We start from the raw sequence: 54,487 nt of genomic DNA on the forward strand, positions 1-54,487 counted from the left end.
CGGCCCCGGGCAGGAGGATGACTTCAGCGTGCGCAACATTTCCGAGATCGTGGCCACCCGTACTGCCACCACGCGGCTGATGTCGCTGCTGCTGGGTGCGGTGGCGAGCATTTCGCTGATCGTCGGCGGCATCGGGATCATGAACATCATGCTGGTGTCGGTGACCGAGCGGATCCGCGAGATCGGGCTGCGCATGGCGGTCGGCGCCGGGCCCTCGGACGTGCGCCGGCAGTTCCTGGCCGAGGCCATGCTGCTGTCGCTGGTCGGAGGCGCCCTGGGCATCGTGATCGGCGTCGTGGGCGCGCTGCTGGTCGGCCGCTTCGGGGACCTGCCGGTGGTGCTGAACGGCCAGGTGGTGGCGCTTGCGGCCGGATTCTCGGTGGCCACCGGCCTGTTCTTCGGCTACTACCCGGCGCGCAAGGCCTCGATGCTCGATCCGATCGAGGCGCTGCGTCAGCAGTAGCGCGACCCGGCGCGCGCCCCGGCAGTTGCCGGGATGTGGCAAAATTGCCCGCTTCCGATCGGACGCGGCGGCTGATTCGCATGCAGTTCCCATCCCGGCGGCGCCCCTGCGGCGTCCGCGCTCCCGACGCAGGCCGTGCGCACGCACGGCCGGTCGCCTCCCTGAATCGCAGCGGTCCGCGCTGAGCGGTTGCGACGCGATGGCCGACCAGACCGGACACCTTCCCCGCGGCCCGGCGCGCATGCTCAAGGCGACCCGGTGGTCGCTGCAGGGCCTGCGCGCCGCCTGGCTGCACGAGTCGTCGTTCCGGCTCGAGGTCTGCCTGTTCGCGGTCCTGGCGCCGCTGGGGTGGTGGCTGGGGCAGGACGGCGTCGAGCGCGCGCTGCTGGTCGGCTGCCTGGTTCCGGTGCTGGCGGTGGAACTGCTGAATTCCGCCATCGAGGCCGTGATCGGCCGCTATGGCGACGAACACCACGAACTTGCGGGCCGGGCCAAGGACATGGGTTCGGCGGCGGTGTTCGTGCTGATGATCAACGTGCTTCTGGTCTGGGGCGCTCTGCTCTGGCCCCGGCTGACATGACCCCCGTGCAGGGCACGGCAAGAGACTCCCGAAGGACAGGCAGGCAATGCAGGCAGTGATCGAATTCCTTTCCGACCCGCAGGTGTGGATCCTGCTGGTCACGCTGTCCACGATCGAGATCGTGCTCGGCATCGACAATCTGGTGTTCATCTCGATCGCGGTCAGCCGGCTGCCGATCGAGAAGCGCGAGTTCGCGCGCAAGTTCGGCATCGCCGTGGCCTGCATCACCCGCATCGGCCTGCTGTTGACGCTGGCCTGGCTGGCCGGGCTGACCAGCGACCTGTTCACGCTGTTCGGCCAGGGCATCTCGATCCGCGACCTGGTGCTGATCCTCGGCGGCCTGTTCCTGATCGTGAAGGGCGTGATGGAAATCCGCTCGCTGGTGGTCGGCGAGCATGAGGACGTCGACGGGGTCGGCAAGGCGGCGACCTCGTTCGGCATGGTGATCGCCCAGATCGCCGTGATCGACATCGTGTTCTCGCTGGACTCGGTGATCGCGGCGGTCGGCATGGCGGCCGAGTACGTGCCGGTGATGGTGATCGCGATCCTGGTGGCGGTGGGGGTGATGCTGCTGGCCGCGCAGCCCCTGGGCCGCTTCATCGACAACAATCCGACGGTGAAGATGCTGGCGCTGGCGTTCATCGTGCTGATCGGCGCCTATCTCCTCACCGAAGGCTTCGACCTGCACATCCCGCGCGGCTATATCTACGGCTCGATGGCGTTCTCCGCCTTCGTCGAAGGCCTCAACCTGTGGGCCAAGCGCCGTGCCCTGAAGGGCGTCGCCAGCGAATGAGGCCGGCATGAGCATCCTGCACCTGATCGACCCCGTCGCGATCCAGGCCCCGGCCTTCCCGCTGTTCGGCCGGAGTTTCGCGCCTGCCGTGCACTGGTACGGGCTGATGTACGCGCTGGCCTTCCTCGGTGCCTGGCTGCTGGGACGGGCGCGCATCCGCGCCGGGCGCCTGCCGGGCGTGGACGAGGCGGGGTTCGGCGACCTGATGTTCTACGGGATGCTCGGCGTGGTCCTCGGCGGGCGCATGGGTTCGGTGCTGTTCTATTCCTTCGGCGACTTCCTGGACGATCCCACGATGCTGTTCCGCATCTGGGAGGGCGGCATGAGCTTCCACGGCGGCCTGCTGGGCGTGCTGCTGGCGTCCTGGCTCTGGTCGCGCGCGCGCGGGCTGCACTTCTTCGACACCATGGATTTCGTGGCGCCGCTGGTGCCGCTGGGCCTGGGCTTCGGCCGCATCGGCAACTGGATCGGCGGCGAGCTCTGGGGCAAGCCGAGCGACCTGCCCTGGGCGACCGTGTTCCGCGGTGCGCTGCCGCAGGACCTGGCCTTCCTGGACGACGCGGCGTTGCGCGCGCTGCATCAGGCCGGCCAACTGGAGCAGTACGCACGCCATCCCTCGCAGCTCTACCAGGCCTTCCTCGAGGGCGTGGTGATGTTCGCGGTGCTGTGGTGGTTCTCCAGCCGGCCGCGGCCGCGCTATGCCGTCTCCGGCCTGTTCGCGCTGCTCTACGGAGCGTTCCGCTTCCTGGTCGAGTTCGTGCGCGAACCCGATGCCCACATCGGCTACCTGGCCTTCGGCTGGCTGACCATGGGCCAGGTGCTGAGTACGCCGCTGATCCTGTTCGGCCTGTACTGGCTGTGGCGCTCACGGCGTGCGCCGACGCTGCAGCCGGTGCCGCCGCGTGCCGCCGGTTCCCCGCCCCCGCCCGGACCGCTGTAGGAGCCGCCACAGCGGCGACGAACTCGCCCGACCCGCCCGACGAACCGCCCGAGCCTCCCGGAGCCCAACGCATGCGCCAGTACCTCGACCTCCTGCGCCACGTCCTCGAACACGGTGCCGAGAAGGCCGATCGCACGGGCACCGGCACGCGCAGCGTATTCGGCTGGCAGATGCGCTTCGATCTCGGTGAAGGCTTTCCTCTGGTCACCACCAAGAAGCTGCACCTGCGCTCGATCGTGCACGAGCTGCTGTGGTTCCTGAAGGGCGAGACCAATACCGCTTACCTGCGCGAGAACGGGGTCACGATCTGGGACGAATGGGCCGACGCCGACGGCGAGCTCGGCCCGGTCTACGGCAAGCAGTGGCGACGCTGGGCGGACGGTCGCGGCGGCGAGATCGACCAGATCCGGTGGGTGATCGACGAGATCCGCCGCAATCCGGACTCCCGCCGGCTGGTCGTCAGCGCCTGGAACGTCGCCGACCTGCCGGCGATGGCGCTGCAGCCCTGCCACGCGCTGTTCCAGTTCTATGTCGTCGACGGGAAACTCAGCTGCCAGCTCTACCAGCGCAGCGGCGACATCTTCCTCGGCGTGCCCTTCAACATCGCAAGCTATGCGCTGCTGACGCACATGGTGGCGCAGGTGGCCGGCCTGGGCGTGGGCGACTTCGTGCATACGCTGGGCGATGCGCACCTGTACTCCAATCACTACGACCAGGCGCGCGAGCAGCTCGCGCGCGAGCCGCGGCCGCTGCCCAGACTGGTGCTGAACCCGGCGGTGGACGACATCTTCGCCTTCACCTTCGACGACATCGCGATCGAGGGCTACGACCCCGCGCCCGCCATCAGGGCGCCGGTGGCGGTCTGAGCATGCCGACCCGTGCGGAGCCCCCCGTGATCGTGCTGGTGGCCGCAGTCGACCGGCGACTGGCCATCGGCCGCGGCAACGCACTGCCGTGGCACCTCCCCGACGACTTCGCGCACTTCAAGGCACTGACGCTCGGGAAGCCGATCCTGATGGGCCGCAAGACCGCCGAATCGCTGGGCCGCGCGCTGCCGAAGCGGCGCAACCTGGTGCTGACGCGCAGCGGGCGCGTCCCGTTCGAGGGCATGGAGGCCGTGGATTCGCTGGACCGGGCACTGGCGATCGCGGCCGACGACGGCATGGGCGAGCTGTGCGTGATCGGCGGCGCCGGGGTCTATGCGCTTGCGCTGCCGCATGCCTCGGTGATGCAGCTGACCCACGTCGATACCGTGGTGCGCGATGCCGATGCCTTCTTCCCCACGTTCGATCGCGATGGATGGACCGTCGCTTCACGCGTGCCGCACGCGGCCGACGGCCGCCACGCCTTCGCCTTCGAATTCGTCGAATACCGTCGCGCCTGACGCTGCATCCGTCCGCGCAGGATCCTCAGCCCTGCGGCTTGCCCGGGACCTGCACCACGCACAGCTCCTCGGAGTCGAGCCTCAGCGCCGTCAGCTTGCCGCCCCAGACCGCGCCCGTGTCGATGGCATGCACGCCGTGGCCGATGAACAGCCCCAGCGTCGACCAGTGGCCGCAGACCAGCTTCATGCCGCGCTCGACGCGCCCCGGCACGGAGTACCAGGGATAGAGTCCCGGCTGCTGCGTGCCCGGCGCGCCCTTCTCCTCGAACGCGATGCGGCCGCGCGGACTGCAATAGCGCATCCGGGTGAAGACGTTGATGATCGCGCGCTGGCGGTCGATGCCGCGGAGGCCACTCGACCACGCCGGGCGGTCACCGTACATGTTGCGCAGCAGGCCCTGGCGGTTGTTCCCCCGGAGCACGCGCTCGACCTCGGCGGCCATGGCCAGGGCATCGTCGGCCGTCCACTTCGGCGCCAGGCCGGCGTGCACCATCATCCAGCCGAGTTCGCGGTCGGCGTGCACCAGGGGGCGAGCGCGCAGCCAGTCCAGGAGCTGGTCGCGGTCCGGCGCGAACAGCACGCGCTGGAGGTCGGGATTGACCTTGCGCTGGTCGGCCTCGCGTCGCTCGGCGATGGCCAGCAGGGACAGGTCGTGGTTGCCGAGCACGACTTCCACGCTGTCGCGCAGCGAATGCACCAGGCGCAGTGTTTCCAGCGATTCGCCGCCGCGGTTGACCAGGTCGCCGCAGAACCACAGGCGGTCGCGCGCGGGATCGAAACCGATGCGCCCGAGCAACCGCTCGGTGGGCCCCAGGCAGCCCTGGAGGTCGCCGATCGCCCAGACCGCCATCAGTGCAGCGTGCGCGGGACGGCGAGGGTGAACGGCGGGATCGGCGCGTCGAAGCGGGTGCCGTCGTCGCCCACCATGCCGTAGCTGCCTTCCATGGTGCCGACCGCGGTCTCGAGCACCGCGCCCGAGGTATAGGTGAACTGGTCGCCCGGCTCGATCCGCGGCTGTTCGCCGACGACGCCGTCGCCGCGGACCTCTTCCACATGACCGTTGCCGTCGGTGATCACCCAGTGGCGGTCGAGCAGCTGTGCCGCGTAGCGGCCGAGGTTGCGGATGCGGATGGTGTAGGCGAAGACATAGCGATCGTCCTCGGGCGCGGATTCCTCGGGCAGGAAGCGCGTGGCGATCTGGATTTCAAGGGTGTAGTCGGCAGTCTCGTCCATCGTGCGAGTGTAAGCGCTGGGCGTGAATACTTGGACTACGCCGCGGGCAGCGCATTGGCCAGGCGCACGAAGTCCGGGACCGAAAGCTGCTCGGCGCGCAGCGACGGGTCGACTCCGGCGGCGGCGATCTCCTCGCCCGAGCACAGTGCCTGCAGCGCGTTGCGCAGGGTCTTGCGGCGCTGACCGAAGGCCGCGCGGACGATCGCCGCGAAGCGCGCCGGGTCGTCGATGCCGACTTCGGCCGGATCGCGCGGCACCAGTCGCACCACCGCCGAGTCGACCTTGGGCGGAGGCCTGAATGCGCCCGGACCGACGTCGAACAGCGCGGTGACCCGGCACCACGCCTGCAGCATCACGCTCAGCCGGCCGTAGACCTTGCTGCCAGGCGCGGCCGCCATGCGGTCGACCACTTCCTTCTGCAGCATGAAATGCATGTCGCGCACGGCGGCGGCGTGGTCGAGGGCATGGAAGAGGATCGGCGAGGACAGGTTGTAGGGCAGGTTGCCGACCAGGCGCAGCGGCGTGCCGCCGGCAAGGGCGGTGAAGTCCACGTCGAGCACGTCGGCGTGGATCAGCTCGAGCTCGCCGTGCTCTCGGGCGCGCACGGCGAGCGGCGCCAGCAGGTCCCGGTCGAACTCGATCGCGGTCAGGTGGCCGTGGCGCTCGAGCAGGGGGAAGGTCATCGCGCCCTGGCCGGGACCGATCTCCACGATGCGGTCGCCCGGCTTCGGATCGACGGCGAGGATGATCCGGTCGACCACGCCGCGCTCGTGCAGGAAGTGCTGGCCCAGGGCCTTCTTGGCCGGTTCGCGGAAGCGGCCGTCGTGGGTTTCGTGCGGATTCATGCGGTCCGCTCCCTGGCGGTGCGCGCCCGGGCCAGGCGGGTGCAGGTTTCGATGGCCGCGAACAGGCTCGACGGGTCGGCCTTGCCGCTGCCGGCCAGGTCGAGTGCGGTGCCATGGTCCACCGCGACCCGCGGCCACGGCAGGCCCAGGCTGATGTTGACCGCCTGCTCGAAGCCGCTGTGCTTGAGTACCGGCAGGCCCTGGTCGTGGTACATGGCAAGGACGGCGTCGAAGTCCGCCAGCTTCGCAGGAAGGAACGCGGTGTCGGCCGGCAGCGGCCCTTCGAGATGCATGCCTTCGTTGCGCAGCCGGGCGAGCACGGGCTGGATGACCTCGATCTCCTCGCGGCCGAGGTGGCCGTCCTCGCCCGCGTGCGGGTTCAGGCCCAGGATCGCGATCACCGGATCGGGGATGTCGAAGCCCTCGCGCAGGGCGGCGTGCAGGATCCGCAGCGTGCGTTCCAGCCGGGCCGGCGTCAGCGCGTCGGCGACCTCGCGCAGGGGCAGGTGTTCCGTGACCAGCGCCACGCGCATGGTCGGGTTGGCGAGCATCATCACGGTATCGCAACCGGTGTGCCGGGCGAGCAGGCCGGTGGTGCCGGTGTAGGCGATGCCGCCGTCATTGATCGCGGCCTTGTGCACAGGCCCGGTGACCATGCCCAGGCAATGGCCGGCGCTGCAGGCATCCGCGGCCGCGAGCAGCGCGCCCACGGTGGAGGCCGCATTCACGGGTTCCGGCCGGCCGGGCGCGGCGGCGGTGGCCGTGGGCAGGTGGTGCAGGACGAACTCGCCGCCCGGTGCCCTCAGGAGGTCCGGCGCACTGCGTTCCAGGGGCAGGCCGATGCGGCGCGCGGCGTCCACCAGCACGGCACCGTCGCCGAAGATGTCCAGCCGGGCGTCCCAGCGCTGCTGCAGCGCGCGTGCGCACAGCTCCGGCCCGACGCCGGCCGGCTCTCCCGGGACCAGCGCGAGCCGCGGACCTTGCATCTCAGGTGCCGGCGGCTCCGGAGGCGGGACGGATGTCGATGAAGGCCTCGCTGCGCATCTCGCGCAGGAAGCGGTTCCATTCGTCCTCCAGCTTGCGCTGGCCGATCGTCTCCCGGACCTGGTTGCGGCGACTTTCGGTGCCGACGTCCGTCTGGCGCGTGGCCACGCGCTGCATGATGTGCCAGCCGGCCTGGGTGCGGAAGGGTTCGGAGACCTCGCCGTCGCGCAGCGCCACCACCTGGTCGCCGAACTGCGGGCCGAAGGTCTCATGCGCGAACCAGCCGAGGTCGCCGCCGCTGTCGCGGGAGATCGAGTCCTCCGAGGTGTCGCGGGCGACGGCCGTGAACTCCTCGCCGCCGTCGATCCGCGCGCGGATGGCGTCGATCCGGGCCTTGGCCGCCTGGTCGTCGCCCCGGACGAGGATGTGGCGCGCGTTGTACTGGGTGACCATCTGCGCACCGGCGGCGCCCGCATCGCGGATATCGACGAGCTGCAGCAGCTGGAAGCCGCTCGGGCCCCGAACCGGGCCGAGCACCTGCCCGGGCTGCATGCTGCCCACGATGCCGCTGAACGCCGAGGGGATCTCGTCGGCGCTGCGCCAGCCGAGGTCGCCGCCTTCCAGGGCGTTGGGGCTGTCGGAATAGCGCACGGCCGCAGCCGCGAAGTCCATCTCGCCGCGGTCCAGCAGATCCTTGATGCCGTCGATCTTCTCCTGGCCCACCGCGATCTGCTCGGGCGTGGCGCCGCTGGGCAGGGCCACCAGGATGTTCGCGAGCCGGTACTGGCTGCCAACCGCCTGGTTGGCCATCGCCGCATCGACCTCGCCCTCGGTGACCACGATCGTGCTCTGGGCGAAGCGCTGGCGCAGCCGCTGGATGGCGAGTTCGTCGCCGAGCGAGGCGCGGAACTCGCCGAAGGACACGCCTTCCATCGCCAGCTGCTGGCGCAGCTGGTCGGGCGTCAGGTTGTTCTGGCGGGCGATCGCGGCGATCGCGGCGTCGAGCTCCTCTTCCGAGACCCGCACGCCGGTGGCCTTGGCGCGCGCGGTCTGCAGCTGCACCAGGATCAGGCGCTCGAGCACCTGGCGGCGAAGCACGGGTCCTGGCGGCAACTGGTCGGCGCGGCCGGCGTACTGGGTGACGATGTTCCGCACCGCACGTTCCAGCTCGCTCTGCAGGATCACGTCCTCGTCGACGATCGCGGCGATGCCGTCGATCGGCTGCACGTCCTGCGCGATCGCGGGGACTGCAAGGACGACGAGGGCCAGGGCGAAGGCGAGGGAAAGGAGTGGCTTCTTCATGGGGACACGTCGGCCGGGGGCGGGATGCCGTCGTCGTTGCGGACTTCGGGCGGAGGCACCAGGTAGAGGTCCTCGCGGTGGTAGCCGAGAATAGCACGGCGCAAACGGTCGGTCGTTTTGGGGCCGGCCGAGCCGAGGCCCTTGAATTCGATCTCGAGCTGGATCGCGTCGTTCATCTCGCCAAGGTAGTTGCGCACGTAGCGACGCGCCACCAGGCGCGCGGCCACGCAGCAGCTGTCCCACTGGACTCCGGCGATGCCTTCGAGGAGCTGGTTGTCGAGCAGCGAATAATAGTAGCGCCCGACCAGGCTCCACGAGGGATCCAGCGGGTAGAGGAACGAGAAATCCACCTGCTCCAGGAGGTCCGCCCGGGTATCGGCGTTGCGCCGGTAGCGGTAGGACAGGTTGACCACGCCGTCGTCGCCGACCAGGTAGCGGGTGCGGACGCTGGCCAGGTCCTCCTGGCTGGAGGCCGGGTTCCAGTGATAGGTTCCGCCGATGCTCCAGCGGTCGTTGATCTCGTAGCTGGCGTCGGCGATCCAGGCCGACCGGCCTTCACGGATGACCGGTGAGCCGGGGCCGAGACCGACGCGTGAATCCTCGAAGTAGTGGATCTGGCCGAGGCTGGCAGCCAGCTTCTCGCGGCCGGTCTCGGCGTTGACCAGGCGGGTGGTCAGGGCGAGGGTGAGCTGGTTGGCATCGGCCTGGCGGTCGGCGCCGGTGAAACGGTTGTCCCGGAACAGCTGGCCCCAGCTGTAGGACATGGCCTGGGTGTCGAGCAGCGGCAGCGCGGACTGGTCGCGCCAGGGCGTGTTGAGGTAGAAGAGCCGCGGCTCCAGCGTCTGCAGGTGCTGTTCGCCGCGGAACAGCAGGGTGCGATCGAAGTACACCCCGGCATCGACCGTGGTGATCGGCAGGCTGCGCGAGGGTGAGGCGTCGGGCGCGATGCCCTGGGCCTGGGCGACCAGTCGGGCCAGGTCGTCCTCGAGCTCGTAGCCGGTGTAACGCCAGGCCAGGGTCGGGGTGATGTACCAGGCTGCGCCCTCCAGCGGCATCGACACCCAGGGTTTGAAGTCCAGACGGCTGCCGCCCGGCCGCGCGCGGCTGTCGGCATGCTGGAAGCGGGTGAGGTCGGCCGAGGCGCCGGCCACCAGGAAGCGTCCGAAGCTGTCCTCCCAGTTGGCGTAGAGGCGCGGCAGGCGATGGTAGGGAAGGACGCGCTCGGGCTGGGTGTAGTCGCCCAGCTGCCAGTAGTCGGCCATGATCCCCGCGTCCCAGCTGCGCCCGCGGCCATAGACGCCGAGATCGCTCCTGACCGAAAAGTCGGTGCGGCCCTGGAGGTTGCTGCTGGAGTCCTCGAGGTAGCGTGGATCGCTGGCCCAGGACAGGTTGGTGCGCGCCTGCCAGTGGCGGTTGACGGCCTGCTGGCCGCTGAAGCGGAACATGCCGCGGTCGTCCTTGCGGCGATTCTCCGGCAGGATGCCCTGGTCGATCTCGTCCTGCCGGCCGTCGCGCGCCAGCCGGTCGGAGGGAAACAGTTCGACGTCGAACACGCCGCTGCCGCCCTGGGTGCGGTAGCGGAATTCCGTGCCCAGCATCAGGCCGCGCCTGGTCATCAACCGCGGCTCCAGAGTCATGTCGTAGTGCGGTGCCAGGTTGAGGTAGATCGGCTGGCGCCAGTCGAAGCCGTTGCGGCTGGAGTACGAGATGCTGGGATACAGCAGGCCGGTCCTGCGCCGGTTGTCGGTGGGGAAGGCGAAGAGCGGAACGTACAGCACCGGCACCTTGCCCAGGCGCAGGGTGGCGTTGCGGGCGATGCCCTGGCCCTCGTCGTTGTCGATGTCGATGCGCTCGGCGCGCAGCTCCCACCAGCGGTCGTCGGGCGGGCAGGTCGAATAGGTGGAGCCGTAGAGCGCTCCCTGCGCACCCTTCATTTCGATGCGCTCGGCGCCACCGTTGCCGCGGCGCTCCGTGAGCTGGTAGGTGACGTTGTCGACGCGGTGGGTGTCGGCCTCCTGGTCGCCCTCCAGGCGCTCGGCGACCAGGCGCATGCCCGAGTCCTGGTAGCGGACGCGGCCGCTCGCGACGTAGGTCGAGCTCTCGCTGCGGTACTCGAGGTTGTCGGCGCCGAGGAACTGGTCGCCGCGGCGCAGGGTCACGTTGCCGGAGTATTCGAGGCTCTCGCCGTCGACGCCCGCGAGCCTGTCGCCGGCGATGTCGGTGGGCAGCGAAGCGCGGTCGGCCGGGCTGCCGGTGGCCGGATGCGCATCCGGGAACTCGGGCACCGACTCCACGATCGGACACAGGCTCCAGTCCGGCTCGATGTCATCGTCGGCCGCCGCGGCCGGATGGTGCGCCGCCAGTGCGCAGGCGATGCACAGCGGCAGCGGGAGCAGGCGGAGGGCTTGGCGCACGCAGGATCCCGGGGGGCGAAAGGCGGCGGCTAGCTTGCCGCATCGCCCGTGCAGCGGCAATCCATGACGGGTGAACGGCGGGCACCTCAGCGCGGCATGCAGGCGGCCAGCGCGCGGGCGTGGACGATGCTGCATTCGGCCAGCGCGGGCAGGTCGTAGCCGCCCTCGAGCACCGAGACCACGCGGCCGCCCGAGTGGCGGTGCGCGATGTCCACCAGCTCGCTCGTGAGCCAGGCGAAGTCGTCTGTTTCCAGCGCGATGTGCGCCACCGGGTCGGCGCGGTGGCCGTCGAAGCCGGCCGAGACCAGAACCAGCTGCGGCTCGAAGCCCTCGACCGCCGGGAGCAACTGTTCGCGCCAGGCTTCGCGGAAGCGATGGCTGCCGGTGCCCGGCTGCAGCGCGGCGTTGTACATGTTGCCGATGCCGCGGTCGCGCGGATGCCCGGTATCCGGGAACAGCGGCATCTCGTGGGCGCTGGCATAGAGCACGCGCGGCTCGTCGGCGAAGATGGCCTGGGTGCCGTTGCCATGGTGGATGTCGAAGTCGACCACCGCCACCCGCGCCAGGCCATGCCGGTCGAGCGCGTGCGCAGCGCCCACCGCCACGTTGTTGAACAGGCAGAAGCCCATCGCATGCGCCGGCATCGCGTGATGGCCGGGCGGCCGGACCGCACAGAAGGCGGTCTCCGCCTCGCCGGCCATGACCAGGTCCACCGCCGCGACCACGGCGCCGGCCGCGCGCAGCGCCGCCTCGGGCGTGCCGGGCGAGAGCACGGTGTCGGGGTCGAGCCGTACCGGGCCCTCGTGCGCGGATTCCAGCACGGTGTGCAGCAGCAATGGGTCGTGCACGCGCAGCAGCTGGCCGCGGGTGGCGCGCGGAGCCTCGCGCCAGTCGAGGCCGGGAACGTGGTCGCGCAGGGCGGTCACCACGGCGCCGAGCCGGGCGGGAGACTCGATGTGTCCGGGACCGGGGTCATGCGCGAAGCATGCGGCGTGGGTATAGACCGACAGCCGCGGCGCACCCATGGCTCAGGCCTTGCGGCGCTCGTGTTGCCAGATGACCTCGTCATGGCCGCCCGAACGCGCGAGCACGCGGCAGAGCACGAACAGCAGGTCCGAGAGGCGGTTGAGATAGCGCACGGTCTGCGGCCGCACGGCTTCCTCGCGCGCCAGCGCCACAGCGCAGCGCTCCGCGCGGCGGACGACGGTGCGCGCGACGTGGCAGCGCGCTGCGGCTTCGCCGCCCCCGGGAAGGATGAATTCCTTCAGCGGCGGCAGGTCGGCGTTGTAGTGGTCCAGGTGCTGCTCGAGGCGGGTGATGTCGTCGTCGTCGATCGCGGCGTGGCCCGGAATGCAGAGCTCGCCGCCGAGGTCGAACAACTGGTGCTGGATCGAGGTCAACAGGTCGCGCACCGGGTCCGGAACTTCCGCCGCGAGGACCACGCCGATGGTGGAATTGGCCTCGTCGACGGTTCCGTAGGCTTCGACCCGCAGCGAGTCCTTGCCGATGCGGCTGCCGTCGCCCAGCCCGGTGCTGCCGTCGTCGCCGGTGCGGGTGTAGATCTTCGAGAGGCGGTTGCCCACGGCGCTCAGCGGCGTCCGTGCCGCCGCGCGGGGGCGGCGTGGCGCGCCACCGCCTCGGAGACCGCCTGGGCGATGGCGGCAACGGCCACGAACATCGCGGTGGCGCCGAGGTAGGGCAGGAACCAGTGGCCGTAGTTGGCCGCCCAGCCGGCCACGGTCGGTTCGGCGACGGCGGGCGACAGCCAGTAGAAGCCGCCCTGCGCGAACAGGTGGCAGACCGCGGTGGCCAGGACCACGGCCATGGCGGCGCGCGCCAGGGCGGCCGCGCTCGCGCCTTCGTAGCGGCTGCGCAGCCAGTGGCCGCCGGCCCACATCGCGGCGTGCGCGGGGACCAGCATCCAGTAGCCCGGCGAGACACAGTAGTGCGAGAAGAAGTCGATGCCCTGGCGGCTGATCACCACGTAGTCGATCAGCACCGCCAGCGCCATCAGCGCCGGGAACGCCCAGCGCGCCCAGGCGCGCAGATGGAAGCCGCCGATCAGGAACACCGCCCAGGACGCGTCCGGCACCGGAGTGAAGTGGGTGAAGACGTGGCTCCGCGTGGCCGCCATCAGCAGCACGAGCAGCGACAGGACGATGGCGCGTTGCAGGGTGGTGTTCATGTCGCGGGAGGCTCCGGCGGGAATCGCATGGTCCGGGCATTCTAGCGAATGGCGGCGGTCGCGGCCGTATCATGGCGGCATGACGGCGATACACGACGTGGCGATCATCGGCGGCGGCCTGGTCGGGGCCAGCCTGGCGATCGCGCTGGAAGGCAGCGGGCTGGACGTGGCCATGGTCGAGGCGGCGCCGGCCGGGGCCATGCCGGCGGTCTTCGACGAGCGCAACCTGAGCTTCGCCGAGGCCACGGTCAACGCACTCGCCGCGCTCGGCGTGATGCAGCGCCTGCGCGCGCCCACCGGCGCCATCGTCCGCATCCACGCGAGCCGCCGCGGCGACTTCGGCCGCGTCCTGCTGGAGGCCGCCGAACACGGCCGCGAGGCCTTCGGCCAGGTGGTGGTGGCGCGGGATTTCGGCGAGGCGCTGGAGGCGCGGCTGTCCGGCGTGGCCGGCCTGGTCCGGCACCGCGGGACCCGCTTCACCGGATTCGGGGCTGTCGGGGACGGATGCCGTGTCCTGGAGCTCGCGGGCGAAGGGCCACCGCGGATGCGCGCGCGGCTGGTGGTGGCGGCCGACGGCGCGACCAGCGGCGTGCGCGACGCGCTGGGCATCGGCGCCAGCCGCCACGATTACGGCCAGGTCCTGATGGTGGCGCGGCTGCGGGCGGCGCGCGCGCCCGACGGGACCGCCTACGAGCGCCTGGGAGACGACGGCCCGACCGCCCTGCTGCCGCGCGGCGATCGTGCCTGGGGCCTGGTGCACGGCGTCGCGGCGGCCGACGCCGAGGCCGTGAAGGCGCTGGATGAAACCGGCTTCCTCGCGCGCGTCCAGGACGCCTTCGGCTGGCGGGTTGGTCGCCTTCTGTCGGTGGGACCGCGCAGCGCGTATCCGGCAGTGGCGGTGCGCGCCGCCGCGCTGGCGGCCACGCGCGCCGTGCTGGTCGGCAACGCCGCGCAGAGCATCCACCCGGTGGGCGCGCAGGGTTTCAACCTCGGCCTGCGCGATGCGCTGACACTGGCCGGACTGCTGGTCGCCTGCGCGCGCAGGGGAGGCGATCCGGGCGAGGCCTCGTTGCTGTCCGCCTACGTCGCGCGCCGCGAAGAGGACCGCAGGCGCACGCTCGAATTCTCCGATGGGTTGGCGCGCATCACCGCCAATCCGGGGCACGCTGCCTCGTTGCTGCGCAGCGCCGGACTGGTCGCGCTGGCGGCGCTGCCCTCCCTGCGTGCGGGCCTGGTCGGTGGCGCCATGGGCTACCGCGGCGACGTGCCGGATGCCTGCCGCAGCGGAGCGGCGCGATGAGCCGGGGCATGGTCGATGTCGCCGTCGCCGGTGGCGGCGTGGTCGGCGCCGCGGCGGCCCTGGCCCTGGCGCGGCTCGGTCTGTCGGTGGTGCTGGTCGAAGGCCGCGCGCCGCCGGCGTGGTCGGAGTCCCGGCCCGACCTGCGCGTGTTCGCCTTCGCCCACGACAATGCCGCGCTGCTGGACGACATCGGCGCCTGGGCCGGCATCAGCGGCCGCGACGGCGCCCCCACCCGTCTGCAGCCCTACCGCCGGATGCGGGTCTGGGACGCGGCGGGAGGTGGCGAGCTGGCCTTCGATGCCGATCGCCTGGGGCGCCGGGAGCTGGGCTGGATCGTCGAGAACGTGCTGCTGGTCGATCGCCTCTGGGCCTGCCTGCCGGGCGCCGGCGTGGAGGTGCGCTGTCCGGCGCGGGTGGAGGAACTGGAACAGGACGAGCGCGGCGTGCGCCTGCGCCTGGACGATGGTCGCAGGGTGGCGGCGCGGATCGCCCTGGCGGCCGACGGCGCCGGTTCAACGCTGCGCAGGCTCGCGGGCATCGAGGTCCACGGCCGTGCCTACGGTCAGTCCGGTGTCGTCGGCTATGTGCGCACGGAGCGGGACCATGAGGCCACGGCCTGGCAGCGCTTCCTGCCGGGTGGCCCCTTGGCCTTCCTGCCGTTCGCGGACGGCAGCTGTTCGATCGTCTGGTCGCTGCCCACCGCGGAGGCCGATGCCGCGCTGGCCATGGACGATGCCGAGTTCGGTGCGGCGCTCGGGCGCGCCTTCGACCGCCGGCTGGGTCGGGTCGAGCCCTGCTCGCCGCGCGCGGCCTTCCCGCTCCGCCTGCAGCTCGCACACAACCATGCCGAGGGTCGCGTGCTGCTGATCGGCGATGCGGCGCACGTGGTCCATCCGCTGGCGGGGCAGGGGGTCAACCTCGGCCTGCGCGACGTGACGGCGCTGCGCGACTCTGTCGCCACGGCGCTGGCACGGCGGCAGGCCTGGGACACCCCCCAGCGCATCGCACGCTGGGCCCGCGCGCGCCGCAGCGAGGCGACCGTGGCGGCCCACGCCTTCGACGCGATCAACCGCGTCTACACCAGCGACTCACCCGCCGCGGTGCTGATGCGCGGACATGCGCTGGGACTCGCCGGGCGCTTGCCGCCGGTGACGGCCGCGCTCTGGCGCCGCGCGGCCGGAGTCTGAGCCCCGGCCGCACGGCGCGGATCAGCGCATCCAGCCCTTGAGCTCGTGGGCGTCGAGGGCGCCGTCGTTGTTGTTGTCCACGGCGTTGAACTCGGCGGTCAGCGTGGCGTTGCCGCGGGCTTCGGCGCGCGAGAGGACGCCGTCGCCATTGCGGTCCATCGCAGCCATGTCGATCCGGTATTCGCCGATCACGGAGTCCGGGGTGCTGGAGGTGATCGTGACCTGCGGTTCGCTGGGGTAGGTCCCGGTCGGCGGCTTCCGCTGCGGAACCTGCGGTGTGGGCGGCGTGTCCGTGGCCACGCGGGCGGTCTCGGCCGCGGCCTCGGCTTCGAGCGCCGCCTGTCGTGCAACGCTGCCGGCGGCGTTGGCGCTGCCGGCGGCCTGGCGGGAACGGACGGCCGCTTCGACCGGCATCGCCGTGCCGCCGTGCGTCGCGGCGTTCGCGCCGCCGGCCTGGTTGGCGGAACGCCTGGCCTCCTGCGCTGCGCGCTCCGCGGTGCGCGAGGCCTGGTCCGCCTGCCAGGCGCTGTAGTCGGCCTGGGCCTGGCCATGCGCGGTCATCGATCCGCCACGCTTTTCCGCGGCGGCCTCGCGTGCGGCGTTCCGCGCGTCGCGGGCGTCCTGGTCGGCGGCGCGGGCGTCCTGGTGGGCGGCCTTCGAATCAACCGTGGTCCGGCTCCTGGCGTCGGCGGTGCCGACGGTTTGTGCGGCCAGGCTGCCACTGCCGACCAGCGTGCAGGCGGCAAGGGCGAAGACGAGGGGGTGCGCGGCTGCGGGGCGAAATGGGTGGAGTGTCATGACATGTCTTCCGTTGCGGGACCACGTCGGACGCTAACGGCACGATCATTAAGCCCCGGTCTGCGTTGATCTGCCGGTCGCTGAACGCCGGGCCGGGATTCAACCGCCGGCGGGCATCGCCAGGACGGTGATCTCCTCCCGGTCGTGGTACAGCTGGCGCGCGCGCAGTTCCAGCGGCCGCTGCGCCTCGCGCCGGAAGACGTCGAGGCACAGGGCCGTTTCCATCCAGCGCTTCTTCATCGGCAGCTTGAGGTTGAACACCGCCTGTCGGCACCAGCCTTCGCGGAACCACGTGGCCATGCGGGAGGCGACACGCCGCGGCTGCTCGACCATGTCGCAGACCATCCACTCCAGGGGGCGCGCCGGTTGCCAGTGGAAGCCGTCGGCGCGCAGATGTTCGACGCCGCCCGCGAGCAGGACGTGCTCGCGCAGAGGCCCGTTGTCGACCGCGGTCACGTGCAGGCCGGCGCGCTGCAGGACCCAGGTCCAGCCGCCGGGCGCCGCGCCCAGGTCGGCGGCGGCCATGCCCGGGCGCAGCAGGCGTGTGCGCTCTTCGTCGTCGAGCAGGGTGAGGAAGGCCTCCTCGAGCTTCAGCGCCGAACGCGAGGGCGCGTCACGGTGCAGGCGCAGCCGCGGCACGCCCATCGACCACGGTGACGCATCACGGGTGTCCGCGACCGCCAGCAGCATGTGGTCGCCGGCGAGCAGGCAGACATGCAGGCGCGGGCGGCGTGCATCATCGGTCGCGGACAGCAGCCCGGCCTTGCGCAACGCCGGTCGCGCCGCGTTGCCGAGCGCGCGTGCCAGTCCGGCCAGCGGACGGGCCTCATCGCTGTCGGGATGCTCGACCATCAGGGCGCCGAATGCCGGGCCGGCGGGGCGGTCCTCGGCGCGGTGCGCGCGCAGCGCCGCGAGCAGCGGCGCGATCCGGTCGCCGGTGTCGATGCCCTGCAGTTCGGCCAGCAGCACCAGTTTCTGCCGGGCGAAGACCAGCTGGCGCCAGGGCAGGGCCCGCGAAAGCGCAGCCGCGTCGCCATCGGGCACGAGAAAGCGCACGAAGCCGCTGCCGCGCCCGGCGGCGGCATAGCCGTGGTGGCCGGCTTCGGCGGCGCGCTCGCCCAGCTCGGCGGCGAGCTCCGGCTCGAAGCCGGCGCGGCAGTAGCACAGCAGGCCGCTCATGCGGGGCGGGGCGGGTGCACGGGGTTCCGAGGGCCCGTCAGGGGCATCAGGCACATCAGTAAGACCGGCCGCCGCCGCGGCCATAGGCGGCGAGCACGGCGCGGGCGCGCTCGCGCTCGACATCGCGCACCACTTCGATGCCGCGCCGTGCAAGTTCGCCGGTCCAGTCTTCAGGCAGCGGGCCTTCGTCGAACTCGGTGAGCGCCTGCACGTCGTCCGCGCGCGCGCCGATCAGCAGCCGGTCGACCCCCGCCCATACCGTCGCGCCGTAACACTGGCAGCAGGGCTGGGCGGAGGTGGCCAGCGTGTACGGGCCGCAGGGATTGCCGGCCTCGTCGAGATTGATGCGTGCGCGGCCGAGGGCCTGCTGGGCCAGCATGTAGGCCATGTTCTCGGCGTGGGCCAGCGAGGTCGACTGCGGCAGCACCACGTTGACGCCCGCGGCCACCACGCGCTGGTCGGGACCGAACAGCACCGCGCCGAAGGGGCCGCCTGTCCCCTCGTCGATATTGCGCGCGGCGAGGGTGATCGCCAGCGCCACCTTGTCGGCGTCGGCCGGATACGTACGTTCGCGGTCGATGGCGTCCGGGACCCAGTCGGGCAGCCGCAGGTCGACGCGTGCGGGCAGGCTCATCGGGTCACTCCTCCGGACAGCGGCGGCCCGGAGGGGGAGGGCATCGGACGGCGCCGGCTCGCAGCGGCTGGCGACGCAGGCGCAGGCCTGGATCTCGCGGAAGCCGCAGACGCCAGCCACCCCGGACCGTGCACAGGCCGCCTGCACCGCCTTCGGATCGGGTTCGGCGCTCCTGTTCACGCAGGCCGGGTAGTAGCCACAGCAGTTGCCGACGTTCTTCACCGCGCAGTCGGCGTCGATCCGGCAGCTGCGGTCGAGGTCCGGCAGCCCGGCGACGGCGCCATGGCGCGGCGGCGTCGCCGGTGCGGGCAGGACCGTCGCGGGCAGCGGGTCGCTCATGGGGGGCGGCTTCACGCCGTCGGCGGGCTGCGGTGCCGCGCATGCCGCCATCGTCAGCGCGAGCAGCAGCGTGAAAGCGGACGGGAGGAGGCCGCGCATAGGGAAGCTCCGTGTCTCGGGCGACGCCGGCATGGTAGCGCCGCCCTGCGCGAAGGCCGTGGCAGGGGCCGTCGCGTGGGGCGGCCTGTCGCCGCTCAGGCATTCGCCGCCCAGGTGTCGCGCAGCGTGACGCTGCGGTTGAATACCGGTGCGCCCGGGCGGTGATCGCAGCGGTCGGCGACGAAATAGCCCAAGCGTTCGAACTGGAACGAGGTCTCCGGCTCCGCATCCGCCGCCGCCGGCTCCATGTAACCGCGCGTCGAGACCCGTGATTCCGGGTTGATGTGATCGCGGTAGGTCCGGCCGTCGCTCTCGTCGTCCGGATCGGGCACCAGGAACAGGCGGTCGTACAACCTGATCTCGGCCTCGACCGCGCGCGTCGCGTCGAGCCAGTGGATGGTGCCCTTGACCTTGCGGTTGGCACCTTCCATGCCCGGACGCGACTCCGGATCGAGCGTGCAGCGCAGCTCGACGATGGAACCGTCGGCGTCCTTCACCACCTCGTCGCAGCGTACGATTCCGGCGCCGCGCAGGCGCACTTCGCCGCCGGGCACCAGGCGCTTCCAGCCCTTGGGCGGAACTTCCCGCGAAGTCGTCGCGCTCGATCCACAGCTCGCGCGAGAACGGCACCTCGCGCTCGCCGAAGCCCTCGTCCTTCGGATGGTTCGGGAAGCGCAGCGTCTCGGCGTGGCCTTCAGGCAGGTTGACGAGCACCATCCGCAGCGGATCCACCACCGCCATGCGCCGCGGCGCGCGGGCGTCGAGATCCTCGCGCAGCGCGCCCTCGAGCACCGAGAAGTCGATCATCGAGTTCTGCTTGCTGATGCCGATGCGGTCCACGAACAGGCGCAGTGCGCCCGGAGTGTAGCCGCGCCGGCGCAGGCCCTGCAGGGTGTACATGCGCGGATCGTCCCAGCCGTCGACCAGGCCTTCGGCCACGAGCTGGGTCAGCTTGCGCTTGCTCATCACCGCGTAGTTGATGTTCAGGCGCGAGAACTCGATCTGGCGCGGCTTCGCGGCCTCGATCGGCAGGCCCTTCGCGGCCAGCGGCGCCAGCAGCTCCGGGTTTCCGGCCAGGTCCACCCGGTCCACGCACCAGTCGTACAGCGGGCGGTGGTCCTCGAACTCCAGCGTGCACAGAGAATGGGTGATGCCTTCCACGGCATCGCCCAGCGCATGCGCGTAGTCGTACATCGGGTAGATCGGCCAGGCGTCGCCGGTGTTCTGGTGCGGGACCTTCTTGATCCGGTAGATCGCCGGGTCGCGCAGGTTGATGTTGCCGCTGGTCATGTCGATCTTCGCGCGCAGGGTGCGCGCGCCGTCGTCGAACTCGCCCGCGCGCATGCGCCGGAACAGGTCGAGGTTCTCCTCGACGCCGCGGTTGCGGTACGGCGACTCTCTGCCAGGCTCGGTCAGGCTGCCGCGGTACTCGCGCACCTCGTCCGCGCTCAGGTCGCAGACGAAGGCGTCGCCCTGGCGGATCAGTTTCTCGGCGGCGAGGTAGAACACTTCGAAATAGTCCGAAGCGTGGCGCAGGCTGTGCCAGTCGAAGCCCAGCCAGCGCACGTCATCCTGGATCGCCCGCACGAACTCCGGGTCTTCCTTCACCGGGTTGGTGTCGTCGAAGCGCAGGTTGCAGCGGCCGCCGAACTCCTCGGCGATGCCGAAGTCCAGGCAGATCGCCTTCGCGTGGCCGATGTGCAGGTAGCCGTTGGGCTCGGGCGGGAAGCGGGTCCGGATCGCGGTGTGCTTGCCGCTGGCCAGATCGTCGCGGACGATCTGGCGGATGAAGTCCTGCTTCACGGGCGCCGGGTCGGCGCCGGCCGTGGTGTCGTGGGGTCCGGTCATGCGTGTCGTCGGGGATGCGGGCGCGGCCTGCGCCATGGGCCGGGCAGTGTAGCGGAGCGGCACGGGCGCGGCTTGCAGGCGCGACGGCCGCGCGACCATCATCGGGGGCCAGCCGGAACCGGAGCGCCGCCATGCGCCTTTCGAACGTCCACCACGTCCACGGACGCCCCCTGCAGGGAGACTTCCCCGGGATGTCCCGCGTGGTGTTCGGGATGGGCTGCTTCTGGGGCGCCGAGCGCCTGTTCTGGACGTTGCCGGGCGTGGTGACCACGGCCGTGGGCTATGCCGGCGGGGATGCACCCGCCCCGACCTACCGCGAGGTATGCAGCGGGCGCACCGGGCACGCGGAGGTGGTCCTGGTGGTGTACGACCCGGCGGGAATCTCCTTCGAGGCCCTGCTGACCCGCTTCTGGGAAGGCCACGATCCGACCCAGGGCATGCGCCAGGGCAACGACGTCGGCAGCCAGTACCGCTCGGTGATCCACTGCCACACCGAAGGACAGTATCGGGCGGCCATCGCCAGTCGCGAGGCCTACCAGCAGCGCCTCTCGGCCGCCCGTCATGGTCCGATCACCACGGAAATCGTGTACCCGGCCCCCCCCCCTTCCACTACGCGGAGGAGGAGCACCAGCAGTACCTGTCGAAGAATCCGCACGGCTATTGCGGACTGGGCGGCACCGGCGTCCTCTGCCAGACGGGCACGGCCCCCTGATCCTGCGCCGGGGGACGCGCTGAGCTGGAGCGATGCGGGACCGGATCCGGACGGGGCAGGACAGGCCGGATCCGGCGGGGAGCACCGGCCGCCCTGAAGGCGTGGCTAGACGGCGGGTGCGTTGTCGAGGCGGACCGGTGCGACGACAGCGCCGGATGCCGGCGGCTGCAGCAGGTCCGGCGGCAGGCGGCGCATCACCTGGGCGAGTTCGCCCAGGAAGTCGCCCATCGCCGTGCTCCGGCGCCAGACCATGGCGATGCGGCGGCTCGGCGCCGGGGCGCGGAAATCGACGAGTTCGATGCTCTCCGAGCGCGCCACCGGCGGCTTCACCGCCAGCGTCGGCAACAGGGTCACGCCGACGTTGGCCGCGACCATCTGGCGCAGCGTCTCGAGGCTGGTGGCCTGGAACCCGCCCTTCTCGCCGGCGCCGGAAAGATGGCAGACGTCGAGCGCCTGGTCACGCAGGCAGTGGCCGTCGGCGAGCAGCAGCAGGCGTTCGTCGGCCAGGTCGTCGAGCGCGATCGGGCCGCGGCCGGCCAGCGGATGCGTCTCCGGTACGGCGAGCACGAACGGCTCCTCGAACAGGAACTCCACGTGCAGCTGGTCGTCGCCGACCGGCAGCGCCAGCAGGGCGGCATCCAGGCGGCCCTGCTGCAGGCGCTCGAGCAGCACGTCGCTCTTTTCCTCCACCAGCAGCAGTTCGAGCTCCGGGAAGCGCGCGCGGATCGCCGGCACCACGTGCGGCAACAGGTACGGGCCCAGCGTGGGGAACAGCCCCAGCGCCACCTTGCCCGCCTCAGGGTCCTGGCTGCGGCGCGCGGCCTCGCGCATCTGTTCGATCTCGGCCATCACCCGCCGCGCGCGGGCGGCGACGTCGCGCCCGGCGGCGGTGAGCATGACGTTGCGCGGCGCGCGTTCCACCAGGGCTACGCCGAGCTCTTCCTCCAGCTTGCGGATCTGGGTCGAGAGCGTGGGCTGGCTGACGAAGCTCGCCGCCGCCGCTCGCCCGAAGTGCAGGTGGTCGGCGAGAGCGATGAAGTAGCCCAGGTCGCGCAGGTTCATGGCGGTGCCTCGCTGTGGCCGTGGCCGGCTTACGCCGTGGCCGCCTCGGCGCCGGCGACGGCGACGGCGGCCGGGCTGCTGCTGCGGATCAGGTGGTCGAAGGCGCTCAACGAGGCCTTCGCGCCTTCGCCCATGGCGATCACGATCTGCTTGTAGGGCACGGTGGTGGCGTCGCCGGCGGCGAACACGCCCGGCAGCGAGGTGCGGCCGGCAGCGTCGACGACGATCTCGCCGCGGGGGCTGAGCTCGATCGAGCCCTTCAGCCATTCGGTGTTGGGCAGCAGGCCGATCTGCACGAACACGCCCTCCAGCTCGACGCGGTGGCTGTCGCCGCCGACGCGGTCGCGATAGACAAGCCCGTTGACGCGCTTGCCGTCGCCGAGCACCTCGGTGGTCTGGGCCGAGGTGATGATGCGCACGTTGGACAGGCTGCGCAGTTTGCGCTGCAGGACTTCGTCGGCGCGCAGCTTCCCGTCGAATTCGATCAGGGTGACGTGGCTGACGATGCCGGCCAGGTCGATCGCGGCTTCGACGCCCGAGTTGCCGCCGCCGATCACGGCCACGCGCTTGCCCTTGAACAGCGGGCCGTCGCAGTGCGGGCAGTAGGCCACGCCCTTGTTGCGGTACTCGTCCTCGCCGGGCACGCCCATCTGCCGCCAGCGCGCGCCGGTGGCGAGCACCACGGTGCGGCCGCGCACGCTGGCGCCGCTCTCCAGCTGGATCGTGGTCACGCCGTCGGCGTCCTGGGTCAGCGCGGTGGCGCGCTGCAGGTTCATGATGTCGACCTCGTACTCGCGCACATGCGCCTCGAGCTGCGCCGCGAGGCGCGGGCCCTCGGTGTGCGGTACGGAAATGAAGTTCTCGATCGACATGGTGTCCAGCACCTGGCCCCCGAAGCGTTCGGAGGCGACGCCGGTGCGGATGCCCTTGCGCGCGGCATAGACCGCGGCCGCCGCGCCCGCCGGACCGCCTCCGACCACCAGTACGTCGAACACGTCCTTCTTCGCGATCGCCGCGGCCTCACGCTTCGCGGCGCCGGTGTCGAGCCTGGCGACGATCTGCTCGAGGTTCATGCGGCCCTGGTCGAAGACCTCGCCGTTGAGGAACACGGTCGGCACCGACATCACCTCGCGCGCCTCGACCTCGTCCTGGAACAGGGCGCCGTCGATCGCCACATGGTGGATGCCGGGGTTCAGCACCGCCGCCAGGTTCAGGGCCTGGACCACGTCCGGGCAGTTCTGGCAGGACAGCGAGAAATAGGTCTCGAAACGGTATTCGCCCTCGAGGTTGCGGACCTGCTCCAGCAGCTCCGGCGCGGCCTTGGACGGGTGGCCGCCGACCTGCAGGAGCGCCAGCACCAGCGAGGTGAACTCGTGCCCCATCGGGAGGCCCGCGAAACGCAGGTCGATGTCCTGGCCCGGCGAGGTGATGGCGAAGGAGGGCTTGCGGTGGGCGTCGTCGCGCGACACCTCGACGCTCACCTTGTCGGACAGCGCGCGGATGTCCTCCAGGAGCTCGAGCATCTCGGCCGACTTCGCGCCGTCATCGACGCTGGCCACGAGCACCACCGGGCGCTGCAGGCGCTCCAGGTAGGCCTTGAGCTGGGTCTTGAGATCGTCTTCGAGCATGGGGAACTCCTTCGAGAGGCAAGGCGGGGGCCTGCGACCCGTCGCGGGACGGGTCGCCACCGGCGTGGGGATGGACCGCAGGCCGCGCCGTGGCACGGACTCCGGTCCAGCCCCACTGTGGGAGCGGCTACAGCCGCGATCGCCGTCATGGCGGCTCCCACAGGGGGTGGAGATCTGCAGGAGCAGCTACAGCTGTGATCGCCGCTATAGCGGCTCCTGCAGGGTGGTGGTCGAAGCCTGGGTCAGATCTTGCCGACCAGGTCCAGCGACGGCTTCAGGGTCTTCTCGCCTTCCTTCCACTTGGCCGGGCAGACCTCGCCCGGGTGGGCGGCCACGTACTGGGCGGCCTTGACCTTGCGCAGGAGCTCCAGCGCGTCGCGGCCGATGCCCTCGGCGGTGATCTCGATCGACTGGATCACGCCCTCGGGGTCGATGATGAAGGTGCCGCGGTCGGCCAGGCCGCTCGGGCGCAGGATTTCAAAATTCTTCGAGATCTCGTGGGTCGGGTCGCCGATCATCGGATACTGGATCTTGCCGATCGCATCCGAGGTGTCGTGCCAGGCCTTGTGCGAGAAGTGGGTGTCGGTCGAGACGCTGTAGATCTCGACGCCGAGCTTCTTGAACTCTTCGTAGTTGAGGGCCAGGTCCTCGAGTTCGGTCGGGCAGACGAAGGTGAAGTCGGCCGGGTAGAACACGAACACGGACCACTTGCCCTTGAGATCGGCGTCGCTGATCTCGATGAACTCGCCATTCTGGTAGGCGGTGGCCTTGAACGGCTTGATTTCGGTATTGATGACGGACATGGGAATCCTCTCGGTGGTAGGGAAGACACCGGCCGCAGCCGGACGCAGGGATGTTAGGTGCGATCTATCGATCAGTAAAATGAATTATAACGATTCAATGGATAGGTTCTATCTATGAATGCCGGACGCAGCGTTGCATCCGGCCTCGCCCGGGCCCGACAGCGCATCGATGTCGCCGACGCCGCGCTGCTGATGCAGCACGTCCTCGGCCGCGGCCCAGCGTGGCTGTACGCCCACGGCGACGTTGCGCTGGCGCCGGAGGCGGAAGCCCGGTTCGAAGCCCTCGTCGCGCGCCGCGAAGCCGGCGAACCGGTCGCCTACCTGCTGGGCCGGCGCGGTTTCTGGAGTCTCGACCTCGCGGTGACGCCCGACACCCTGATCCCGCGGCCGGAAACCGAGCTCCTGGTCGAACAGGCCCTGGCGCGCCTCGACCCCGCGCTGGCGCTGCGGGTGGCGGACCTGGGCACGGGCAGCGGCGCGATCGCGCTGGCGATCGCCAGCGAGCGGCCGGAGGCGCGGCTGGTCGCCACCGACCGCAGCGAAGCCGCGCTCGCGGTTGCGCGCGCGAACGCGGCCGGTCTCGGTCTGGGCGAGCGCGTGGAGTTCCGTGCCGGCGACTGGTTCGCCCCGCTGGACGGCGAGCGCTTCGACCTCGTCGCCAGCAATCCGCCCTACATCGCCGAGGGCGACCCGCACCTGGAGCAGGGCGACCTGAGGCACGAGCCGCCCGCCGCGCTGGCTTCCGGGCGCGATGGCCTCGACGCGATCCGGAGCATCGTCGAGGCCGCGCCCGCACACCTCGTTCCCGGGGGCTGGCTGCTGCTCGAGCACGGCCACGACCAGGGTCCCCCGGTGCGTGCCCTGCTGGCGGCCGCGGGCTTTGTCGACGTCGTCACCGTGGTCGATCTGGAGGGGCGCGACCGGGTGGGTGCGGGTCGCCGACCGGGGGGCGGGACGGAGGGTGTGCCAAAGGGCGGCTGGTAGACTCCAGGGGTTTCCAGGCAGGAGCGGCTTCGGCATGCGCACGCTGTACCCAGAGATCGAACCGTTCGACACCGGCACCCTCCGTGTCGACGACCGCCATGTCCTCTACTACGAGCAGTGCGGGAACCCTGCCGGCAAGCCGGTGGTGCTGCTGCATGGCGGGCCGGGCGGCGGCTGCACGGAAAAGATGCGACGCTTCCACGACCCGGCGAAGTACCGCATCGTGCTGTTCGACCAGCGCGGCTCCGGCCGGTCCAAGCCGCATGCCGACCTCGTCGACAACACCACCTGGCACCTGGTGGACGACATCGAGCGCCTGCGCGGATACCTGGGCATCGAGCGCTGGCAGGTGTTCGGTGGCTCCTGGGGATCCACCCTGGCGCTGGCCTACGCGCAGGCGCATCCGAAGCGGGTCACCGAGCTGGTGCTGCGCGGCATCTTCATGCTGCGCCGCTGGGAGCTGGAGTGGTTCTACCAGGAAGGGGCCTCGCGCCTGTTCCCCGAAGCCTGGCAGCACTACATCGGGGCGATTCCCGAAGGCGAGCGCGGCGACCTGATCGCCGCGTTCCACCGCCGCCTGACCTCGGACGACGAGGCCACCCGCCTGGCCGCGGCGCGGGCCTGGAGCGTCTGGGAAGCGGCCACCAGCTTCCTGCACATCGACCCGGACTTCATGGCCGACCACGAGGACCCGCAGTTCGCGCTGGCCTTCGCACGGATCGAGAACCACTACTTCACCAACGCCGGCTTCTTCGAGTGCGACGACCAGTTGCTGCGCGACGCCTACCGCATCGTCGACATCCCGGGCGTCATCGTGCACGGCCGCTACGACGTGGTCTGCCCGATCCAGAACGCCTGGGACCTGCACCAGGTGTGGCCGAAGGCGGAGCTCGTCGTCACCCCGACCTCGGGCCATTCGGCATTCGAGGCGGAGAACGTCGACGCGCTGGTGCGGGCGACCGACCGCTTCGCCTGAAGGCCGGCGCGCGCGGGGGCGCTCAGGCCTTCGAACCGTCCGGGTTGTACTCGATCATCCACAGCCCGGCCCAGAGCTTGAGATCGAGCTCGTAGCCCTCGGCGTACTTCCGCATCAGCCATGCGGGCGCGGTGGCCCGCGGAACGGCGTGCACGGTGATGTTCTCGTCGGCCACGCCGCCGCCGTCGCCCACCCTGCGCAGGTCGCGGGCGCGTGCGAACGCGATCCGCTCGTTGCTCATGCCCGACGAGGTCGGGCCCATGAGCAGCACGTCGATGCGTCCCGCCTCCCAGCCGGTCTCCTCGATCAGTTCGCGTCGCGCGGCCGACTCCAGGGTGTCGGCGTCGAAATCGTCGCCCACCAGTCCCGCCGGCATCTCGATGGTGCGTGCGCCCAGGGGAATCCGGTACTGCTCGACGAACAGCACGTCGTCGTCCGGCGTCACCGCGATCACCAGCACCGCGAGCCCGTCCTTGCCGTGGGTGCGTTCGCAGGACTCCCAGTGCCCGCGCCGGACCATGCGCAGCCACTCGCCTTCGTAGAGGACCTCGGGAGCGGCATCGCCGAAAGGAATGCTGTCGTCGTCCATGGGCCGATCCTAGCCTGCCACCGATGTCGTCGCAGGGTCGGCCGCCGTGGGCGCCGGGCCGGAGCAGACCGCATCCAGCCGGCGCCGGGTCATCGGCCCGAAGCCGACGGCATCGGCGAACGCCTGCAGGGTGCCGCCCTCGGGCGTGGCGCGTGCGAACGGCGGCGTAGCGTCCCGCAGCGGCGCATCGCAGGCGATGGTCGAAAGCCGGCGGTACAGCAGCGCCTGTTCGCGATGTTCGCGCAGCCGGGCCGCGACCGTCGCAGCGCCGCGCAGGCGGAGGAAGGCGACCTCGTCGATGCGCTCCAGCAGCGCGTCCAGGGTGCCGAAGTGCGACAGCAGCACCGCCGCCGTCCTCGCACCGACACCGGGCACGCCCGGGATGTTGTCCACCGCGTCGCCGCACAGCGCCAGGTAGTCGGCGAGCTGGTGCGCGTGAACACCATGCCGCGCCTTGACCCCGTCCTTGCCCCAGCGGTGATCGCGGGCATAGTCCCACTGCTCGTCGCCGGCAAGCAGCAGCTGCGACAGGTCCTTGTCCGCCGAGACGATCACGCCGCGGTAGCCGTCGCCACGGACCACGGCCAGAGCGGTGCCGATCAGGTCGTCGGCCTCGTACTCGGGATGTGCCAGCACAGGCAGGCCGAGTGCGGCGCACAGGGCCTTGCAGTAGGCGAACTGGCGCTTCAGTTCCGGCGGCGCCGGATCGCGGTTGGCCTTGTAGGCCGGATACAGGGCGTTGCGGAAGCAGGAGTCCAGCGCCTCGTCGAAGGCGACGGCGATGTGCCGGGGGCGTTCGCGCTCCAGCAGGTCCAGCAGGAAGCGGGCGAAGCCGTGCACCGCGTTGGTCGGCCAGCCCTCGGCATCGCGGAAGCCGTCGGCGGGCATCGAATGCCACGCCCGGAAGACATACAGGCTGGCATCGACCAGGTACAGCGACGTCGCTGGAGCGGGCAGGCTCACGCCGACGGCGTCCACTCGCGCAGCAGGCCGGCGGGATCGGGCCGGTCGCGCTCGGGCGCCTCGATCCGCGGAGTGCCGATGTGGACGAAGCCGACGATGCGCTCGTCGGCGCCGAGCCCGAGCAGCGCGAGGATCGCGGAATCGTAGGCCGGCCAGCCGGTCAGCCAGGTGGCGCCGAAGCCGAGTCCCTGCGCCGCCTGCAGGAGGGCGAAGCAGGCGCAACCGGCGCTGAGCAGGCGTTCCTGTTCGGGGATCGCCGCGTCGGCCGGGTCGAGCACCGCCACCACGACCACCACCAGCGGCGCATGCGAGAAGCGCGCGCGGTCCTTGGCGACCGCGGCGTCGCCGGCGTCGGGATGCAGTTCCAGGCCGCGCGCGGCGACCGCCTCGCCGAGCGCGTCGCGGGCGTGGCCGGCGATGGACAGGAAGCGGAACGGGACCCGCTTGCCATGGTCCGGCACGCGTACGGCCGAGGCCAGCATGCGCTGCAGCTCGTCCGCGCTCGGCCCGGGCTCGCCCAGCTGCCGGGCCGGAACCGAGCGGCGCGCGTCCAGGGCCTGCAGGAGCGGGAATTGCGGGCTATTTGCGATTGCAGTCACAGCGTCGGTGTCTCCGTTCAGGAATGATGGGCGAGGGTGCATCCCCCCAAGCGCCACGTTTGTCGGATTCCGATGATCGCAGAAGACCCCCTCCGCTACCCCACCCGTCTGTCGCGCCATGACGCGATGCGGGATCCCGTGCGCGTTTTCGACGCGCTCCGGCGCGAATCGGTGACCGCGCTGGGCGGCGTGCTCTCCGGGTTCTGGGGCACCATCGAGGAACAGGTGCGGCTGGAGGCGCTGGCCGGCCACGACTACAGCGGGGCGCAGGACGACCGCATGGCGGTGATGGCCCTCGGGCACCGTGCGCTTGAACTCGCCACCCGCTATCGCGAATCCCTGGAGCGCGAATTCGATGCCTGGCGCAGGCCTGCCGTGGAGCAGGACGCGGACACGTCGCTGAGCCTGATGTCCGAGGGCGAGCTGGAGATCCACCTCGCCGGACAGCACATCACGGAGCTGCTCGACCACCAGTTCCTGCATCCGCTGGAGCAGCTCGGCGAGCGTCTGGAGGCGCTTGCCGAGGCGCTGGGCGTGGAGGGCAAGCGTGCCAACCCGGTGCGCCCGGTGGCCACGGTCGCGGCCTTCATCGGTCTGTTCGGCACCGAGGACCTCACTCGTGGCCTGCGCCCGCTGGTGTTCAACCAGTTCGACAAGCGCCTGCCCGAAGTCCTCGGCGAGCTCTACGAAAAGCTCAACGCGCTGCTCGAGGAGGCCGGATTCGGATCCGGCTCCGACAGCCCGGACCGGGTGGTGCGTCGTCCGGCTCCGGCGCCCGGCCCGGGTGCCGGCGATGGCCGGGCATATGCTGGCGACCAGGCCGGCGACGCAGGCGGCGTCTGGGTCCCGGATGGCGGCACGGTGGAATACAGCGTCCGCGGCCAGGCCGGAGGGGACGGGGATTCTGCCGGCGGCGCGCCCGCGGGGGGCGGCCCCGGCGGCCTGGTCCAGGCCGCGGCGCACGCCGCGGCCGCCGAGGGCCGGCCGCTGCGCTATCGCGACGTGGTACGCGAACATCTGGCCGACTGGCGGGCCGCGGGCCTGACGGCTGGAGAGGGCCCCTCGACGGTGCCTCCTGGCGCCCAGGTGCTGCGCACCGAGGACCTGCTGAATGTCGCCCAGATACTGCAGGGAGACGACGCCGCGCCCTACACCAGGGCGCTCGCCGTCAGCGACGCCCGCGAGTTGGGCCGGGTGATCCGCGAGGCGATCCGCGGCGGCCTGCGCCAGCTCGGCCTGGATGCGGACGCCGCGCATTTCAGCGTCGACGAGGAAGATGCGATCGACCTCGTGGGCATGCTCTTCAGTTCGATCAACGGTGCCAACGACCTCGAAGGCCGGGCCCGCGACTTCTTCGGTCGCCTGATCGTTCCCTACCTGAAGGTGGCGTTGACCGACGACTCGATGTTCAACCGCCGCAGCCATCCCGCGCGGCGCCTGCTTGATGTGCTCACCGAGGCCTGCGACGGCAATGCCGGCGAGACCCCCCAGGATCGGGAGACCCTCGACCGGGCCGAGCGCGCCGTCGATCGCGTGGTCGAGGAGTACGACGAGGACCAGGCCATCTTCGAGCTCGCCGCCAGCGAGCTCAGGGACCAGCTCGAGCAGCAGCGTCGGCGGACCGAACTCGCCGAGAAGCGTGCCGGCGAGGCCATCCACGGCCGCGAGCGGCTGCAGCAGGCGCGCACGCACGCCGCCGATCTGGTCGCGTCGCGCCTGTCCGGGCGCATGCTGACCGCGTCGGTGGCCAGGTTCCTCGACCACGACTGGCGGCACCACCTCACCCAGGCCTGGCTGCGCGACGGGCCGGGCAGTCCGCGCCATCGCCAGGCCATCGCCCTGGGCGACGCCATGGTCCAGGTCGACGCCGACGCCGCGCAGGCCCGGGGCCGCGTGGTCGCCGAGCAGCTGCTGGCGCTCCAGGTCCCGCTGGGCGAGTGCTATTCCAGCTGCGGCATGGATGCGGCCGCGGCCCGGGACGCGATGGCCAGGATCATCTCCGACCTCGGCCTGCCCGACGCGGCGCGCAGGGTCCACCACCCGGAGGGCGGTGTCGACGATGTCGAGCCCGCGGTGGACGAGTCGCCACTGGCCGGTTTGCGCCTCGCCGGTGGAACGGACACCTTCGACTTCGACCCGGAAGTCGCTGCTCGCATGCGCCGGCTGCGGGTCGGACAGGGCCTGCGTCTGGTGGAGGACGGGCAGGAGAGCGCGGCGCGGATCGCCTGGATCAGCCCTCTGACCGGCCGCTTCCTGGTGGTCAACCGGCGCGGCATGCGCAAGATGGTGGTCTCGCCGGAAGAGCTGTCGGTGCTGGTGGCCGCGGGCCGGGTCGTCGTGCGCTCCACCGATGCGCCCTTCGACGAGGCCATGCGCCAGGTCTGGAAGCACCTCGGTTCCATGCGCGACCCGGAGAGGGCCGCCAACGGCTGAGCGCGCTCCGCCCGCCTTCCCCCGGGCATCGCGCGGGCCCTGGGCATTCGCTAGGATGGCTCCAGGGCATCTGCGGGAGCGGGGAATGGCAGTGAGGATCGGCATCGCGCGCGAGACCGCGCCGGGCGAGCGTCGCGTGGCGCTGACTCCCGAAACCTGCAGGAAGCTGGTCGCCGCGGGCGCCCGGGTCACGGTCGAACGCGGCCTCGGCGTACGCGCCCACTTCGCCGACGAGGCCTATGCCGCCGCCGGCGCCAACCTGGTGGACGACGCGGCGTCGGCGCTGTCCGATGCCGATCTCGTGCTCTGCGTACAGGCTCCGCCGCCGGCGGTGCTGGCGACGCTGCGCGAGGGCGCGGCCATCGTCGGCCAGCTGCAGCCCGAGGCCGATCCGGCCCGCGCGGAGGCGATCCGGACCCGCCGCCTGGCCGCCTTTCCGCTCGAGCGCCTGCCGCGGACAACGCGCGCGCAGGCCATGGACGTGCTCAGTTCGCAGGCGGGCATGGCCGGCTACAAGGCCGTGCTGATCGCGGCCCAGCTGGCACCGCGCTTCTTCCCGATGCTCACCACCGCGGCCGGCACCATCCGTCCCTCGAAGGTGCTGGTGGTCGGTGCCGGCGTGGCCGGCCTGCAGGCGGTGGCCACCGCGCGCCGTCTGGGCGCGCAGGTGGAATGCTTCGACGTGCGGCCGGAAACACGCGAGCAGATCGAATCGCTCGGCGGGCGCTTCCTCGACCTGGGCGTCAGTGCGGCGGGCGAAGGTGGCTACGCGCGCGCGCTCGACGACGAGGAGCGCGCCGAGCAGCAGCGCCGCCTCGGCGAGCACCTGCGCGGCATCGACGTCATCGTCTGCACGGCCGCGGTGCCGGGGCGTCCTGCGCCGCGCATCATCACCGCGGAGATGGTGGCCGGCATGGCGCCGGGCAGCGTGATCGTCGACCTCGCGGCCGGGACCGGCGGCAACTGCGAACTGACGCGGCCCGGCGAGACGCTGGACGCAAGCGGCGTGACCGTGGCCGGCCCGCTCGATCTGGCCAGCAGCGGCGCCCTGCACGCCAGCGAAATGTTCGCGCGCAACGTGTTCAACTTCGCCAGCCTGCTGCTGGGCGAGGACGGACTCCGCTGCGACTGGGACGACGAGCTGGTGGCGAAGACGGTCTGGCCGCCGCGCGAAGGCTGAAGGCGCCGTTCAAGGATCCTGCGGCCGCTCGGCGGGCGCAGGATTGGCCTTGACCCAGGCGCGCCGCTCCTCGGGAGACATGTCCTTCCAGCGGGCGCGCAGGGCGGCGCGTTCGCTTTCAGACAGGGTCTTCATGCGCGCATAGAGCGCGCGCATGGCGTCGCGCTCCTCCGGCTCCATGTCCCGCCACCGGCTGGCACCGCGGCGGGCGCGCTCGCGTTCCTGCGGACCCATTTCCTGCCAGCGTTCGGCATGGGCCAGCATCCGCGCGCGCTTGCCGGGCTGCGCATTCCAGCGATCGCGCACGTGCGCCACCAGCGCCTCGCGCTGCGCGTCGGTGAGCTGGTCCCAGGCGGGGAGGGGCGCAGCGTCATGTGTCGCCCGCGGGGACGCCGGAGGCGTCGCATCCGCGGACTGCGCGGCCGCAGGAGCCGCCATGGAGAGGGCCAGCGTCAGCAGGGGCACGGCAAAGGATCGGGTCGGGAAGGTCGTCATGGTCATCACTCCATGGCCAGGAACTGGCCGTCCTGGGAGGCAATCCAGAGGTAGAGGTCGGGGTCTTCGTCGAGCGCGGCGACGCTGTCCTCGAAGGCCGCCGTTTCCGCCGCATCGGTCGCGACGGCCAGCGGCGGAAGCGCGTCGCCGGCAGGGTCCGGCGCCGACCCGGGCCCCGGCTGGCGCAGGCCGATCGCGAGGGCGAAAACCGCCGTTGCGGCCGCGGCCAGCCACCAGCCGCCGCTGCGCGGAGCGCCGGATGCCGACGCCCGCGCGGCGGCTTCGCGGCGCATGCGCAGCTGGTACGTCGTGCGTGACGGGAGCTGCTCGACGGCACGTGCATGCAGCGCCCGCATCCTCAGGTCGAAATCGTGGTGGCGAGGGTCGTTCATCGGAAATCCTCCAGTCGCTTCTGCAGCGCGTCGCGTGCGCGCGACAGGTGTGTCTTGACCGAGCCTTCGCCGCAGCCCATGACGCGCGCGGTCGTCGCGACGTCGAGCTCTTCCAGCACGCGCAGCGTGAAGGCCTCGCGCTGGCGCCGGGGAAGGTCGCGCAGGGCCCCGACCAGCTCCCCGTAGGCTTCCCGGCCCTCATGGGCCCGGGAGGGGTCCGGTTCGTGGCCGGCCCAGTCCACGCCTTCCTCGCGACGCTCGTCGGCGGAGCTCATCCAGCCGAGCCGCAGGGTCCGCCGCCGCTGCGCATCCACGATCCGGCTGCGCAGGATCGTCCAGAACAACGGCGTCCATTCCTCCGCCGGCCGGTCGCGGTAGCCCAGCATCTTCATCATCGCGTCCTGCACCGCGTCCATCGCATCCTCGCGGTGGCGCAGGCCGGCCTCGGCGAAGCGGAAGGCTCGGGCCGAGATTCCGTCGAGGAAGCCCTCCAGGGTCGCCCCGGCATCGGCGCGAGAGACGGGGGGGGGCAATGACCTGGCGGGCGGCGTCTACGGGCATGCCGTCCAGCATAGCCAGCCCGATCCCGCCGCGATGTCGCCGCGCGCTGCCGTCCATCCGCCTGAGTCCCGTGGTAACGGGGAGGTCAACGCGCGCGGGGGCCTCGGGTTGACAGGCACGGTGGCACCCCGGTCGGGGACGGTTATCATCGGGTCGGACAGCCGGGGAGAACGCGCGTGGCCGATGGATTCGTGGCGCTTTACATCTTCATGCTGGCGGCGATCGCCGGCCATGTGATCATTTCGCGTGTGCCGGTGATCCTGCACACGCCGCTGATGTCGGGTTCCAACTTCATCCACGGCATCGTGCTGATCGGCGCGATGGTGGTGCTGGGGCACGCCGATACCACCCTGGAGAAGGCGATCGGCTTCATCGCCGTGCTGATGGGCGCGGGCAACGCTGCCGGCGGTTATGTGGTCACCGAGCGCATGCTGGAGATGTTCAAGCCCAGCGACAAGGCCAGGGCCAGGGAGGGCGGCGCATGAGCGGCGCCGAGATCCTCGGGCTGGTGATCAAGTCCAGCTACCTGGTCGCCGCGACCCTGTTCCTGCTCGGCCTGCAGCGCATGGCCTCGCCTCGCACCGCGCGCAGCGGCATCCAGTGGGCGGGGGTGGGCATGGTGCTGGCCACCCTGGTCACGTTCTTCATCCCGGGGCTGCAGAACATCGCCCTGATGGTGGTCGCGGTGGCACTGGGCACGGTGCTGGCCTGGGTCTCGGGCAGGAAGGTGGCGATCACCGACATGCCGCAGATGGTCGCGCTGTACAACGGCCTGGGCGGCGGCTCGGCGGCCGCGATCGGCGCGGTCGAGCTGCTGCGCTGGTCGGCGGCGGGCGCGGCTCCGGGCATGGTGGTGCCGGTGCTGGCGGTGCTCGGCGCGCTGATCGGTTCGGTGGCGCTGTCGGGCTCGATCATCGCCTGGGCCAAGCTCGACGGGCGCATGGACAAGCGCTACGGCTTCCCGGGGATGCAGCTCTTCAACGCCGCGGTGTTCCTGGCCGCGGTTGTGCTGGGCGGCATGGTGGTGCATTCGCTGGGCGTGCCGCTGGTGGTGGCCTTCTTCATCGCCGCGCTGGCCCTGGGCGTGCTGATGACCCTGCCCATCGGCGGCGCCGACATGCCGGTGGTGATCTCGCTGTACAACGCCCTGACCGGCCTGGCGGTGGCCTTCGAAGGCTACGTGCTCGGCAACGAGGCGCTGATCATCGCCGGCACCATGGTCGGCGCTGCCGGCATGCTGCTGACGCGGCTGATGGCCAAGGCCATGAACCGCTCGATCAGGAGCGTGCTGTTCTCGAACTTCGGCGGCGGCGGCGAGGCTGCGGAGATCGCCGGCAGCCAGAAGCCGATCGAGGCGGCCGACGTCGCCGCGATGATGGCCTACGCCGAGCGCGTGGTGATCGTGCCCGGCTACGGCATGGCCGTGGCCCAGGCGCAGCACAAGATCTGGGAGCTCAGCCAGCGGCTGATGGACCGAGGGGTGAAGGTGAAATTCGCGATCCACCCGGTCGCGGGGCGCATGCCCGGCCACATGAACGTGCTGCTGGCCGAGGCCGGCGTGCCCTACGACCTGATCGCGGACATGGACGACATCAATCCGGAGTTCCGCAACACCGACGTCAGTCTGGTGATCGGCGCCAACGACGTGGTCAATCCGGTGGCGAAGACCGACCCGGCCAGTCCGATCTACGGCATGCCGATCCTCGACGTGGTGGAGTCGAAGAACACCATCGTGATCAAGCGCGGCAAGGGACGCGGCTTCGCCGGCATCGAGAACGCGCTGTTCTATGCCGACAACACGCGGATGCTCTATGGCGATGGCGCCGAAATGGCCAATGCGCTGGTGAGCGAACTGAAGGCGCTGGACGGCGGACATTAGTCCGGGCACACAGCGGCCTGCGTGATCGGGCAGGGACGAACAGCACGTGTGACGTGATGGACCGTCAGTTGAACGCTTGCGGCCGGGGGCGTCGCCATCTAGCGTGGTGCCATGGACAAGCGGACCTCCCGGGTCGCGTCGGCGGTCACTCTGCTCTGGCTCGCGTACGGCCTGATGTTGTGGGCGGAGTTCCTGATCATCCAGGCGAGGCAGGGGTTTGGCGGCGGCTCGCAGAGCGCATTCGGCATGGCGATGGTGTCGGCGGCGATGTGGATCCCGCTGACGCTGGTCCTGCTCTGGGTGGTGGAGCGCTTTCCGATCGAGCGTGACCGCGTGCTCCGATCGCTGGCGGTGCTGACGGCGGCGGTGGTCGCGGTGATCGTGCTTCGTGGGCTGGGTGTGCTGTGGCTCAATCCCTGGGTGGGCTGGTACGCGGAGACACCTTCGCTGGGCTCGCTGCTGCGCGTCAGCCTGGCCAACAAGAACTTCCTGGTGTCATGGCTGCTGATCGGAGCCGCCCATGCCTGGCTGTACGCGCGTCGTGCCGCCCAGCGTGAACGGCAGTCGCGCAAGCTCCAGGTGATGGTCGTCCAGGCCCGCCTCGATGCCCTGAGCGCACAGCTCAATCCCCACTTCCTGTTCAATGCGCTCAACTCGATCGCCGAGATGGTGCACCGCGATGCGGAGTCCGCCGACAGGATGCTCGTGGCCCTGGGTGAACTGCTGCGCGCGAGCCTCGAACACCGGGACACGCAGTGGGTGACGGTGCGCGAGGAACTCGGCCTGCTGCGTGATTATCTGGATATCGAGCGTTACCGGCTGGGCGACCGCCTGCAGGTCGAATGGAACGTCGATCCCCGCGCAGAGGTTGTGCCGGTGCCGCCGCTGCTGCTGCAGCCCCTGGCGGAGAACGCGATCCTGCATGCACTGTCGCTGCGCACCGTCCGCGGCGTGCTTGCGATCGACGTCAGGCTGGACGGGGAAGAACTGAGCGTGGGCATTTCCGACGACGGCGGTCAGCGGCCTTCGGCGCCCCGTCACGGGCGGGGGCTCGGCAACCTGCGCGAACGCCTGAAGTACGCCTATGGTCGCGCCGATCTGCTGCGCCTGGCTCCCAATGCGCGCGGAGGGATGACGGCCCACCTGCGGCTGCCGGTGTCCATTCCGTGTCCGCACGTTGCCATGGCGGATGCGGCATGAACGCGATGAAGGTCGCGATCGTCGATGACGAGCCGCTGGCGCGCGCCAGGCTGGCCCGCCTGCTCGATGCCCAGCCGGGCGTGGAGGTCGTCGGCCAGCATGCCGACGGTGGCAGCGCGCTGGCCGCGCTGTCCAAGGAGGCCGTGGACGTGGTGTTCCTCGACATCCGGATGCCGGAGCTTGGTGGCTTCGCGTTGCTGGAGCGCCTTGCGCCGGGGCGTCGGCCGATGGTCGTCTTCGTGACCGCCTATCCCGTCCACGCGCTGGATGCCTTCGAGGTCCAGGCGATCGACTATCTCCTCAAGCCGCTGTCGGAGCGGCGTCTCGTGCAGGCCCTGTCGCGCGCGCGCGAGCTGCACGCCCTGCGCACGGCCCACGCGGCCGATCCGTCGGTCGGCCGCTACCCGAAGCGCATCGCGGTGCCGGAGCGCGGACGGATGCGTCTGATCCAGGTCACCGAGATCATCCATGCGTCCGCGCGCGGCAACTATGTGGAGATCGCGCTCGAAGACACCAGCTATCTGATCCGCGACACGATGACCGGCTTCGCCGCCCGCCTGGACCCGGCCATTTTCGTCCGGATCCATCGTTCGCGGCTCGTCCGCATCGATATGGTCGAGCACGTGGAGCCGTATGGGCCGGCGCAGTACTGGCTTCGCCTGCGCAACGGGCAGGGGATGAGTTCCGGCCGGAGCTATCGGGACCCGGTGCGGGCCGCCCTCGGACTGCTGAGGTAGCCGGAGGAGGGCCGACATGGCCCGCTGATGCGCTCGGCCGCGGCGATGGCATTCGAGGTGCGCGCCTGGGCAACGCAGGCACGCGCCTTCCGGCTCTCGGTCAGGCGGGCGGCATGGCGTCGGCGCGCTTCGCTGGTCGTTGTGCCGAATGCGCTCTTGAAGGCGCGGCAGAACGAGCTCTGGCTCTCGAATCCCAACAGCTCGGTGATCTCGTGGACCTGCATCCGGGTCTCGTGCACCAGGGTCCAGGCACGCTGTTGGCGCAGGCTGCTCGCATACTCGCTCGGTGTTTCGCCGAACGCGTCGCGGTAGATGCGCAGAAGGTGGCAGGGCGAATAGCTGGCGAACGCCGCAAGGCGCCCCAGGTCGATGCGGCTGTCCCCCGTGCGACGGATCATGTTGCGCACGCGAAGCAGGCGCAACAGCGTCCGCTGGCGATGCTGCAGGGTGCGGCCGCTGCAGCGTTGCAGCGGAGCGAGCAGCCAGGCCTGCGGTTCGTCGAGCGCGACGCACAGGGCGGTGACCGCGCCACGAACGGCCTCTCCCGGCCGCGGCGACCGGCCGGGATTCATCGCGCGGGCGACCTGCAGCATGGCGCGGGCGAGGGTGCGCGGGCAGGGCCCTTCCCAGGGGAACAGCGTCAGCTGCGGCTGGCCGGCGCTGGCCGGGAGGTGTGGTCTCCATGCGTCCGCGTCGCCGTAGAGCGCCAGGCAGCGGGAGGACGCATGGGAGGTGATGCGGAGCGGGCCTTCGCGCCACAGGAGGGCGCTGCGGCGCGGCAGCGCCCAGCGGCTGTCCGGGGACTCCAGGTCGAGCCGGCCCGACAGGTTCACCAGCAGCGCGATCGTTCCGGCCGGCAGCCGTGCTCCACCGTGTCGCCCATGGACATGGATCATCTTGAGGAGGGTGGAGCCCGACCGTTCCGGCTCCCGTGCGTATTCACGTCGTTGCAGATGATGATCGATGGCCACGTCGTCTCCGGTTTTCGGGCGTGCCTGCGGAGCGTCGCCGCGGGCAGGGACGAGTGCCGGTGGGGTGGGACGAATCGAATCGTTGCTGGGACGAAATGAATATTGAACGTGACGAGCGTGGCCGCTTCGTTCGATGAACCGCCGGTGGCGGCCTGCCCGGGCGCCCGGAGCCGCTGCGCGCCGGCCTTCCGGTGGCCTCCGGATGCGCGATGCCTCAGCGCGAAAGCGCGGCGGCAACCACCAGCGAGGCGGCGAACCAGGCGAGGTCGACCCCCGTCATGGCCACGCCGGCCATGGCCCACGCCAGCGATGGCCCCATCCGCAGGGCCGACTCCCAGGGCGGCAGCCCCAGCATCGAGCCCACGTGGGCGGCGATCACCCCCCATTGCGCGAGGACGATGATCACGGCGGTCACGGAGCCGCCGGCCGCGGCGCGCGCCCAGCCCGGGCGGGCGCGGATCAGGCGCAGCAGCAGGGCGGCGTCGACGGCGGCAACCACCGCCAGGGCGCTCAGCGTGCCGCCGGTGCCCGCTGCCAGCAGCGTCCAGATCGCCGCGAATCCCGCGCATCCGATCGCCAGCACGGCGACGTGGAACGCCCGACGGATCGCGTTACGGTGTGCTGCGGTCATCGGGGCGGACGGACGGGGGCGGGCCAGCATACCGGGATCGCGTAGAATGCGGTGCTTGCACGCGGCCCTGCCGCCCCCATCTGGTCCCCATGTACTCCCGCAACAGCGAACCCGTCCGTTTCGAGCGCGATTGCGCTGCCGTCCTCGTACCCCAGGGTGACGAGGTCACGCTGCCGGCCGGCAGCGTCGGCTACATCACCCAGGCGCTGGGCGGCAGCTTCACCGTGTTCGTCGAAGGCAATCTGTTCCGGATCGCCGGGAGCGATGCCGACGCCATCGGCAAGGAGCCGCCGGAGCCGCTCGAGCTGCCCGACGGTGCGGACGACGCGGCCGTCGAACAACTGGTCTGGCGGCAGCTGCGGACCTGCTTCGACCCGGAAATTCCGATCAACATCGTCGACCTCGGCCTGGTCTACGAGGCGGTGGTTCATCCCGCCGAAGGCGGCACACGCAAGGTCGACGTCACGATGACGCTGACAGCACCCGGTTGCGGCATGGGCGAGGTCCTGGTGGACGACGTGCGCAGCAAGCTGGAAATGATCCCGACCGTGGTCGAGGCCGATGTCGAACTGGTGTTCGACCCGCCGTGGACCCGTCACATGATGTCCGAGGCCGCGCGCCTGGAAACCGGGATGTTCTGAAGCGCCGGCGGGCCGTGGGCCCCGACCGGGGCGCTTCAGGCCGCCTCGAAGCGGTTCGCGCTGACGTTCTTGCGGACCTTGAGCGGATCCCAGATGCGGCCGTTCATGGCGATGTACACGCCCGGCGGCAGCGACTGCACCGCGCCGACCGCGGTCCCGATGTTGAACTCCGCGTCCGAGCCCCGGAAGCGCGCAGGGTTCAGCGCGCCGGTGAGCACGATGGTGCGGTCCTCGAGCGATGCCAGCGCGCGCGCGGTCTCGACCATGGTGTCGGTGCCGTGGGTGACCAGCACGTGCCGTGTCTGCTGTGCGGCGATGGTCGCGCGCAGCAGCTCGCGGTCGGCGTCGTCGATGTGCAGCGAGTCCTTGCGCAGGATCGGGATCACCCGGAAGCGGAAGGCCACGCCGAGTTCGTCAAGGATGCGGCCGATCTGCGGCTCCCCCACCTGGAAGTCCGACTTGTCGTCGAAATAGACCTTGTCGATCGTGCCGCCGGTGGTGACGACCAGCAGTTCATCCATCGCGAAATCCTCGAAAGCGTCCGGAGCGTGCGCCCGCGTCCGTGCATTCTAATCCTTCGCGCCGTCGCCCTTCGCGCGATCGCGTCCGAAGCGCGCCCGCAAGGCCGGCCAGCTCGCCGCGAACACGATGCCCAGCGCCAGCGCCACCTCGGTCAGCGCCCAGGTGCGGTCGCCCGCGCGCTCCCAGGCCAGCATCACGCCGTGGGAGAACCATCCCAGCGCCAGCACCGCCGCCCAGAACGCAGCGGTGCGCCTTCCGGCGAGCACGCCCGCGGCCAGCAGCAGCGGCGGCAGCGCGAACACGACCAGGGCCTGCAGATAGTGCGCGTCGCCGGCGAACCAGGCCGAGAACAGCGCCGCCAACGCCAGCAGCAGGAGCGCCAGTAGACGTCGCGGCCCCGCCAGCGCCATCAACCCAGCCTCGCGGCGAGTGCGGCGATGCGCCGGCCGAGCGCGCGCGCCAGCTTCGCCTCCTCGTCGCTGGGCGTCGGATCGTTGTCCCCGCCGGCGACGTGGCTGGCGCCGTACGGCGTGCCGCCGCTGCGCGTGGACGACAGCCCGGGCTCGGTGAACGGGATGCCGGCCACCACGCAGCCGTGGTGCAGCAGGGGCACGAGCATGGTCAGCAGGGTGGATTCCTGGCCGCCGTGCAGGGTGGCCGTCGAGGTGAACACACCCGCCGGCTTGCCGACGAGGGTTCCGCTGGCCCATTCGCCGCCGAGCCCGTCGAGGAAGTGCTTGAGCGGCGCGGCCATGTTGCCGAAGCGGGTGGGGCTGCCAAGCAGCAGGCCGCTGCATTCGACCAGGTCGCGGGGCTCGACGTAGGGCGCGCCTTCCTCGGGCACGGGCGGTGCGGCGGCCATGGTCACCGGCGCCACCGGCGGCACCGTGCGCAGCCGCGCCGACATGCCTTCGACCTCGCCGACGCCGCGTGCGACCTGGCGCGCGAGCGCTGCCACCGAGCCGCCGCGGCTGTAATACAGGACCAGGATTTCGGCCATGGGTTCTCCTCCGGGACCGGCAAGCATAGCGGCAGCGGCTCCGGCACGATGCCGCCACCCGGCGTCGCGCGCCGCCCGATCGGGTAACCTCACGGCGATGGAGCCACTGGATTCGCTCAACCGCTGGAGCGAGCGCCTGCGGGACCGCGCCCGCGCCGGGACCTTCGCACGCTTCCTGTGGCGGCGCTTCCTCGACGATCGCCTGTTCGAGGCCGCGGGCGCGCTGTCGTTCACCACCACCTTCGCCCTGGTGCCACTGTCGATGGTGGTGTTCGGGGTGCTGTCGGCGTTCCCGGTGTTCGAGGAGTGGCGCGGCCTGCTCATCGAGTTCGTGTTCGCCAACTTCGTGCCCGACTCGGCCCGGGGCATCAGCGACTGGCTGCTGGCGTTCTCCGGGAACACGGGCAAGCTCACCGCCGTGGGCGTGATCGCGCTGGTGGTGTCGGTGCTGGTGACACTGGTCGGGATCGAGGCCGCGTTCAACCGCATCTGGCGCGTGCACACCGCTCGGCCACGACTCTCGCGCTTCCTGGTGTACTGGACGGTGCTGACGCTTGGCGCCCTGGTGGCCGCCGCCAGCCTGTCGGTGGTCGGCCGCGTGTTCGCGCTCGACGTGTTCCGGACCGGGGCCGGTCAGTGGCTGCAGGCGGCGCTGCTCGACGCCGCGCCCGTGGTGATCGAGCTGCTGTCCTTCGCGCTGATCTACCGCGTGGTCCCGCACCGCACGGTGCAGTGGCGGCATGCCTTCGCCGGTGCCACAGTAGCGGTGGTGCTGCTCGAGATCGGCCGGCGGCTGATCGGCTTCTACCTCGGCAGCTTCAACGCCTACCAGAACATCTACGGCGCGGTGGCCTTCGTGCCGATCTTCCTGCTGTGGCTGTACTTCGGCTGGGTGAGCATCCTGCTCGGCGCCTCGTTCGCGGCCTCGGTATCGGCGTTCCGCTACCAGCCGGCGCACCTGCGGCTGCCGCAGGGCTACGAGATCTACGCGATGCTGCGCCTGCTGGCGCGCTTCCGCGAAGCGCGCGCCGAGGGGAAAGGGCTGCACAGCGACGGGATCCTCGAGTGCGAGCCGGTGCTGACCGACGCCCTGGTGCAGGAGACGCTGGGCCAGCTGGAGTCGATCCGCGTGGTGCGCCGCGCCGAGACCGGCGAGTGGCTGCTGGCCCGCGATCTCGACGACCTGACCCTGGCCGAGCTCTACGAAGCCGGCCAGCTGCGCATCCCGATCGCCGAGGCGCACCTGCCCGGCGCCGACGACGCCCGCGGCGCCGCGGTGGTGGCGACCATCGACCGGCTGCGCCTGCCGCTGCGGGACCTTCTGCGCCGACGCGTCGGTGACTGCCTCGACCCCGATACGGAATGAATGCCATGCCACTGCGCTACGTACTGGCCGCCTGCCTTGCGGCCCTGCTCCTCACCTCCTGCCAGCAGGAAGGCCCCCGGCCGGAATCGCCGGAAGCGGCGGCACCCGCGGCCGGCGCCGCAGGCGAAGCGCCCGCGCCAGACCGGCAGTCCGACGCCGGGGCAGGCAACGCCGAGTATCCGACCCTGGTCGTGACCACGCTCGACGGCGACCGCTACGAGCTCGCCGACCGCCGCGGCCGGTGGGTCGTGGTGAACTTCTGGGCGACCTGGTGCGCGCCCTGCCTGAAGGAGATGCCGGAGCTGTCGGCGCTGGACGCCATGCGCGAACACGTCGAAGTGATCGGGCTGGCCTACGAGGACACCGACGCCGACACCCTGCGCGCCTTCCTCGACAAGCATCCGGTGGCCTACCCGGTGGCGATCGTCGACACCTACGACCCGCCGCGCGACTTCCCCACGCCGCGCGGGCTGCCGCTCACCTGCCTGGTGGCGCCGGACGGCCGCCTGGTGAAGACCTTCCTCGGGCCGGTGACCGCGGCGGAGCTGGAGGATGCGATCGCGGCCGCCGGCGGGCCCGCCCCCGGGCGGCCGGGCTGACCGCTCCGGCTGGAGGCCGTCGGGAAACCCGCCTCCCCGGGCGTCCCGGCCTGGCGCCCGGCATCAGGCGTCAGGCGTCGTCGTCGATCTGGTAGTGCGGGATCGGCTGCAGCACGCCGTAGCGCTCCCTGGACGGCTTGCCCTGCAGCGGCGCGAGCTCCGGGTGGCATTCGGGCACCGAAACGTCGGGCAGGCGGTCGAGCAGGTTGCGGATCAGGGCCAGGCGGCCGGACTTCTGATGGTTGTAGTCGACCAGGGTCCAGGGCGCATGCGGGGTATGCGTGGCGGCGAGCATCGCTTCGCGGGCCCGCGTGTAGTCGTCGTAGCGCATCCGGGCCTCGAAATCGATCGGCGACAGCTTCCAGGCCTTGAGCGGGTCTTCCCTGCGTTCGGCGAACCGCTCCTCCTGCTGTTCCTGGTCGCAGCACAACCAGTACTTGAACAGCCGGATGCCGCCGTCGACGAGGAGCTTCTCGAACGCCGGCACCTGCAGCAGGAACGCCTGGACCTGCTCCTCGGTGGCGAAGCCCATCACCTGTTCCACGCCGGCGCGGTTGTACCAGCTGCGGTCGAACAGCACGATCTCGCCGGCGGAAGGCAGGTGGCGGACGTAGCGCTGGAAGTACCACTCGCCCTGCTCGCGCTCGCTCGGCTTCGGCAGCGCGACGACGCGGTACTGGCGGGTATCGAGGTGTTCGGTGATGGCCTTGGCGGTGCCGCCCTTGCCGGCCGTGTCGCGGCCCTCGAGCACGATCGCGATGCGCTCGCCCCTGTGCCGGGCCCAGCGCGCCATCGCCACCAGCTCCAGCTGCAGGGACTCGATCTCGCGCTCGTAGGTCTTGCCCTTGATCTTCTCCACCGTCCCTGCCTCCCGTTCGTGGTTCAGGCCCTGCGGGTCATGCCGCCTGCCCGGACAGCCGGGCCAGTTCGTCCGCCTGGTGTTCGCGCGCGAGGCGGTCGACCAGGGGTCGAGTGCGCCGTCCATGACGCCGGGCAGGTCGTACAGGGTCAGGCCTTCGACGCGATGGTCGGTGATCCGGCCCTGCGGGTAGTTGTAGGTGCGGATGCGCTGGCTGCGGTCGCCGCTGCCGACCTGCAGCTTGCGGCTGGCGGCGGTGGCAGCAGCGCGGCGCTCGGCCTCGGCCTCGGCAAGCGTGGCGCGCAGGCGCTTCATGGCCTTGTCTCGGTTGGCGTGCTGCGAGCGCTCGGTCTGCGATTCCACTACCACTCCCGAGGGCAGGTGGGTGATGCGGATCGCGGAGTCGGTCTTGTTGACGTGCTGGCCGCCGGCGCCCGAGGAGCGGAAGGTATCGACGCGCAGGTCGGCGGGATTGATCTCGACCGGTTCGCCTTCTTCCTCCACCGGGATGATCGCGACCGTCGCCGCCGAGGTATGGATACGGCCCTGGGATTCCGTCTCCGGCACGCGCTGCACGCGATGCGTGCCGGATTCGAACTTCAGCCGTGCGTAGACACCGGTGCCCTCGATGCGGGCCACGGCTTCGCGGAAGCCGCCATGCTCGCCCGGGTTCGCGGATTCGATGTCCACCCGCCAGCCCTGGCGTTCGGCGTAGCGGGTGTACATGCGCAGCAGGTCGCCCGCGAAGATCGCCGCCTCGTCGCCACCGGTGCCGGCACGGACCTCGAGATAGATGCCGCCGTCGTCGCGCGCGTCGCGCGGGACCAGCAGCGTCATCAGGGTGTCGTCGAGCTCGGCCAGGCGTGCGTTGGCGGCGGCGACTTCGTCCTCGGCCAGTTCGCGCAGCTCGGGGTCGGCGCGCATGGCTTCGGCGGCCTCGAGGTCGGCGCGGGCGCGGGACTCGGCGGCGAGCGCGGCGGCCAGCGGCTCGAGGCCGGCGAACTCGCGCGAGAGGGCGCGGAACTTCGCCTGGTCGCCGGCGACCGAGGGCTCGGCCAGCAGGCGCTCGAGTTCGTCGCGACGCTCGGCCAGTGCCTCGAGCTTACGGCGCAGGGTCGGCAGCATCGCTGTCGTCGCGGGTGGCATCAGGGGTGCGGTTGTCGCCGGTGGCCGCCGCGGCAGGCGCGTGCGTCCGAGGTGCGGCGGCTTCGGCCGGCAGCATGCGTTCGACGGCCTCCAGCATGGCGGTGTCGCCGGTGGCCGCGGCTTCGCGCAGCGCGGCGGTCGGCGCGTGCAGCAGTCTGTTGGTGAGGGTATGGGCAAGGAACTCCAGCACGGCCTCGGGCGAAGAGCCCGCGGCGAGCTGCTGGCGCGCACGCTCCAGGACGTCGGACCTGACCGCTTCGCCGTGGGCGCGCAGGCGCTTGATCGGACCGCTGCGGGCGCCGGTGGCCCGCAGCCGCGCGAAGCTCGCCACCTGCAGGTCGATGATCGATTCCGCGGCGTCGGCGGCTTCGCGCCGGTTGCGGCGGTTGTCCTCCACGGCGCGCTCCAGGTCGTCGACGGTATAGAGGTAGGTGTCGCGGAGCCCGCTGACCGAGGGTTCGATGTCGCGCGGCACCGCCAGGTCGAGCAGCAGCATCGGCCGGTGCCGGCGCGCGGCCATCGCGGCTTCGATCTCGGCGCGGCGGATCACGGGCTCACGGCTGGCGGTGGCCGAGAACACGATGTCGGCGAGGTGCAGGTGGTGGCCGAGCTCGTCCAGGGGCAGGGCAATGCCGCCATGACGGTGGGCCAGCGCCTCGGCGTGGCGGTAGGTCCGGTTGGCGACCATCAGCCGCTTGACCCGTGCCGCGGCGAGGTGGCGGGCAGCCAGCTCGATCGTCTCGCCCGCGCCGACCAGCAGTACGGCCGAGTCCTCGATCCGCGCGAAGCTGTCCTCGGCCAGGCGCACCGCCATCGAGGCCATCGACACCGGACTGTTGCCGATGCGGGTCTCGGTGCGCGCCCGCTTGGCGGTGACGAAGGCGTGCTGGAACAGGCGATCGAGGTGGCTGCCGAGCGTGCCCGCGCCGCGCGCCGTGGCCCAGGCCTCCTTCACCTGGCCCAGGATCTGCGGCTCGCCGAGCACGAGCGAATCCAGGCCGGTCGCGACCCGGAACAGGTGCCGCGCGGCCTCGTCACCGGCGTGCCGGTACAGATAGGCCTGCAGCGACGCGGCGTCGCCGGCCGGATCCTCCGGATGCGTGGCCAGCCAGTTCACCAGCGCCCGGCCCTCGTCGTCCGCCACCGCGTAGAGCTCGGTGCGGTTGCAGGTGGACAGCAGCGCGACTTCCCGCACGCCGGGCAGGGCGCGCAGCTGGGCGAGCGCGGCCTTGAGCCTTTCATCGGCAAAAGCCACCCGTTCGCGCAGTTCGACCGGCGCGGTCTGGTGGTTGAGGCCGATGGCGACGAGGCTCATGTGTTCAGGAGCTTGCGATAAAGTGCTGACATGACACGGCCTCATTTTACGGTGCCCGGGCGCCGCGCGTCGCCGGGAGCCCGGCAGGGCGGCTTCGCGGCCGTTCACGGCCTGGCGGGACTGCTGGCGGTCGTGCTCGGCGTGCTGGCGACCGGCCCGGCGCCAGCGCGCGATGCCGGCGCAGGCGGGCCGCTGCGCGAGGTGATGGCCGCCGAGTTCGCGGTCTCCGCCGGACGCCTGGACGAGGCGGTGCGATGGTACCTGGCGGCCGCCCGCGCCGCGCCCGGTGACGCCGCGCTGGCGTCGCGGGCCACCCGCTACGCCCTGCTGGGCCGCGACGATGACGCGCTGCGGGAGGCGTTGGCCCTGTGGCGCGAGCGGGCCCCCGAATCGCTGGGCATGCAGGGTGCGAGCGCCACCCTGGCCTTGCGAACGGGCAAGGCGCGCGCAGCGCGGCGCCAGCTCGAGGCCATGCTCCGCGACGGCGGCGCGCGTGGCTGGCTCGCCGCATTCGCCGTGCTGGGCACCGGTAGCCGTGATCCCGAACTGTCCGCACGCGTGCTCGGCCAGCTGTTCGACCGGGGCGCGCTGCCGACCCGGCCCATGGCCCTGGCCGCGGCGGGGCAGCTGGCTCTGGGACTGGGCGACGACGCGCTGTTCGGCCGCATCGACGCGGTGGCGCGGGAGCTCCATCCCGGCGATCCGGCCCTGGGCCTGCTGCGCGTGCGCCATCTACACCGGACCGGCCGCAGCGACGAGGCGCGTACGGTGCTCGATGCCCTGGCGACGGGCGCCGCGCTCCAAGGGCCGGGCATCCGCGAGCGGATGGCCCTGGCCTACGGCGAGCTGGGTGCCGCGGACGCGGGCGCGGCCCTGCTGGCCGCGGCGCCTGCCGCCGGCGACCTCGGCCAGCTCGCGCTGCGCGCCTCGTTGCTGGCGGAGGCCGGGGACAAGGAGGCGCTGTCCGGACTCTACGAACAGCTGGCCAAGGGCGCCGAAGTGCCGGACCCGGCGCGGCGGCTGCTGCTGGGCCAGGTCGCGGAATTCCTCGAGCTGCCGGAGCAGGCGCTGGAGTGGTACCGGAGCGTGCCCGGCGGCGAGCAGCGTGCCACCGCCAGGCTGCGCGAAACCAAGGTCCTTCACGACCTGGGCCGGCGCGAGGATGCCTGGCAGGCCCTGCACGACCTGCAGCAGGACGCGGAGGCCGAGGGGAACCTGCGCCGCGACGCCTACCTGATGGAGTCGGAGCTCCGTCGCAAGGATGACGATGCCGAGGGCGAGCTCGATGCCCTGGCTCGCGGCCTGGCCGCCTTCCCCGACGAATCGGCGCTGCTGTACTCGCGCGCGCTGCTGTGGGAGCGGCGCGACGACATCCCGCGCGCGGAGGCGGACCTGCGCCGGATCCTGGTGGCCGAGCCCGACAGCACCGCAGCGCTCAACGCCCTGGGCTACACCCTCGCCGATCGCACCGAGCGCTACGAAGAGGCGCTGGAGCTGATCGAGCGCGCGCGCCTGGCCGAGCCCGCGAATGCCGCCATCATCGACAGCTACGGCTGGGTGCTGTACCGGCTCGGCCGCCACGAAGAGGCGCTGGTCGAGCTGCGTCGTGCCTTCGTGCTGGAAAAGGACGCCGAGATCGCTTCCCACATCGGCACTGTGCTCTGGGAGCTGGGCCGCCGGGAAGAAGCCAGGGAGTGGTTCGAGCAGGCCCGGAGCATCGACCCGGACAACCGGTCGTTGCGGCGGGCGCTGGAGGACATCGGCGGATGAGGACGGTCGCGGTCGTTGCGCGGGTGCTTTCCGCGCTGGCCTGCGTCGCGCTGCTCGCGGCCTGCGCCACCCGTCCGCCGTCTGCGCCCGCGCTGCCGGCACTGGGGGCGGCCGAGCTGGCGCGTGCCGAGGCGATGCAGGCCGATCGCGCCCGGGCGCTGGCCGCGGTGACGGTCTGGGGCTTCACCGGACGGGCGTCCATCACCAGCGGCGACAGGGGCGGCAGCGGACGCATCGAGTGGCGGCAGCGGGGCGGGAGCTTCGAGGTGGCCCTGGCGGCACCGGTGACGCGGCAGGGCTGGCGGCTGTCGGTCGATGCCGGCGGTGCGCGCGTGGAGGGCCTCGAAGGAGGGCCCCGCACCGGCCCGGATGGCCAGCAACTGCTGTATGAAGCCACCGGGCTCGAGGTGCCGGTCGGCGCGCTGGGCGCGTGGCTGCGCGGCCTGCCCGCCGACGAGGCCATCTACGGCCCCGCGCACCTGGATTTCGGCGCCGACCTGCTGCCGGCGCGATTGCGGCAGGCGGGCTGGAACATCGATTTCCGCGGCTGGCTGGAGGCGGGCGACAGCGGCCGGGCCCTGCCGCTGCGCATCGACGCCCGCCGCGGCGATGCCGGGGTCCGTCTCGTGGTCGACGACTGGGGCGGGGCGGGGCCGTGAGCGCGCCGGCCTGGTCGGCGTGGCCGGCGCCGGCCAAACTGAACCTGTTCCTGCGCATCACGGGACGCCGGGCCGACGGTTACCACAGCCTGCAGACCGTCTTCCGGATCCTCGACTGGGGCGACACCATCCATCTCCGGCCGCGCTCCGACGGCCGCATCGTCCGCCACGGCGACGATCTGGCGGCGGTCCCGGAGGCCGTCGACCTCACTTTGCGCGCCGCCAGCCTTCTGCGAACGGAGTTCAACGTCGCTCAAGGTGCGGATATCCGCGTCGAAAAGCGCGTTCCTGCCGGGGGCGGCTTCGGTGGCGGATCCTCGGATGCCGCCACCGTGCTGCGGGCACTGGATGCGGTCTGGGGGCTGGAGGCCGGTGTCGAGGCGCTGGCCGTGCTCGGCGCCGGGCTGGGCGCCGACGTGCCGGTCTTCGTCCGGGGCCACAACGCCTGGGCCGAGGGTGTGGGCGAGCGCCTGGAGCCGGTGGAGCTGCCACCGGCCTGGTATGTGGTCGCCGATCCCGGCGTCCATGTCGCCACCGCGGCCCTGTTCCAAGCCCCTGAATTGACGAGAGATGCCGCGCCCGCGACAATAGCCGACTTCGCTTCGGGTGCTCCGCTCGGCAATGTGTTCGAGCCGGTGCTGCGTCGCCTGGAACCGGCCGTCGAAGCCGCCTTCCAGGCGCTTTCGCGCGTCGGCACGCCACGTCTGACCGGGACGGGCAGCGGTTGCTTCGTCGAGTTCGCCACGCGCGGTCTCGCCGAGGCCGCGCTCGCCGGGCTGCCTCACGGGCTTCGCGCCCGGGTGGTCGCCGGCGCGCCGCGTTCGCCGCTGCTCGATGCACTTGCGGCCTGGCCACCGCAGGGGCGTCGCCAAGAGGTCCAAGGCACCGGGTTTTGATCCCGGCATTCGCAGGTTCGAATCCTGCCGCCCCTGCCAGACAATCGTCGTCGCAATTGCGTCCAGCGGAGTAGTCCCGTGAAAAAGGAAGATGGCAACCTGCTGATCTTCTCCGGCAATGCCAATCGCCCTCTCGCCCTGGACGTGTGCCGTGAACTCGGCGTGCGTCCCGGCAAGGCGCTGGTGTCCACGTTCTCCGACGGCGAGGTGCAGGTCGAGATCGAGGAGAACGTGCGCCGCCAGGACGTGTTCGTGGTGCAGTCCACCTGTGCCCCGACCGCCGAGCACCTGATGGAGGTGCTGGCCCTGATCGACGCGCTCAAGCGCGCCTCGGCCAGCAGCGTGACCGCGGTGGTGCCGTACTTCGGCTATGCCCGCCAGGACCGCCGCATGCGTTCCTCGCGGGTGCCGATCACGGCCAAGCTGGCCGCGCGCATGTTCACCGCCGCGGGCGCCGACGGCCTGCTGACCGTCGACCTGCACGCCGACCAGATCCAGGGCTTCTTCGACATCCCGCTGGACAACGTCTACGCCTCGCCGCTGCTGCTGGCCGACATCTGGCGCGCGCATGGCACCGACAACATGGTCGTGGTCAGCCCCGACGTCGGCGGCGTGGTCCGTGCCCGCGCCATCGCCAAGCGCCTGGACGATGCCGACCTCGCGATCATCGACAAGCGCCGCCCGAAGGCGAACGTCGCCACGGTGATGAACATCATCGGCGACGTGGCCGGCAAGACCTGCGTGCTGGTGGACGACATCGTCGATACCGCCGGCACGCTGTGCGCGGCTGCCGCGGCGCTCAAGGCGCAGGGCGCCACCAAGGTCGTGGCCTACTGCACCCACCCGGTGCTGTCGGGCGCGGCCATCGACAACGTGACCCGCTCCCAGCTCGACGAACTGGTGGTCACCGACACCATCCCTCTGTCCGAAGCCGCCCGCGCCTGCGGCCGCATCCGCCAGCTCAGCGTCGCGGAGCTCCTGGCGGAGACGATCCGCCGCATCGCCTTCGGCGAATCGGTCAGTTCCCTCTACGTGGACTGACGGCCTCCGGCCGGCGGTCCCGACCCGCGTCAACACCGGCTTCCCTGGTCGCGGGGGAGCCACCACGCCGCCGCGAGGCGGTCAATCCACAGCAAGTGAGCAAACCAATGAGCAACCAGAAGATCACGGCCGCCAGCCGCAAGGACGAGGGGAAGGGTGCGAGCCGCCGCCTGCGTCATGCCGGCGAGATCCCGGCCATCGTCTACGGCGGCGACGCCGCCCCGCAGAGCATCCAGCTCAACCACGAGAAGGTCTGGGTCGCCAGCCAGCACGAGTGGTTCTATTCCTCGATCATGGACCTCGAGGTCGATGGCAAGGTGCAGCCCGTGCTGCTGCGCGACATGCAGCGCCATCCGTATCGCCAGCTGATCATGCACCTGGACTTCCAGCGCGTGAACCTGAAGGAGGCCATCCGCGTCCACGTGCCGCTGCGCCTGGTGAACGCCGAGGGTTCGCCGGCCGGCAAGACCGCTGGCGTGGTCCTGACCCAGGAGCTGAACGACGTCGAGGTCATCTGCCTGCCGGGCGACCTGCCCGAGGCGATCGAGGTCGACCTGTCGAAGATGGAGATCGGCGGCACCGTGCACCTGTCCGAAGTCGCGCTGCCCAAGGGCGTCGAACTGGCCGTCAAGCTGGACGACGAGCACAACCCCGCCGTGGCCGTGGCCCGCCACGCCCGCGTCGAGGCCGAGCCCGAGGCTGGTGAGGAAGCGGCTGGCGGCGTGCCTGCCGCGAAGCAGGAAGGCGCCGAGGAGAAGTAAGGCGCACGGCGCCGGCGCTTCCCCGAGAGGCGCCGGCCCGCGCCGAAGCGATGGACGGCATCCGCCTCATTGTCGGACTGGGCAATCCCGGTCCGGAGCACGCACGGACCCGGCACAACGCCGGGTTCCGTTTTGTCGACGCCCTGGTGGCGCGCGAAGGCGAGCGCTTCCGGGTCGACGGCAAGCTGTTCGGCGAGGTCGCGAAGGTGCGGATCGCCGGTCACGAGGCCTGGCTGCTGAAGCCGGCCACCTTCATGAACCTCAGCGGCAAGTCGGTGCTCGCCGCGCTGCGCTTCTGGAAGATCGAGCCGGAGCAGGCGCTGCTGGTCCACGACGAACTCGACCTTCCCCCGGGCGTGGCCCGGCTCAAGTTCGACGGCGGCCACGGCGGCCAGAACGGGCTGCGCGACACCATGCGCCTGCTCGGCCACGGCCGCTTCCACCGCCTGCGCATCGGCATCGGCCATCCCGGCCACAAGGATCGGGTGACCGGCTGGGTGCTGGGGCGCCCGTCGCCCGAGGACGACATCCTCATCGGTCGCGCCATCGACGACGCGCTCGACGTGCTGCCGCTGGTCATGCAGGGCGACTACATGGACGCCATGACGCGGCTGCACACCAACAGGACCTGACACATCTATGGGCATCACCTGCGGCATCGTCGGCCTGCCGAACGTCGGCAAGTCGACACTTTTCAACGCGCTGACCCGGGCGGGCATCGCCGCGGCCAATTTCCCCTTCTGCACCATCGAACCCAACGTCGGCGTCGTGCCGGTGCCGGACCTCCGGCTGAATGCGCTGGCGGAGATCATCAATCCGCAGAAGGTGATCCCGACCGCGGTGGAGTTCGTCGACATCGCCGGCCTGGTGGCCGGCGCCGCCAGCGGCGAGGGCCTGGGCAACAAGTTCCTGGCCCACATCCGCGAGGTGGATGCGATCTGCCACGTGGTCCGCTGTTTCGAGAATCCTGACGTGGTGCACGTCGCCGGCCGGGTGGATCCGATCGCCGACATCGAAACCATCGACACCGAGCTGGCCCTGGCCGACCTGGAGTCGGTGGACAAGGCGCTGCAGCGCGCCGAGCGTTCGGCCAGGACCGGCGACAAGGACGCGAAGGCGCGGGTCGAGGTGCTGCAGCGACTGCGCGCCGGTCTCGACGCCGGTACCGCCGCCCGCGCCCTGGGTCTGTCCGAGGACGACCGGGCGATGGTCCGCGACCTCTTCCTGCTCACGATGAAGCCCGTGATGTACGTGGCCAACGTGCTCGAGGACGGCTTCGAGGGCAATCCCCACCTGGATGCGGTGCGGGCCCGGGCGGCGGGCGAGGGTGCCGAGGTGGTGCCGGTCTCGGCCGCGATCGAGGAGGAGCTGAGCGAGCTCGACGAGGCCGATCGCGACGTCTTTCTGGCCGACCTCGGCCTGGAGGAACCGGGCCTGAACCGCGTCATCCGCGCGGCCTACAGCCTGCTCGGCCTGCAGACCTACTTCACGGCTGGCGTCAAGGAAGTCCGCGCCTGGACGGTCAAGGCCGGCTCCACCGCCCCGCAGGCCGCGGGCGTGATCCACACCGACTTCGAGAAGGGCTTCATCCGCGCCGAGACCATCGGCTACGACGACTTCATCCGCTTCAGGGGCGAGGCCGGTGCCCGCGAGGCCGGGCGGCTGCGCCTGGAGGGCAAGGAGTACCGCGTGCAGGAGGGCGACATCCTGCATTTCCGCTTCAACGTCTGAGGCCACGGCCCGCCGGCCCCGGGGCGGACGCTGGTTTCCGATGCCCTGAGGCCTGCAGGCGTTGACAGCCACGATCCGGACCGTCAAAATCGTGGGCTGTTTTCACCGGTTCGAAGTGCTGGAGGGATACCCAAGCGGCCAACGGGGGCAGACTGTAAATCTGCTGGCTTACGCCTTCGGTGGTTCGAATCCACCTCCCTCCACCAGCAATCCCCGGCGCGGGAGTAGTTCAATGGTAGAACCTCAGCCTTCCAAGCTGATGGTGCGGGTTCGATTCCCGTCTCCCGCTCCACCGCGGGGGTATCATTGGCACCCGCCGCGCAGGGCACAACTCACGCTCACGTAGCTCAGTCGGTAGAGCACCTCCTTGGTAAGGAGGAGGTCGATGGTTCGATTCCATTCGTGAGCACCACCTTCGGGCCGCCAGGCGCGGGCCCTCCATCCAACAGTTCAACGAGATACGCAATCATGGCCAAGGGTAAGTTCGAGCGCACCAAGCCCCACGTGAACGTGGGCACGATCGGTCACGTGGACCACGGCAAGACGACGCTGACGGCGGCGCTGACGAAGATCGGTGCGGAGCGTTTCGGTGGCGAGTTCCACGCCTACGACGCGATCGACAAGGCGCCGGAAGAGAAGGCCCGCGGCATCACGATCTCGACCTCGCACGTGGAGTACGAGAGCCCGACGCGCCACTACGCGCACGTCGACTGCCCGGGCCACGCCGACTACGTCAAGAACATGATCACCGGTGCGGCGCAGATGGACGGCGCGATCCTGGTGTGCTCGGCCGCGGACGGCCCGATGCCGCAGACGCGCGAGCACATCCTGCTGGCCCGTCAGGTCGGCGTGCCGTACATCGTGGTGTTCCTGAACAAG

At 71.1% G+C, this 54,487-nt stretch carries 55 protein-coding genes, 4 tRNA genes and 3 pseudogenes (2 of these 62 running past the window's edge); 32 read left to right on the forward strand and 30 right to left on the reverse strand.

Translation table 11 applies throughout. The features are described from left to right. From FPZ22_RS10350 to FPZ22_RS10375, 6 genes are all read left to right on the forward strand, one after another. Positions 1-463: the 3' portion of an ABC transporter permease gene (locus tag FPZ22_RS10350; protein ID WP_144892729.1), read on the forward strand. 773 nt of this gene lie to the left of the window's left edge; the window shows 463 of its 1,236 coding nt (coding positions 774-1,236); its start codon lies off the left edge, out of view; it ends in the stop codon at positions 461-463. A 199-nt stretch (positions 464-662) separates the two neighbouring features. Then, complete coding sequence (locus FPZ22_RS10355) at positions 663-1,043, forward strand: diacylglycerol kinase (protein WP_144892731.1); 381 nt, start codon at positions 663-665, stop codon at positions 1,041-1,043. A gap of 46 nt (positions 1,044-1,089) precedes the next feature. Next, entirely contained in the window at positions 1,090-1,836 is a 747-nt protein-coding gene (locus FPZ22_RS10360; RefSeq protein WP_144892733.1) for a TerC family protein, read from the forward strand. A 7-nt stretch (positions 1,837-1,843) separates the two neighbouring features. After that, complete coding sequence (gene lgt, locus FPZ22_RS10365) at positions 1,844-2,776, forward strand: prolipoprotein diacylglyceryl transferase (protein ID WP_144892735.1); 933 nt, start codon at positions 1,844-1,846, stop codon at positions 2,774-2,776. A 71-nt stretch (positions 2,777-2,847) separates the two neighbouring features. After that, positions 2,848-3,642, forward strand: a complete 795-nt coding sequence (locus tag FPZ22_RS10370) for a thymidylate synthase (RefSeq protein WP_144892737.1) — start codon at positions 2,848-2,850, stop codon at positions 3,640-3,642. 2 nt (positions 3,643-3,644) lie between these two features. Next, positions 3,645-4,160 (forward strand): dihydrofolate reductase, encoded by a 516-nt coding sequence (locus tag FPZ22_RS10375; RefSeq protein WP_144892739.1) that lies wholly within the window; start codon positions 3,645-3,647, stop codon positions 4,158-4,160. Positions 4,161-4,185: 25 nt separating this feature from the next. On the opposite strand, the gene FPZ22_RS10380 is transcribed toward FPZ22_RS10375, so the two are convergent. The 9 genes from FPZ22_RS10380 to FPZ22_RS10420 all read right to left on the reverse strand — a co-directional run bounded on the left by FPZ22_RS10380 (position 4,186) and on the right by FPZ22_RS10420 (position 13,123). After that, on the reverse strand, positions 4,186-5,010 hold the full coding sequence (locus tag FPZ22_RS10380; protein ID WP_144892741.1) for a symmetrical bis(5'-nucleosyl)-tetraphosphatase: 825 nt from the start codon (positions 5,008-5,010) through the stop codon (positions 4,186-4,188). Beyond that, positions 5,010-5,393: a Co2+/Mg2+ efflux protein ApaG gene (gene apaG / locus FPZ22_RS10385; RefSeq protein ID WP_144892743.1), complete on the reverse strand. Its 384-nt coding sequence runs from the start codon at positions 5,391-5,393 to the stop codon at positions 5,010-5,012. Before apaG ends, FPZ22_RS10380 begins: the two co-directional genes overlap by 1 nt. A gap of 35 nt (positions 5,394-5,428) precedes the next feature. Beyond that, the gene (rsmA, locus tag FPZ22_RS10390) at positions 5,429-6,238 is read right to left on the reverse strand and encodes a 16S rRNA (adenine(1518)-N(6)/adenine(1519)-N(6))-dimethyltransferase RsmA (RefSeq protein WP_144892745.1); all 810 of its coding nucleotides are present in this window, start codon (positions 6,236-6,238) and stop codon (positions 5,429-5,431) included. Next, the gene (gene pdxA / locus FPZ22_RS10395) at positions 6,235-7,224 is read right to left on the reverse strand and encodes a 4-hydroxythreonine-4-phosphate dehydrogenase PdxA (RefSeq protein ID WP_144892747.1); all 990 of its coding nucleotides are present in this window, start codon (positions 7,222-7,224) and stop codon (positions 6,235-6,237) included. The genes rsmA and pdxA overlap by 4 nt, the downstream gene beginning before the upstream one ends. A gap of 1 nt (position 7,225) precedes the next feature. Further along, positions 7,226-8,524 (reverse strand): peptidylprolyl isomerase, encoded by a 1,299-nt coding sequence (locus tag FPZ22_RS10400; protein ID WP_144892749.1) that lies wholly within the window; start codon positions 8,522-8,524, stop codon positions 7,226-7,228. After that, positions 8,521-10,938 carry an LPS-assembly protein LptD gene (lptD, locus tag FPZ22_RS10405; RefSeq protein ID WP_246120692.1) on the reverse strand — a complete coding sequence of 806 codons (2,418 nt, stop codon included), beginning with the start codon at positions 10,936-10,938 and terminating at the stop codon, positions 8,521-8,523. The genes FPZ22_RS10400 and lptD overlap by 4 nt, the downstream gene beginning before the upstream one ends. Positions 10,939-11,024: 86 nt before the next feature. Then, positions 11,025-11,948, reverse strand: a complete 924-nt coding sequence (locus FPZ22_RS10410) for a histone deacetylase family protein (RefSeq protein WP_144894128.1) — start codon at positions 11,946-11,948, stop codon at positions 11,025-11,027. Between the two features lie 18 nt (positions 11,949-11,966). Beyond that, complete coding sequence (locus FPZ22_RS10415; protein ID WP_144892753.1) at positions 11,967-12,521, reverse strand: cob(I)yrinic acid a,c-diamide adenosyltransferase; 555 nt, start codon at positions 12,519-12,521, stop codon at positions 11,967-11,969. A 5-nt stretch (positions 12,522-12,526) separates the two neighbouring features. Beyond that, entirely contained in the window at positions 12,527-13,123 is a 597-nt protein-coding gene (locus FPZ22_RS10420) for a hypothetical protein (RefSeq protein ID WP_144892755.1), read from the reverse strand. A gap of 79 nt (positions 13,124-13,202) precedes the next feature. On the opposite strand from FPZ22_RS10420, the gene ubiH reads away from it, so the two are divergent. Both ubiH and FPZ22_RS10430 read left to right on the forward strand, forming a co-directional pair. Continuing rightward, positions 13,203-14,423, forward strand: a complete 1,221-nt coding sequence (ubiH, locus tag FPZ22_RS10425; RefSeq protein WP_144892757.1) for a 2-octaprenyl-6-methoxyphenyl hydroxylase — start codon at positions 13,203-13,205, stop codon at positions 14,421-14,423. Continuing rightward, positions 14,420-15,610, forward strand: a complete 1,191-nt coding sequence (locus tag FPZ22_RS10430; RefSeq protein WP_144892759.1) for an FAD-dependent oxidoreductase — start codon at positions 14,420-14,422, stop codon at positions 15,608-15,610. Before ubiH ends, FPZ22_RS10430 begins: the two co-directional genes overlap by 4 nt. A gap of 21 nt (positions 15,611-15,631) precedes the next feature. On the opposite strand, the gene FPZ22_RS14110 is transcribed toward FPZ22_RS10430, so the two are convergent. From FPZ22_RS14110 to FPZ22_RS10450, 4 genes and pseudogenes are all read right to left on the reverse strand, one after another. Then, on the reverse strand, positions 15,632-16,408 hold the full coding sequence (locus tag FPZ22_RS14110; protein WP_246120693.1) for a hypothetical protein: 777 nt from the start codon (positions 16,406-16,408) through the stop codon (positions 15,632-15,634). A 99-nt stretch (positions 16,409-16,507) separates the two neighbouring features. Beyond that, positions 16,508-17,587, reverse strand: coding sequence for a 23S rRNA (cytidine(2498)-2'-O)-methyltransferase RlmM (rlmM, locus tag FPZ22_RS10440; RefSeq protein WP_144892761.1), 1,080 nt, complete (start codon positions 17,585-17,587; stop codon positions 16,508-16,510). A gap of 55 nt (positions 17,588-17,642) precedes the next feature. Next, positions 17,643-18,221, reverse strand: coding sequence for a nucleoside deaminase (locus FPZ22_RS13675; protein WP_168199031.1), 579 nt, complete (start codon positions 18,219-18,221; stop codon positions 17,643-17,645). A 533-nt stretch (positions 18,222-18,754) separates the two neighbouring features. Then, positions 18,755-20,507 (reverse strand): annotated as a pseudogene (locus FPZ22_RS10450) (glutamine--tRNA ligase/YqeY domain fusion protein). A 14-nt stretch (positions 20,508-20,521) separates the two neighbouring features. Between FPZ22_RS10450 and msrA the strand changes: the two are divergent. Continuing rightward, positions 20,522-21,219, forward strand: a pseudogene (gene msrA, locus FPZ22_RS10455) (peptide-methionine (S)-S-oxide reductase MsrA). A 105-nt stretch (positions 21,220-21,324) separates the two neighbouring features. Here the strand turns inward: msrA and FPZ22_RS10460 are convergent. From FPZ22_RS10460 to ahpC, 3 genes are all read right to left on the reverse strand, one after another. Beyond that, positions 21,325-22,281 (reverse strand): LysR substrate-binding domain-containing protein, encoded by a 957-nt coding sequence (locus FPZ22_RS10460; RefSeq protein WP_144892765.1) that lies wholly within the window; start codon positions 22,279-22,281, stop codon positions 21,325-21,327. Positions 22,282-22,310: 29 nt separating this feature from the next. Continuing rightward, complete coding sequence (gene ahpF, locus FPZ22_RS10465; protein WP_144892767.1) at positions 22,311-23,909, reverse strand: alkyl hydroperoxide reductase subunit F; 1,599 nt, start codon at positions 23,907-23,909, stop codon at positions 22,311-22,313. 242 nt (positions 23,910-24,151) lie between these two features. Continuing rightward, positions 24,152-24,712: an alkyl hydroperoxide reductase subunit C gene (ahpC, locus tag FPZ22_RS10470; RefSeq protein WP_144892769.1), complete on the reverse strand. Its 561-nt coding sequence runs from the start codon at positions 24,710-24,712 to the stop codon at positions 24,152-24,154. Between the two features lie 114 nt (positions 24,713-24,826). Here ahpC and prmC point away from each other — a divergent pair, with 114 nt between their 5' ends. Further along, positions 24,827-25,696: a peptide chain release factor N(5)-glutamine methyltransferase gene (gene prmC / locus FPZ22_RS10475; RefSeq protein WP_144892771.1), complete on the forward strand. Its 870-nt coding sequence runs from the start codon at positions 24,827-24,829 to the stop codon at positions 25,694-25,696. A gap of 34 nt (positions 25,697-25,730) precedes the next feature. Beyond that, positions 25,731-26,672 carry a prolyl aminopeptidase gene (pip, locus tag FPZ22_RS10480; protein ID WP_144892773.1) on the forward strand — a complete coding sequence of 314 codons (942 nt, stop codon included), beginning with the start codon at positions 25,731-25,733 and terminating at the stop codon, positions 26,670-26,672. Between the two features lie 22 nt (positions 26,673-26,694). Here pip and FPZ22_RS10485 read toward each other — a convergent pair whose 3' ends face one another. Genes FPZ22_RS10485 through FPZ22_RS10495 form a run of 3 tightly spaced genes read right to left on the reverse strand, consistent with a single transcriptional unit; the run spans position 26,695 to position 28,823 of the window. Beyond that, a complete protein-coding gene (locus FPZ22_RS10485) occupies positions 26,695-27,261 on the reverse strand; it encodes an NUDIX hydrolase (RefSeq protein WP_144892775.1) in 567 nt (188 codons plus the stop codon). A 9-nt stretch (positions 27,262-27,270) separates the two neighbouring features. Continuing rightward, a complete protein-coding gene (locus FPZ22_RS10490; RefSeq protein WP_144894132.1) occupies positions 27,271-28,224 on the reverse strand; it encodes a 5'-3' exonuclease in 954 nt (317 codons plus the stop codon). Further along, entirely contained in the window at positions 28,221-28,823 is a 603-nt protein-coding gene (locus FPZ22_RS10495; protein ID WP_425463002.1) for a nitroreductase family protein, read from the reverse strand. The genes FPZ22_RS10490 and FPZ22_RS10495 overlap by 4 nt, the downstream gene beginning before the upstream one ends. Positions 28,824-28,895: 72 nt before the next feature. On the opposite strand from FPZ22_RS10495, the gene FPZ22_RS10500 reads away from it, so the two are divergent. Together FPZ22_RS10500 and FPZ22_RS10505 are read left to right on the forward strand one after the other, a co-directional pair. Beyond that, complete coding sequence (locus FPZ22_RS10500) at positions 28,896-31,256, forward strand: DUF1631 family protein (RefSeq protein ID WP_144892779.1); 2,361 nt, start codon at positions 28,896-28,898, stop codon at positions 31,254-31,256. An 85-nt stretch (positions 31,257-31,341) separates the two neighbouring features. Next, a complete protein-coding gene (locus FPZ22_RS10505) occupies positions 31,342-32,436 on the forward strand; it encodes an NAD(P) transhydrogenase subunit alpha (RefSeq protein WP_144892781.1) in 1,095 nt (364 codons plus the stop codon). Positions 32,437-32,445: 9 nt separating this feature from the next. Here the strand turns inward: FPZ22_RS10505 and FPZ22_RS10510 are convergent, their stop codons facing one another. The 3 genes from FPZ22_RS10510 to FPZ22_RS10520 are packed head-to-tail and all read right to left on the reverse strand — an operon-like array spanning position 32,446 to position 33,856. Further along, positions 32,446-32,931: a DUF3106 domain-containing protein gene (locus FPZ22_RS10510; RefSeq protein WP_144892783.1), complete on the reverse strand. Its 486-nt coding sequence runs from the start codon at positions 32,929-32,931 to the stop codon at positions 32,446-32,448. Positions 32,932-32,936: 5 nt separating this feature from the next. After that, the gene (locus FPZ22_RS10515; RefSeq protein WP_144892785.1) at positions 32,937-33,323 is read right to left on the reverse strand and encodes a hypothetical protein; all 387 of its coding nucleotides are present in this window, start codon (positions 33,321-33,323) and stop codon (positions 32,937-32,939) included. Beyond that, positions 33,320-33,856: an RNA polymerase sigma factor gene (locus FPZ22_RS10520; RefSeq protein WP_144892787.1), complete on the reverse strand. Its 537-nt coding sequence runs from the start codon at positions 33,854-33,856 to the stop codon at positions 33,320-33,322. Before FPZ22_RS10520 ends, FPZ22_RS10515 begins: the two co-directional genes overlap by 4 nt. 204 nt (positions 33,857-34,060) lie before the next feature. On the opposite strand from FPZ22_RS10520, the gene FPZ22_RS10525 reads away from it, so the two are divergent. From FPZ22_RS10525 to FPZ22_RS10540, 4 genes are all read left to right on the forward strand, one after another. Further along, the gene (locus tag FPZ22_RS10525) at positions 34,061-34,369 is read left to right on the forward strand and encodes an NAD(P) transhydrogenase subunit alpha part 2 (RefSeq protein WP_144892789.1); all 309 of its coding nucleotides are present in this window, start codon (positions 34,061-34,063) and stop codon (positions 34,367-34,369) included. Next, on the forward strand, positions 34,366-35,763 hold the full coding sequence (locus tag FPZ22_RS10530) for an NAD(P)(+) transhydrogenase (Re/Si-specific) subunit beta (RefSeq protein ID WP_144892791.1): 1,398 nt from the start codon (positions 34,366-34,368) through the stop codon (positions 35,761-35,763). Before FPZ22_RS10525 ends, FPZ22_RS10530 begins: the two co-directional genes overlap by 4 nt. Before the next feature lie 111 nt (positions 35,764-35,874). Next, a complete protein-coding gene (locus FPZ22_RS10535) occupies positions 35,875-36,963 on the forward strand; it encodes a sensor histidine kinase (protein ID WP_144892793.1) in 1,089 nt (362 codons plus the stop codon). Beyond that, positions 36,960-37,700 carry a LytR/AlgR family response regulator transcription factor gene (locus tag FPZ22_RS10540; RefSeq protein ID WP_168198984.1) on the forward strand — a complete coding sequence of 247 codons (741 nt, stop codon included), beginning with the start codon at positions 36,960-36,962 and terminating at the stop codon, positions 37,698-37,700. Before FPZ22_RS10535 ends, FPZ22_RS10540 begins: the two co-directional genes overlap by 4 nt. Here the strand turns inward: FPZ22_RS10540 and FPZ22_RS10545 are convergent. Then, complete coding sequence (locus FPZ22_RS10545; RefSeq protein ID WP_144892797.1) at positions 37,658-38,596, reverse strand: helix-turn-helix transcriptional regulator; 939 nt, start codon at positions 38,594-38,596, stop codon at positions 37,658-37,660. The genes FPZ22_RS10540 and FPZ22_RS10545 overlap by 43 nt on opposite strands. 289 nt (positions 38,597-38,885) lie before the next feature. After that, on the reverse strand, positions 38,886-39,302 hold the full coding sequence (locus FPZ22_RS10550) for a hypothetical protein (protein ID WP_144892799.1): 417 nt from the start codon (positions 39,300-39,302) through the stop codon (positions 38,886-38,888). Between the two features lie 89 nt (positions 39,303-39,391). Here FPZ22_RS10550 and sufT point away from each other — a divergent pair, with 89 nt between their 5' ends. Beyond that, positions 39,392-39,943, forward strand: a complete 552-nt coding sequence (gene sufT / locus FPZ22_RS10555; protein ID WP_144892801.1) for a putative Fe-S cluster assembly protein SufT — start codon at positions 39,392-39,394, stop codon at positions 39,941-39,943. Positions 39,944-39,978: 35 nt separating this feature from the next. On the opposite strand, the gene FPZ22_RS10560 is transcribed toward sufT, so the two are convergent. Genes FPZ22_RS10560 through wrbA form a run of 3 tightly spaced genes read right to left on the reverse strand, consistent with a single transcriptional unit; the run spans position 39,979 to position 41,465 of the window. Beyond that, complete coding sequence (locus FPZ22_RS10560; protein WP_144892803.1) at positions 39,979-40,464, reverse strand: asparaginase domain-containing protein; 486 nt, start codon at positions 40,462-40,464, stop codon at positions 39,979-39,981. A 48-nt stretch (positions 40,465-40,512) separates the two neighbouring features. Beyond that, complete coding sequence (locus tag FPZ22_RS10565; protein WP_144892805.1) at positions 40,513-40,875, reverse strand: DUF2069 domain-containing protein; 363 nt, start codon at positions 40,873-40,875, stop codon at positions 40,513-40,515. Then, positions 40,875-41,465: an NAD(P)H:quinone oxidoreductase gene (gene wrbA, locus FPZ22_RS10570; RefSeq protein ID WP_144892807.1), complete on the reverse strand. Its 591-nt coding sequence runs from the start codon at positions 41,463-41,465 to the stop codon at positions 40,875-40,877. Before wrbA ends, FPZ22_RS10565 begins: the two co-directional genes overlap by 1 nt. A 97-nt stretch (positions 41,466-41,562) precedes the next feature. Here wrbA and FPZ22_RS10575 point away from each other — a divergent pair, with 97 nt between their 5' ends. Together FPZ22_RS10575 and FPZ22_RS10580 are read left to right on the forward strand one after the other, a co-directional pair. Further along, positions 41,563-42,831 carry a YihY family inner membrane protein gene (locus tag FPZ22_RS10575; protein ID WP_144892809.1) on the forward strand — a complete coding sequence of 423 codons (1,269 nt, stop codon included), beginning with the start codon at positions 41,563-41,565 and terminating at the stop codon, positions 42,829-42,831. Between the two features lie 5 nt (positions 42,832-42,836). Next, complete coding sequence (locus FPZ22_RS10580; protein WP_144892811.1) at positions 42,837-43,430, forward strand: TlpA family protein disulfide reductase; 594 nt, start codon at positions 42,837-42,839, stop codon at positions 43,428-43,430. Between the two features lie 70 nt (positions 43,431-43,500). On the opposite strand, the gene ppk2 is transcribed toward FPZ22_RS10580, so the two are convergent. From ppk2 to hemA, 3 genes and pseudogenes are all read right to left on the reverse strand, one after another. Continuing rightward, positions 43,501-44,289: a polyphosphate kinase 2 gene (ppk2, locus tag FPZ22_RS10585; RefSeq protein WP_168198985.1), complete on the reverse strand. Its 789-nt coding sequence runs from the start codon at positions 44,287-44,289 to the stop codon at positions 43,501-43,503. A 37-nt stretch (positions 44,290-44,326) separates the two neighbouring features. Then, positions 44,327-45,414: pseudogene (gene prfA, locus FPZ22_RS10590) on the reverse strand (peptide chain release factor 1). Then, positions 45,392-46,750, reverse strand: coding sequence for a glutamyl-tRNA reductase (gene hemA, locus FPZ22_RS10595; RefSeq protein ID WP_144892815.1), 1,359 nt, complete (start codon positions 46,748-46,750; stop codon positions 45,392-45,394). The pseudogene prfA and the gene hemA overlap by 23 nt, the downstream one beginning before the upstream one ends. Before the next feature lie 51 nt (positions 46,751-46,801). Here hemA and FPZ22_RS10600 point away from each other — a divergent pair, with 51 nt between their 5' ends. The 12 genes from FPZ22_RS10600 to tuf all read left to right on the forward strand — a co-directional run. After that, positions 46,802-48,520 (forward strand): tetratricopeptide repeat protein, encoded by a 1,719-nt coding sequence (locus tag FPZ22_RS10600; RefSeq protein ID WP_246120694.1) that lies wholly within the window; start codon positions 46,802-46,804, stop codon positions 48,518-48,520. Beyond that, positions 48,517-49,179, forward strand: coding sequence for a lipoprotein insertase outer membrane protein LolB (gene lolB, locus FPZ22_RS10605; protein ID WP_144892820.1), 663 nt, complete (start codon positions 48,517-48,519; stop codon positions 49,177-49,179). The genes FPZ22_RS10600 and lolB overlap by 4 nt, the downstream gene beginning before the upstream one ends. Continuing rightward, positions 49,158-50,075 carry a 4-(cytidine 5'-diphospho)-2-C-methyl-D-erythritol kinase gene (ispE, locus tag FPZ22_RS10610; RefSeq protein WP_425463045.1) on the forward strand — a complete coding sequence of 306 codons (918 nt, stop codon included), beginning with the start codon at positions 49,158-49,160 and terminating at the stop codon, positions 50,073-50,075. Before lolB ends, ispE begins: the two co-directional genes overlap by 22 nt. Beyond that, positions 50,038-50,114: transfer RNA gene (locus FPZ22_RS10615), tRNA-Gln, on the forward strand. Before ispE ends, FPZ22_RS10615 begins: the two co-directional genes overlap by 38 nt. A 39-nt stretch (positions 50,115-50,153) precedes the next feature. Then, complete coding sequence (locus FPZ22_RS10620) at positions 50,154-51,116, forward strand: ribose-phosphate diphosphokinase (protein ID WP_144892824.1); 963 nt, start codon at positions 50,154-50,156, stop codon at positions 51,114-51,116. Between the two features lie 107 nt (positions 51,117-51,223). Then, positions 51,224-51,877 (forward strand): 50S ribosomal protein L25/general stress protein Ctc, encoded by a 654-nt coding sequence (locus FPZ22_RS10625; RefSeq protein WP_144892826.1) that lies wholly within the window; start codon positions 51,224-51,226, stop codon positions 51,875-51,877. A 50-nt stretch (positions 51,878-51,927) separates the two neighbouring features. Then, on the forward strand, positions 51,928-52,509 hold the full coding sequence (gene pth, locus FPZ22_RS10630; protein WP_144892828.1) for an aminoacyl-tRNA hydrolase: 582 nt from the start codon (positions 51,928-51,930) through the stop codon (positions 52,507-52,509). Between the two features lie 7 nt (positions 52,510-52,516). Further along, positions 52,517-53,608, forward strand: a complete 1,092-nt coding sequence (gene ychF, locus FPZ22_RS10635; RefSeq protein WP_144892830.1) for a redox-regulated ATPase YchF — start codon at positions 52,517-52,519, stop codon at positions 53,606-53,608. A gap of 120 nt (positions 53,609-53,728) precedes the next feature. Further along, positions 53,729-53,814, forward strand: a tRNA-Tyr gene (locus tag FPZ22_RS10640). A gap of 12 nt (positions 53,815-53,826) precedes the next feature. Next, positions 53,827-53,900 (forward strand) — tRNA-Gly (locus tag FPZ22_RS10645). A gap of 44 nt (positions 53,901-53,944) precedes the next feature. Beyond that, positions 53,945-54,020: transfer RNA gene (locus FPZ22_RS10650), tRNA-Thr, on the forward strand. A 56-nt stretch (positions 54,021-54,076) separates the two neighbouring features. Next, a protein-coding gene (gene tuf / locus FPZ22_RS10655) for an elongation factor Tu (RefSeq protein ID WP_144892832.1) crosses the window boundary here: on the forward strand, positions 54,077-54,487 show its 5' portion. 780 nt of this gene lie beyond the right edge of the window; 411 of the gene's 1,191 nt are visible here — the first part of the coding sequence; its start codon is at positions 54,077-54,079; its stop codon lies beyond the right edge, outside the window.

It is taken from the genome of Luteimonas granuli (assembly GCF_007795095.1).
GTDB lineage: Bacteria > Pseudomonadota > Gammaproteobacteria > Xanthomonadales > Xanthomonadaceae > Luteimonas > Luteimonas granuli.

Bases quoted from the DNA above. Each gene is read 5' to 3' on its own strand.
- FPZ22_RS10355 (WP_144892731.1), top strand. From the start codon at position 663: ATGGCCGACCAGACCGGACACCTTCCCCGCGGCCCGGCGCGCATGCTC.
- FPZ22_RS10360 (WP_144892733.1), top strand. From the start codon at position 1,090: ATGCAGGCAGTGATCGAATTCCTTTCCGACCCGCAGGTGTGGATCCTG.
- lgt (WP_144892735.1), top strand. From the start codon at position 1,844: ATGAGCATCCTGCACCTGATCGACCCCGTCGCGATCCAGGCCCCGGCC.
- FPZ22_RS10370 (WP_144892737.1), top strand. From the start codon at position 2,848: ATGCGCCAGTACCTCGACCTCCTGCGCCACGTCCTCGAACACGGTGCC.
- FPZ22_RS10375 (WP_144892739.1), top strand. From the start codon at position 3,645: ATGCCGACCCGTGCGGAGCCCCCCGTGATCGTGCTGGTGGCCGCAGTC.
- FPZ22_RS10380 (WP_144892741.1), bottom strand. From the start codon at position 5,010: ATGGCGGTCTGGGCGATCGGCGACCTCCAGGGCTGCCTGGGGCCCACC.
- apaG (WP_144892743.1), bottom strand. From the start codon at position 5,393: ATGGACGAGACTGCCGACTACACCCTTGAAATCCAGATCGCCACGCGC.
- rsmA (WP_144892745.1), bottom strand. From the start codon at position 6,238: ATGAATCCGCACGAAACCCACGACGGCCGCTTCCGCGAACCGGCCAAG.
- pdxA (WP_144892747.1), bottom strand. From the start codon at position 7,224: ATGCAAGGTCCGCGGCTCGCGCTGGTCCCGGGAGAGCCGGCCGGCGTC.
- FPZ22_RS10400 (WP_144892749.1), bottom strand. From the start codon at position 8,524: ATGAAGAAGCCACTCCTTTCCCTCGCCTTCGCCCTGGCCCTCGTCGTC.
- FPZ22_RS10420 (WP_144892755.1), bottom strand. From the start codon at position 13,123: ATGAACACCACCCTGCAACGCGCCATCGTCCTGTCGCTGCTCGTGCTG.
- ubiH (WP_144892757.1), top strand. From the start codon at position 13,203: ATGACGGCGATACACGACGTGGCGATCATCGGCGGCGGCCTGGTCGGG.
- FPZ22_RS10430 (WP_144892759.1), top strand. From the start codon at position 14,420: ATGAGCCGGGGCATGGTCGATGTCGCCGTCGCCGGTGGCGGCGTGGTC.
- FPZ22_RS14110 (WP_246120693.1), bottom strand. From the start codon at position 16,408: ATGACACTCCACCCATTTCGCCCCGCAGCCGCGCACCCCCTCGTCTTC.
- rlmM (WP_144892761.1), bottom strand. From the start codon at position 17,587: ATGAGCGGCCTGCTGTGCTACTGCCGCGCCGGCTTCGAGCCGGAGCTC.
- FPZ22_RS13675 (WP_168199031.1), bottom strand. From the start codon at position 18,221: ATGAGCCTGCCCGCACGCGTCGACCTGCGGCTGCCCGACTGGGTCCCG.
- FPZ22_RS10460 (WP_144892765.1), bottom strand. From the start codon at position 22,281: ATGAACCTGCGCGACCTGGGCTACTTCATCGCTCTCGCCGACCACCTG.
- ahpF (WP_144892767.1), bottom strand. From the start codon at position 23,909: ATGCTCGAAGACGATCTCAAGACCCAGCTCAAGGCCTACCTGGAGCGC.
- ahpC (WP_144892769.1), bottom strand. From the start codon at position 24,712: ATGTCCGTCATCAATACCGAAATCAAGCCGTTCAAGGCCACCGCCTAC.
- prmC (WP_144892771.1), top strand. From the start codon at position 24,827: ATGAATGCCGGACGCAGCGTTGCATCCGGCCTCGCCCGGGCCCGACAG.
- pip (WP_144892773.1), top strand. From the start codon at position 25,731: ATGCGCACGCTGTACCCAGAGATCGAACCGTTCGACACCGGCACCCTC.
- FPZ22_RS10485 (WP_144892775.1), bottom strand. From the start codon at position 27,261: ATGGACGACGACAGCATTCCTTTCGGCGATGCCGCTCCCGAGGTCCTC.
- FPZ22_RS10500 (WP_144892779.1), top strand. From the start codon at position 28,896: ATGATCGCAGAAGACCCCCTCCGCTACCCCACCCGTCTGTCGCGCCAT.
- FPZ22_RS10505 (WP_144892781.1), top strand. From the start codon at position 31,342: ATGGCAGTGAGGATCGGCATCGCGCGCGAGACCGCGCCGGGCGAGCGT.
- FPZ22_RS10510 (WP_144892783.1), bottom strand. From the start codon at position 32,931: ATGACGACCTTCCCGACCCGATCCTTTGCCGTGCCCCTGCTGACGCTG.
- FPZ22_RS10515 (WP_144892785.1), bottom strand. From the start codon at position 33,323: ATGAACGACCCTCGCCACCACGATTTCGACCTGAGGATGCGGGCGCTG.
- FPZ22_RS10530 (WP_144892791.1), top strand. From the start codon at position 34,366: ATGAGCGGCGCCGAGATCCTCGGGCTGGTGATCAAGTCCAGCTACCTG.
- FPZ22_RS10535 (WP_144892793.1), top strand. From the start codon at position 35,875: ATGGACAAGCGGACCTCCCGGGTCGCGTCGGCGGTCACTCTGCTCTGG.
- FPZ22_RS10540 (WP_168198984.1), top strand. From the start codon at position 36,960: ATGAACGCGATGAAGGTCGCGATCGTCGATGACGAGCCGCTGGCGCGC.
- FPZ22_RS10545 (WP_144892797.1), bottom strand. From the start codon at position 38,596: ATGATCCATGTCCATGGGCGACACGGTGGAGCACGGCTGCCGGCCGGA.
- FPZ22_RS10550 (WP_144892799.1), bottom strand. From the start codon at position 39,302: ATGACCGCAGCACACCGTAACGCGATCCGTCGGGCGTTCCACGTCGCC.
- sufT (WP_144892801.1), top strand. From the start codon at position 39,392: ATGTACTCCCGCAACAGCGAACCCGTCCGTTTCGAGCGCGATTGCGCT.
- FPZ22_RS10560 (WP_144892803.1), bottom strand. From the start codon at position 40,464: ATGGATGAACTGCTGGTCGTCACCACCGGCGGCACGATCGACAAGGTC.
- FPZ22_RS10565 (WP_144892805.1), bottom strand. From the start codon at position 40,875: ATGGCGCTGGCGGGGCCGCGACGTCTACTGGCGCTCCTGCTGCTGGCG.
- wrbA (WP_144892807.1), bottom strand. From the start codon at position 41,465: ATGGCCGAAATCCTGGTCCTGTATTACAGCCGCGGCGGCTCGGTGGCA.
- FPZ22_RS10575 (WP_144892809.1), top strand. From the start codon at position 41,563: ATGGAGCCACTGGATTCGCTCAACCGCTGGAGCGAGCGCCTGCGGGAC.
- FPZ22_RS10580 (WP_144892811.1), top strand. From the start codon at position 42,837: ATGCCACTGCGCTACGTACTGGCCGCCTGCCTTGCGGCCCTGCTCCTC.
- hemA (WP_144892815.1), bottom strand. From the start codon at position 46,750: ATGAGCCTCGTCGCCATCGGCCTCAACCACCAGACCGCGCCGGTCGAA.
- lolB (WP_144892820.1), top strand. From the start codon at position 48,517: ATGAGGACGGTCGCGGTCGTTGCGCGGGTGCTTTCCGCGCTGGCCTGC.
- FPZ22_RS10625 (WP_144892826.1), top strand. From the start codon at position 51,224: ATGAGCAACCAGAAGATCACGGCCGCCAGCCGCAAGGACGAGGGGAAG.
- pth (WP_144892828.1), top strand. From the start codon at position 51,928: ATGGACGGCATCCGCCTCATTGTCGGACTGGGCAATCCCGGTCCGGAG.
- ychF (WP_144892830.1), top strand. From the start codon at position 52,517: ATGGGCATCACCTGCGGCATCGTCGGCCTGCCGAACGTCGGCAAGTCG.